43 protein-coding genes (1 of these 43 running past the window's edge) are annotated in these 57,671 nt (G+C 46.0%); 24 read left to right on the top strand and 19 right to left on the bottom strand.

Features of this window, described 5'->3' with window-relative positions; genetic code table 11:
• Positions 1-468 carry the 5' portion of an NnrU family protein gene (locus tag QUB12_RS04330; RefSeq protein WP_333138838.1) on the bottom strand. Its footprint begins 246 nt before the window's first position, so the window shows 468 of its 714 coding nt (coding positions 1-468); its start codon is at positions 466-468; its stop codon lies beyond the left edge, outside the window.
• 229 nt (positions 469-697) lie between these two features.
• Here QUB12_RS04330 and QUB12_RS04325 point away from each other — a divergent pair, with 229 nt between their 5' ends.
• From QUB12_RS04325 to QUB12_RS04295, 7 genes are all read left to right on the top strand, one after another.
• On the top strand, positions 698-1,702 hold the full coding sequence (locus tag QUB12_RS04325; protein ID WP_333054398.1) for a LysR family transcriptional regulator: 1,005 nt from the start codon (positions 698-700) through the stop codon (positions 1,700-1,702).
• Positions 1,703-1,834: 132 nt separating this feature from the next.
• A complete protein-coding gene (locus QUB12_RS04320; protein ID WP_333138836.1) occupies positions 1,835-3,295 on the top strand; it encodes a serine/threonine-protein kinase in 1,461 nt (486 codons plus the stop codon).
• A 29-nt stretch (positions 3,296-3,324) separates the two neighbouring features.
• Entirely contained in the window at positions 3,325-5,052 is a 1,728-nt protein-coding gene (locus tag QUB12_RS04315; RefSeq protein ID WP_333138834.1) for an asparagine synthase-related protein, read from the top strand.
• 520 nt (positions 5,053-5,572) lie between these two features.
• A complete protein-coding gene (locus tag QUB12_RS04310) occupies positions 5,573-5,758 on the top strand; it encodes a LysM domain-containing protein (protein WP_333138832.1) in 186 nt (61 codons plus the stop codon).
• A gap of 164 nt (positions 5,759-5,922) precedes the next feature.
• Positions 5,923-6,579, top strand: a complete 657-nt coding sequence (locus QUB12_RS04305; RefSeq protein WP_333138830.1) for a CAP domain-containing protein — start codon at positions 5,923-5,925, stop codon at positions 6,577-6,579.
• A gap of 184 nt (positions 6,580-6,763) precedes the next feature.
• Positions 6,764-9,379, top strand: a complete 2,616-nt coding sequence (locus QUB12_RS04300; RefSeq protein ID WP_333138828.1) for a glycoside hydrolase family 18 protein — start codon at positions 6,764-6,766, stop codon at positions 9,377-9,379.
• Positions 9,380-9,579: 200 nt separating this feature from the next.
• Positions 9,580-10,344: a hypothetical protein gene (locus tag QUB12_RS04295; RefSeq protein ID WP_333138826.1), complete on the top strand. Its 765-nt coding sequence runs from the start codon at positions 9,580-9,582 to the stop codon at positions 10,342-10,344.
• A 449-nt stretch (positions 10,345-10,793) separates the two neighbouring features.
• On the opposite strand, the gene QUB12_RS04290 is transcribed toward QUB12_RS04295, so the two are convergent.
• Positions 10,794-11,798, bottom strand: a complete 1,005-nt coding sequence (locus tag QUB12_RS04290) for a zinc-dependent alcohol dehydrogenase family protein (RefSeq protein ID WP_333138884.1) — start codon at positions 11,796-11,798, stop codon at positions 10,794-10,796.
• A 198-nt stretch (positions 11,799-11,996) separates the two neighbouring features.
• On the opposite strand from QUB12_RS04290, the gene QUB12_RS04285 reads away from it, so the two are divergent.
• Together QUB12_RS04285 and QUB12_RS04280 are read left to right on the top strand one after the other, a co-directional pair.
• A complete protein-coding gene (locus QUB12_RS04285; RefSeq protein WP_333138824.1) occupies positions 11,997-13,061 on the top strand; it encodes a transposase in 1,065 nt (354 codons plus the stop codon).
• A gap of 242 nt (positions 13,062-13,303) precedes the next feature.
• Positions 13,304-16,843 (top strand): sensor domain-containing protein, encoded by a 3,540-nt coding sequence (locus QUB12_RS04280; RefSeq protein WP_445300655.1) that lies wholly within the window; start codon positions 13,304-13,306, stop codon positions 16,841-16,843.
• A gap of 316 nt (positions 16,844-17,159) precedes the next feature.
• Here the strand turns inward: QUB12_RS04280 and ilvN are convergent, their stop codons facing one another.
• The 4 genes from ilvN to QUB12_RS04260 form a co-directional block, all read right to left on the bottom strand.
• On the bottom strand, positions 17,160-17,678 hold the full coding sequence (gene ilvN, locus QUB12_RS04275; RefSeq protein ID WP_333138820.1) for an acetolactate synthase small subunit: 519 nt from the start codon (positions 17,676-17,678) through the stop codon (positions 17,160-17,162).
• Positions 17,679-18,058: 380 nt separating this feature from the next.
• A complete protein-coding gene (locus QUB12_RS04270) occupies positions 18,059-18,871 on the bottom strand; it encodes a carbon-nitrogen hydrolase family protein (protein WP_333138818.1) in 813 nt (270 codons plus the stop codon).
• 301 nt (positions 18,872-19,172) lie between these two features.
• Positions 19,173-19,301 (bottom strand): photosystem I reaction center subunit IX, encoded by a 129-nt coding sequence (gene psaJ / locus QUB12_RS04265; RefSeq protein WP_106151078.1) that lies wholly within the window; start codon positions 19,299-19,301, stop codon positions 19,173-19,175.
• A gap of 118 nt (positions 19,302-19,419) precedes the next feature.
• A complete protein-coding gene (locus QUB12_RS04260) occupies positions 19,420-19,908 on the bottom strand; it encodes a Photosystem I reaction center subunit III (protein WP_333138816.1) in 489 nt (162 codons plus the stop codon).
• Between the two features lie 330 nt (positions 19,909-20,238).
• Here QUB12_RS04260 and tsaD point away from each other — a divergent pair, with 330 nt between their 5' ends.
• Together tsaD and QUB12_RS04250 are read left to right on the top strand one after the other, a co-directional pair.
• The gene (tsaD, locus tag QUB12_RS04255; protein WP_333305645.1) at positions 20,239-21,312 is read left to right on the top strand and encodes a tRNA (adenosine(37)-N6)-threonylcarbamoyltransferase complex transferase subunit TsaD; all 1,074 of its coding nucleotides are present in this window, start codon (positions 20,239-20,241) and stop codon (positions 21,310-21,312) included.
• A 146-nt stretch (positions 21,313-21,458) separates the two neighbouring features.
• Complete coding sequence (locus QUB12_RS04250; protein WP_333205673.1) at positions 21,459-21,950, top strand: N-acetyltransferase family protein; 492 nt, start codon at positions 21,459-21,461, stop codon at positions 21,948-21,950.
• A 280-nt stretch (positions 21,951-22,230) separates the two neighbouring features.
• Here the strand turns inward: QUB12_RS04250 and QUB12_RS04245 are convergent, their stop codons facing one another.
• The 8 genes from QUB12_RS04245 to QUB12_RS04210 form a co-directional block, all read right to left on the bottom strand.
• Positions 22,231-22,971 (bottom strand): HAD family hydrolase, encoded by a 741-nt coding sequence (locus tag QUB12_RS04245; RefSeq protein WP_333305643.1) that lies wholly within the window; start codon positions 22,969-22,971, stop codon positions 22,231-22,233.
• A 519-nt stretch (positions 22,972-23,490) separates the two neighbouring features.
• Positions 23,491-27,705 carry a chemotaxis protein CheB gene (locus QUB12_RS04240; protein WP_333305642.1) on the bottom strand — a complete coding sequence of 1,405 codons (4,215 nt, stop codon included), beginning with the start codon at positions 27,703-27,705 and terminating at the stop codon, positions 23,491-23,493.
• 493 nt (positions 27,706-28,198) lie between these two features.
• Positions 28,199-29,608, bottom strand: a complete 1,410-nt coding sequence (locus QUB12_RS04235; protein WP_333305640.1) for an adenylate/guanylate cyclase domain-containing protein — start codon at positions 29,606-29,608, stop codon at positions 28,199-28,201.
• A 549-nt stretch (positions 29,609-30,157) separates the two neighbouring features.
• Positions 30,158-31,264 (bottom strand): 30S ribosomal protein S1, encoded by a 1,107-nt coding sequence (locus tag QUB12_RS04230; protein ID WP_333138803.1) that lies wholly within the window; start codon positions 31,262-31,264, stop codon positions 30,158-30,160.
• Between the two features lie 1,011 nt (positions 31,265-32,275).
• Positions 32,276-32,833, bottom strand: coding sequence for a transcriptional regulator NrdR (gene nrdR / locus QUB12_RS04225; RefSeq protein WP_333138882.1), 558 nt, complete (start codon positions 32,831-32,833; stop codon positions 32,276-32,278).
• Between the two features lie 194 nt (positions 32,834-33,027).
• The gene (locus QUB12_RS04220; protein ID WP_006635641.1) at positions 33,028-33,123 is read right to left on the bottom strand and encodes a photosystem II reaction center protein T; all 96 of its coding nucleotides are present in this window, start codon (positions 33,121-33,123) and stop codon (positions 33,028-33,030) included.
• Positions 33,124-33,542: 419 nt separating this feature from the next.
• The gene (gene psbB / locus QUB12_RS04215; RefSeq protein WP_333138801.1) at positions 33,543-35,072 is read right to left on the bottom strand and encodes a photosystem II chlorophyll-binding protein CP47; all 1,530 of its coding nucleotides are present in this window, start codon (positions 35,070-35,072) and stop codon (positions 33,543-33,545) included.
• 198 nt (positions 35,073-35,270) lie between these two features.
• On the bottom strand, positions 35,271-35,600 hold the full coding sequence (locus QUB12_RS04210; protein ID WP_333105475.1) for a hypothetical protein: 330 nt from the start codon (positions 35,598-35,600) through the stop codon (positions 35,271-35,273).
• Between the two features lie 154 nt (positions 35,601-35,754).
• Here QUB12_RS04210 and QUB12_RS04205 point away from each other — a divergent pair, with 154 nt between their 5' ends.
• Together QUB12_RS04205 and QUB12_RS04200 are read left to right on the top strand one after the other, a co-directional pair.
• Positions 35,755-36,135, top strand: coding sequence for a type II toxin-antitoxin system RelE/ParE family toxin (locus tag QUB12_RS04205; protein ID WP_333305637.1), 381 nt, complete (start codon positions 35,755-35,757; stop codon positions 36,133-36,135).
• 13 nt (positions 36,136-36,148) lie between these two features.
• Positions 36,149-36,478 (top strand): transcriptional regulator, encoded by a 330-nt coding sequence (locus QUB12_RS04200; protein ID WP_333305635.1) that lies wholly within the window; start codon positions 36,149-36,151, stop codon positions 36,476-36,478.
• Positions 36,479-36,613: 135 nt separating this feature from the next.
• On the opposite strand, the gene QUB12_RS04195 is transcribed toward QUB12_RS04200, so the two are convergent.
• Entirely contained in the window at positions 36,614-36,847 is a 234-nt protein-coding gene (locus QUB12_RS04195) for a type II toxin-antitoxin system Phd/YefM family antitoxin (protein ID WP_333138797.1), read from the bottom strand.
• Between the two features lie 39 nt (positions 36,848-36,886).
• On the opposite strand from QUB12_RS04195, the gene QUB12_RS04190 reads away from it, so the two are divergent.
• Positions 36,887-37,066 (top strand): hypothetical protein, encoded by a 180-nt coding sequence (locus tag QUB12_RS04190; protein ID WP_333305633.1) that lies wholly within the window; start codon positions 36,887-36,889, stop codon positions 37,064-37,066.
• Here the strand turns inward: QUB12_RS04190 and QUB12_RS04185 are convergent.
• A complete protein-coding gene (locus tag QUB12_RS04185; protein WP_333305631.1) occupies positions 37,063-38,547 on the bottom strand; it encodes a DNA methyltransferase in 1,485 nt (494 codons plus the stop codon). The genes QUB12_RS04190 and QUB12_RS04185 overlap by 4 nt on opposite strands.
• Before the next feature lie 185 nt (positions 38,548-38,732).
• Here QUB12_RS04185 and mnmG point away from each other — a divergent pair, with 185 nt between their 5' ends.
• Positions 38,733-40,649, top strand: coding sequence for a tRNA uridine-5-carboxymethylaminomethyl(34) synthesis enzyme MnmG (gene mnmG / locus QUB12_RS04180; protein ID WP_333138793.1), 1,917 nt, complete (start codon positions 38,733-38,735; stop codon positions 40,647-40,649).
• A gap of 865 nt (positions 40,650-41,514) precedes the next feature.
• Here mnmG and glgP read toward each other — a convergent pair.
• Both glgP and QUB12_RS04170 read right to left on the bottom strand, forming a co-directional pair.
• Entirely contained in the window at positions 41,515-44,073 is a 2,559-nt protein-coding gene (gene glgP, locus QUB12_RS04175) for an alpha-glucan family phosphorylase (protein ID WP_333138880.1), read from the bottom strand.
• A gap of 112 nt (positions 44,074-44,185) precedes the next feature.
• Complete coding sequence (locus tag QUB12_RS04170; protein ID WP_333138790.1) at positions 44,186-44,446, bottom strand: hypothetical protein; 261 nt, start codon at positions 44,444-44,446, stop codon at positions 44,186-44,188.
• A 258-nt stretch (positions 44,447-44,704) separates the two neighbouring features.
• On the opposite strand from QUB12_RS04170, the gene QUB12_RS04165 reads away from it, so the two are divergent.
• Both QUB12_RS04165 and QUB12_RS04160 read left to right on the top strand, forming a co-directional pair.
• On the top strand, positions 44,705-45,025 hold the full coding sequence (locus QUB12_RS04165) for a helix-turn-helix transcriptional regulator (protein WP_333138788.1): 321 nt from the start codon (positions 44,705-44,707) through the stop codon (positions 45,023-45,025).
• A complete protein-coding gene (locus QUB12_RS04160) occupies positions 45,018-45,335 on the top strand; it encodes a helix-turn-helix transcriptional regulator (protein ID WP_333138786.1) in 318 nt (105 codons plus the stop codon). The genes QUB12_RS04165 and QUB12_RS04160 overlap by 8 nt, the downstream gene beginning before the upstream one ends.
• A gap of 193 nt (positions 45,336-45,528) precedes the next feature.
• On the opposite strand, the gene QUB12_RS04155 is transcribed toward QUB12_RS04160, so the two are convergent.
• Positions 45,529-48,876, bottom strand: coding sequence for an EAL domain-containing protein (locus QUB12_RS04155; protein WP_333138784.1), 3,348 nt, complete (start codon positions 48,874-48,876; stop codon positions 45,529-45,531).
• 347 nt (positions 48,877-49,223) lie between these two features.
• Here QUB12_RS04155 and QUB12_RS04150 point away from each other — a divergent pair, with 347 nt between their 5' ends.
• From QUB12_RS04150 to QUB12_RS04120, 7 genes are all read left to right on the top strand, one after another.
• Complete coding sequence (locus QUB12_RS04150) at positions 49,224-49,802, top strand: hypothetical protein (protein WP_333138782.1); 579 nt, start codon at positions 49,224-49,226, stop codon at positions 49,800-49,802.
• A 352-nt stretch (positions 49,803-50,154) separates the two neighbouring features.
• Entirely contained in the window at positions 50,155-51,192 is a 1,038-nt protein-coding gene (locus tag QUB12_RS04145) for a M20/M25/M40 family metallo-hydrolase (RefSeq protein WP_333305628.1), read from the top strand.
• A 176-nt stretch (positions 51,193-51,368) separates the two neighbouring features.
• Positions 51,369-53,231 carry an ABC-ATPase domain-containing protein gene (locus QUB12_RS04140; protein WP_333305626.1) on the top strand — a complete coding sequence of 621 codons (1,863 nt, stop codon included), beginning with the start codon at positions 51,369-51,371 and terminating at the stop codon, positions 53,229-53,231.
• 189 nt (positions 53,232-53,420) lie between these two features.
• Positions 53,421-55,781, top strand: coding sequence for an FHA domain-containing protein (locus tag QUB12_RS04135; protein WP_333305624.1), 2,361 nt, complete (start codon positions 53,421-53,423; stop codon positions 55,779-55,781).
• 59 nt (positions 55,782-55,840) lie between these two features.
• Positions 55,841-56,332 (top strand): SRPBCC family protein, encoded by a 492-nt coding sequence (locus QUB12_RS04130; protein ID WP_333138774.1) that lies wholly within the window; start codon positions 55,841-55,843, stop codon positions 56,330-56,332.
• Positions 56,329-56,793, top strand: a complete 465-nt coding sequence (locus tag QUB12_RS04125; protein WP_333138772.1) for an EVE domain-containing protein — start codon at positions 56,329-56,331, stop codon at positions 56,791-56,793. The genes QUB12_RS04130 and QUB12_RS04125 overlap by 4 nt, the downstream gene beginning before the upstream one ends.
• A 132-nt stretch (positions 56,794-56,925) precedes the next feature.
• Entirely contained in the window at positions 56,926-57,513 is a 588-nt protein-coding gene (locus QUB12_RS04120; protein WP_333138770.1) for an REP-associated tyrosine transposase, read from the top strand.
• The last annotated feature ends 158 nt before the right edge of the window (positions 57,514-57,671 follow it).

The following is a 57,671-nucleotide window of genomic DNA, read 5'->3' as shown; positions in this document are numbered from 1 at the left end:
CAAACCGATGGAAGTGACGAGGGTAAAGCTAGTGCCAATCCACAGGGTGTGGGCCACGCACCAAATCACTTGTCCCACCATTTGCGGGTGACGGGTGATGCGAATGATGCCAGTTTCGTAGAGGTGAACTTGGGGCTTTTGGACGGCGGCAATTTCTAGGAGGTTGAAAGTTGCTGGGTACAGAAACAGAAAGGAAATTGCCGAAAGTATCCAAACTGCGGGTTTAACTCCGGGGACGCCCTGTACTTGCCAAAGCTGTACGCCGTCGTAGCGGTGGTTGAAAAAGTAGACAATCAGAATGACGGCTAGCGGCAAACTGACAAGGGCAAACAAAACGCGGTAAAGTCTCGGCCCGATCAGCTTTTCACCTTTGGGCCGGAGGGCTGCTAAACCGCTGTGGGCGATCGCAAAAACCAGTAACAAGCCCAGAATAACTAAGTGGGAGTCGAGCGCCAAGTCGATCGTCATTGCAAATATTAAGAAAAGTTATTGATTCTCGGCCAAATTGTGTCACAAAGTATCTATGGGAGCATTCAGCGGTTATCAGTCAGTTAACTGTTCACTGTTCGCTGTTGACTGTTCGCTGTTCGCTGTTGACTGTTCGCTGTTGACTGTTCGCTGTTTGCTGTTCGCTGCCTACAGTCAACCGTCAACCGTCAACTGACAACTGACAACTGACAACTGACAATTTAGATATATGTCTGACCTTCCTTTCACTTTAGACCAGTTACGCATTCTCAAGGCGATCGCCTCTGAAGGAAGCTTCAAACGCGCCGCGGACAGCCTCTATGTATCCCAGCCAGCAGTTAGCTTGCAGGTGCAAAACTTAGAGAGACAATTGGACGTGCCACTGTTTGACCGGGGGGGGCGGCGGGCGCAACTAACCGAAGCCGGACACCTGCTGCTGAGTTACGGCGAGAAAATTTTATCGCTTTGCCAGGAAACTTGTCGAGCTCTGGAAGACTTGCAAAATCTCCAAGGTGGTACTTTGATCGTCGGCGCTTCTCAAACAACGGGAACCTATTTGCTGCCCCGGATGATTGGGATGTTTCGCCAAAAGTACCCGGATGTAGCAGTACAGCTTCACGTTCACTCGACCCGCCGCACGGCGTGGAGTGTGGCCAACGGGCAAATCGATTTGGCAATTGTTGGCGGAGAAATTCCTACCGAACTTGTAGAAGCTTTAGAAATTGTTCCTTACGCTGAGGACGAACTGGCTCTGATTCTTCCTCCATCTCACCCGATGGTACAACAAGAAACTATCCAAAAAGAAGACCTTTACAAATTGCAGTTTATATCCCTCGATTCGCAGTCTACGATCCGCAAAGTAATCGATCAGGTACTGACTCGCTGCGGCATTGACACGCGCCGCTTGAAAATAGAGATGGAACTAAATTCGATCGAAGCCATTAAAAATGCCGTTCAGTCGGGGCTGGGAGCTGCATTTGTCTCGGTTTCGGCGATCGAAAAAGAGTTGCTCATGGGCGTCTTGCACAAATCTCAAATGGACGAAGTTTTGGTAACTCGGATTTTGTCGCTGATTTACAACCCGAACCGCTACCGTTCTAAAGCAGCAGAGGCTTTCAGCAATGAAATTTTGCCTCAGTTTGCTACTTATTCGACCATCCTGGAGAAGAAAGAACCCCCGGCGCTCGATTTGGGATTCATAGAAATAGGAACTCCCAACTCGGCGGGAAGTTAATCTCTTAGGTCGCTGGCAGTTAGCAGTTCGCGGTTAGTTGAGAAATCGAAATCTGGTTTAACCATCACTTTTTCTTCGTTCTTCCCTTTTCCTTCTTTCCTCTTCCTTCTTCCCTCTTCTTAGCAAACAAAAATGGAAGTTTACTGCACCCGCCCGGGCTGCCCGCGCCCTCAAAACTCTTTTCCCGACCTCGATGACAGTTCGCGGCTGAAAACGGTGCAGCAAAAGTTTTGCACCGCTTGCGGGATGCCCATGATTTTGAGGGGCCGCTATTTGCCCGTGAGGTTGTTGGGTCAAGGCGGTTTTGGGGCGGCGTTTTTGGCCAGAGACCGGGATACTCCGGCGATGCGGCAGTGCGTTGCTAAACTTTTGCAGCCGTCGGTAAGTCTGACTCCGCCCCAGCTAAAAATCGCTCAAACTCTGTTTGAACGGGAAGCGGCGGTGCTGGAAGAACTGGGAAACGAACATTCGCAAATTCCGAGTTTGCTGGCGTTTTTTGAGCTGACTGTTACGAGTTTGCAGCCGGGAAAAAACGATCAGTTTTTCTATCTGGTTCAAGAATTTATTGACGGTAAAAATTTGGAGGATGAACTAGCTGTTAAAGGCCGATTTTCGGAGGCGGAAACGGTGGAGGTGCTGCGGGAAATTTTGAAGGTTCTCGATTTTGTACACTCTCGCGGTTCGATTCACCGGGATATTAAACCTGCTAATATTATGCGGGGTAAAAACGGTCGGCTTTATTTATTAGATTTTGGGGCGGTTAAACAAGTAACACAAAGTGTTGGAAGTGTAAAAGCTTCGACTGGTATTTATTCTTTGGGTTATGCTCCGCCAGAACAGATGAGCGGGCAAGAAGTTTATCCGGCAACGGATTTGTATGCTTTGGCTGTGACTTGTATTACTTTGCTGAGTGGTTTGCAACCGACGGAGCTTTTTGATAGTTACAGAAATGAGTGGAATTGGCAGTCGCGGGTGCAGGTAAGTTCGGGTTTGGCTCATGTTCTCGATCGAATGTTATTATCAGCTCCCAGCCAGCGGTTTCAATCTGCCAGTGAGGTGGAAGCGGCTCTGATGTCTCGGCCTCAACAGCCTAACATCGTCGTGCAGCCGCCGACCCTACGGACTCCGACTCCCCTACCGACTCAGCAGCTACCACCGACTCAGCAGCCTCCTGTACGGGTTCCTGCAACACCTCCCGGAGGGCTGCAACCTTCGCAGAGAGCGACTTTTTCGATTTGGGAGGTTTTGTCGGGGGCGGCGTTTACGGGTTTTGAGGCGGGGGTGCTGGCGATCGCCCTGACGAGTTTGCTGCCCTCTCCGGGCTTGAGTATCGGATTGTTGGGGATGATTGTGGCGGGTTTGATTTACGGCCAGTATCGCAGGGCGATCGAACAAACTGAGATGTTGATTATTGGCGCTGGTACTGTGGCTTTGCTGTGGTTTTTCCCGGTTTTACAGACGGCTGCAGGTGCGATTTATCCGAATTCTCCGATCACTGGCGTGTTGTTTGTGGGATGGTTGGGTGCTTTGGGTGCGATCGCTGGCACAGCTATTTTTAGATTGATTTATAAGTTACTTTCTAATATTTTTTAAGCTAATAGTCACCTGTAGAAAAGCCTGTTTTGAACAGGAAAGATGCCTGTTCCACAATAATTATGGGAGATGTTTTATTTAAAATGCAGACTCAGAAGTCTATCTACCCGAATTGGGTCATTGCTTGGGGCCCAGAAGTCCGATCGCACCCTGCAACTTGGGCAACTTCCGGTTTTGCCATAATCGGAGCTCAACCCACCTTCAGCCCCAATCAGCGATTTGTGCTGGTAGGTGACTGCTGCTTCGATCGCACCCCAATGCTCAAACAACAGATTGATACCGAGGGATTGACCGATTTGGCGATCGTCGCGCGGCTATGGGAACAGTACGGTACTAAAACACTGAGCTTGCTCTCAGGACAATTTGCCCTTGCTGTGTGGGATCGAGACGAGCAAACCTTGTGTCTGGGGCGCGATCGCGTGGGAGCAAAAACCCTCTATTACACCCGTACAGGAACGACTCGCTGGATTGCGCCTCGACTGCGATCGCTCAATCCGTATCACGATCGAGAACTTGATTTAGTTGCTTTGCGCGACTACTTGTGCTGTGCATTTGTACCCGGAGCACAAACGCTGTGGGAAGCCGTGCGAGAGTTGCGGCCCGGTAGCTACCTGTACTTACCGGATATTGAGGCCCAGAGATACTGGCAGCCACAGGAGCAAATTACTAACGCCGATCGCCCTTTGGAATGGCATAGTCAACAAGTGCGATCGCTTTTGGAACAACTGGTGCAGGAAGCGCTACCAGCGGGCGAACCAGTCGCAGCATATCTTTCGGGTGGTATTGATTCAAGTTGCGTCGCGGCGATCGCCACAAGACTGCACGATCGCCCGGTGCACACTTTTTCGATGCACTTTGGCGCTCAATATCCCAGCGAGATTGAATTTGCCAACCTCGTTGCGGCACATTGCGGTACTGAGCACCATATTTTAGAGGTTTCGCCAAAGCAAATTTGGGAGTTGCTACCGGAAACGCTGGCGGCGATGGATGATCCGGTGGGGGAAGGCTTGACGGTTCCCAATTTGCTGTTGGGGCGATCGGCAAAGCAATTCGCAGATGTGGTACTGAATGGCGAAGGCGGCGATCCGTGCTTTGGCGGGCCGAAAAATAAGCCGATGCTGCTGAATAGTTTGTATGGTTCGATTCAGGGTAAACCAGATCCGATCGCAGCTTACTTGACTTCGTTTCAGAAATGCTATGTGGATTTGCCACGTTTGCTGAAGCCGGAGGTTTGGGAAAAGGTGAAGAATGCGCCTTCCGTCTTTGCTGAGGAATTGCAACAGACAGAAACGACGTTTTTGAATCGGTTGATGCGGCTCAATATTGAGTTTAAGGGAGCCGATTACATTTTGACCAAAGTGAATAATCTCACGGCTGCGGCGGGATTGGAAGCTCGATCGCCCCTATTCGATGCGCGGATGGTGGCACTGAGTTTGCAAATTCCGCCAGAGTACAAGCTTTCGGGCGCGCAGGAAAAAGCGGTTCTCAAGGCTGCTGTGGCGGATTTGCTACCCGATGTGATTGTCAACCGTCCGAAAAGTGGGATGGTGATGTCGATGCAGCAGTGGTTTTTGAGGGATTGGCAGCGGCAAGCGCGATCGTTGTTGCTGAATCGTCATGCGGCGATCGCGCCTTACCTCGATCAAACACTAATCCGCGAGTGGCTAAACTATCGGGGCGAAGTTTTTCCCCGCTACGGGCTGAAGTTGTGGCTGCTGGTGACGCTGGAAATTTGGTTACAAGTTAATCGCCGTTAGTTACCCCCAATTACGACACGGCGCCGTGCCTTTCGTCGTGTCAACTTGAGCAGTTGACGCCCTAATTTGTCGATCGACAATGGCATTTTCTCTATGCGGTTTTCGCTCTTGTTTATAGAACCGAATTAAACCGCAGAGGGCGCAGAGGATACAGAGAAACGGAAGAGACAGATGAATCGTTCCGATGCCAACGGATTTGATATACAGCGTATTCTAGGTGTATTTCATAAACCTGGAATACGCTGTATATAAGCTGCTACGCATTTAAATTGAATCCAGAGACGGGATCTAACTCCCGACCAATTTTGGCCGGGTTTTTTTTGTCAATCGCCCGCCCTCGCCACAAATTCTCCTAAATTCTGCCAAAGTGTCCTGAAAGAGGTGCTGTGAGGCGAAAGACTAAATTAGTAGATGCACCCGTCGCTAATTTAGGATGATTGCATTTATGTATTTGTGTAGTTAATTCTGTCTAACTACTTATCTAACACAACTACGTCAATAATCTTTCAAGGAAAAAAATATGTCCAGTAAACAAGGTCAACCCCCCTGTCAACATACTGTAGAGTCTGGAGATACATTTTCCAATCTTGCACTTGCCTACTATGGTGATGGTAGCGATGCGAACGCGAACAAAATTGCAGGTGCAAATCCTGGCGTTTCCCCTACAAGTTTGCAAATTGGTCAGAAACTTCAAATTCCTGCTTAACAGATTTGGAAAGCTTGTCAAACTAACCACTGCTAATAGCAGTTATTAAGAGTGCAGAAGGTTAGCCAATCAAACTGACCTTCTGCAACTAACACTTGCCAAGGGATTTATATTGACCCGAAGAAGCCAGAGATAACTATTTTTCAATTTTTGGAGCGTTAATTATGTCAGTCGAAATCTTTACAGATTCCAATTTCTCTGGAACTAAATCCGGTTCTCTTGAGCAGGACTCTTCCTGGATTGGAGATTTTTGGAACGACAAAATATCCTCGATTAAAGTTTACTCCGGCACTTGGGACTTTTTTGAACATTCAAAATTCCAGGGACGAAGCCTCCGACTTGGACCAGGCGAATATCCCAGCTTCAACAATGAACTTAATGATACTATCTCGTCATTTAAAAAAGTGGGAGTAGGTAATTCAACTGGTTCAGATAATGATGTTCTGAAAAGAATCCTAGACCTTACAAACAATGAGCGCGGTAAAGTGGGTTTATCTCCGCTCACACTTAATTCCCAACTGACTGCTGCTGCACAGAAACACAGCCGGAGCATGGCAATGCAGGACTTTTTTGATCACCGCCAAATGGGGGAGCGGGTCAGAGCGGAAGGTTATCATTACTCACGAGTGGCGGAAAACATTATTGCTGGCCACTCTACACCAGAAGATGCCATTAAAGGCTGGATGAATAGCTCAGGACATCGTGACAACATTCTGAATTCTACCTATCGAGAGCTTGGGGTCGGTTACTACTTTTTGGAAAACGATCAGGGTAGCGTCAACTACAAGCATTACTGGACTCAGGTGTTTGGCACACCCTAGTAACGCTCGATAGCCCAATCAATTACAAGTTGGGCAAACACCTCAAATTCCATAAACCTGAATCGCCGTAGGAATAGCTGATTTTAATTGCAGTTATTGAGGATACAGAAGGTTAGTAACTCAAACTAACCTTCTGTAATTAATACCAACCCCTGGATTTATATTTAGCGAAAGAACTTGAAAAATGGGAATTTCTACAGATTATTCAAACGTTCCTGACTGGGTAGCTAAAAGCGAAGGATACCAGACAGGAGCAATGGTCAAATACCAAGGCAATATCTTTTATGCCAACTTCGAGGCTTCAGAACCAGGGGTAGGGGATGCAGATCATAATGGTTGGCGGTTTTACGATGAGTTGTACGATCTAACACCTCACACGCCGACCGCACAAGCTAAAATCATTGCCTATATTCCTACTTGGAGAAAGAAAGAGGGATTTAACTATGCCAATGATGAGATGTATCGATACATCACCCACGGCATCGTCTCGTTTCTCATGTTTAGTGAGGTAAATCTCGGTGAGTTTGAACCAAAGTCCTTGGAGGAGGTTAAGGCAGTCCTCTCAGATGTGGTCAACACTGGACATCGAAACGGCACCAGAATCTTAATTGCACTGGGAGGTGCAGTTGATTATGGATTTCTCAATTTGATGACTTCTATAGGAAATAATCCCGATAATCCACTTCTGGATCTCGCCGTACAAAATGTAGTCAATTTTGTCAAGTCAAACAATCTCGATGGCGTAGACCTGGATTTAGAGTGCTGGTGGGGTAAGCCCGGTCAAGGAGATATGGGAGGAAGAGCAAAAGCGGATGGCCCCCACCCAGCAGGATTTGCATTAACTTCATTTGCTCAAAAATTAAAGCAAGCGATGCCTGATAAACTGGTTTCCGCAGCTATTTTTGGCACCTCATGGTATGGCAATAACTACGATCCGAAATTAGCAGACTATACTGATTGGCTTGCGATTATGACCTATGATCTGACGGGTTCGTGGAATGCGTCTCCAGTCGGACCTCAGTCAGCGCTTCTTAAAATACGCAATCAAGAGTCTTATCTGCGAGAGCAACAGGGGAAGTGGCCCGATCCCCAAAATCAAGATCAAGGCCCCGTCAATAATCCGATTCTTTCTGTGGAAGATACTCTCTGGTACTGGACGAACCCATTATTTGTGAACTGGCAAGGTAAGGGACAAAATATACCCAGAGATAAGATAGCGGGAGGAGTTCCAATCTATGGCTATGACTTTGCCTACGGGAAAGATCCTGATGACCTGAGTGGTGAAGTACCTCCAGGGTATAAATCTATTCGGTACAAAGATATCCTGGCTCAATTTCCAGATGCTCATAGGGCTGCCAATGGCAATATTAAAGTGTCGGGAAGTACACCTAGACCTCCTTTTATCTCTGCTTCAGGAAATTACCCGTATACTCACAATATCTACTTTGAAACTCCAGACACTGCTGTTAGCAAACTGAATTTCTTAAAGGATGTGGGAGCGCAGGGAGTGATTATTTGGGAACTTTCCAATGATGTTTGGGAAGAGGGTAAGAGCATCATTAAAGCCCTTTACAGAAACTCAGGTAACCCAGAAAGCAGACCGGCATTGCCTCCAAGTGGGAAGACACCTGTGCCAAGCGATATACTCACCCCGCTCATTGAACGTATCGGAAGCTACACAAACGAGTTCGCGGCTGAGATAGCACAAGGACGAGAAAAGGAAACATCTAGATTAGGCTTGCTTGTCGATCCAAGTTTGGTAGAAGCAATCACAAAATTTTTCGAGGAAGCTGGAAAAACAGAGGGCGAAGAAATCCCAAAGGACGATAAAGATAAAATAATTGGATTGTGGATTGAGATAGAGGAAACCGCAAAAAGATATGTAGATAGTCCAAACCCTCTAAGCGTCTTAACAGATCTCAAGGATAAAGTCGCCGGATTGGTCGGGCTGGTTGGGTTGATGATCGGGGGAGTGGCTGGTTGGGTATTTGTACCGCTCTTCTCAATGATTACTTTGTTCCAGACACATATTTTGCTGGAGTGGTTTGTACGGCAAAATCCTTCAGAAGGTCAAGATCTAGATCCTGACAATGATGATGGTGATGAGGAGGAACAAAAAGAATGTGAGCGTGAAGCCGATGAGGTTTCACAACAAATACAGCGAGCCATAGATGTGCTGAAAGGTGCTCTTGATAAATGGCCTACAAAGGATTTAGGGCCTGTAGAATCGGTCTTAGGTATCCCAACCCCTACTAAGCCTGACGAGCCTGATGCGCCTACACAACCACCAAAAACGCCCATTCGTTTACCCTCAAAATCAATTGTTAATTTTGCAAATGGTTTATTGGATGGAGCACTAAAGGATTCACCCGAAGGCCATAGGATTATTAGCAAAAGACAGGAAATTATCAGAGATAGTGTATCTGCACAAGTATTTACAGTATATGAAATACAAAGCCAAGAAGGCTGCAACATGGCGATGGAGGCACTGCAAGGGTTAAAGGAAGCGGAACAGTTTTTGGCATCCTTTTTCCTTGGTTCTGGCGGTTGGATACTCCGTCTTAGTAGGGGGTTGCTAGCGATCGCTGATTCAAACGAAGACTTCAATGATTTACTCGGAGACTGGACTTATCAAGTTGGCGATCGCTTATTTGTCTATGGAGTGGCTGGAGGTGGCTGGGGTCATAATGAAATGCTGTTTGTGTCCAAGCGAAATGGGCAAATCTACTACCAAGGAGATCTGTCAAAAGATTTGTTCCCGAAGTTGCAAGAATACTTCGGTATCAATCCCCTTTCATAGGTAACCTATCTGATTGAATGTACCCGTTCAGTGGGTAACTGGGGAATAAAGGTTTCGGGGGTTTCGATTCGGTGATTTAGTCCTGTTTGCTAAAGTTGCTAGACTGAATAGTGCATCAAACTCCATTCTCCCCAAAAAAAACAAGAAAACTGAGTATGTTCGCACAAATAAATTTAGATCGCTAGGCAGGAGAATTTATCATGTTAAGTAAAATTCAAAAGAATATCCAAAAGGCACAAGAAAACCGTTGCAGTAACAGGCGGAAACGACCACCGTTATACACATTTCCTCCCTACTTTGGCGCGACTTTCTCAACAAGACAATATGATTTTACCGATAGTAGTGGTAACAACAGTAGCGGTCTTATGAGTGATAAAGTGTCAGTGATACTTTTGCCCGGAGCTTTTAATCAACGAGGTAGTGTCCCAGGACAGGATCAACTTGAACCAATTACAATATTCTTACGGATGAAATATCCAGAGTACAATTTTATCAAAGGACATATGTGGAATCAGGAGATTGGTGGTCAAGGAGTAACAGACAATCTTGTCCCCCTAACCAGCGCAGCAAATAGGTCTCACAACTATAACGTAGAAGAACCACTTAAAAATGCTTTACGTGATTTTGTCAATTTTTATAATACCAACAAATCAGACCATCCAGATTATGACAAGGTTTATGGATTTAAGTATGTAGTAGAGATTGAAAATGCGCCTTGGCCGAGCGTTAGAGAACTTATTGTTCCTAACTCTATTCATGTACAATTATTTCCCATAAAATGTAATATTTTTTATGAGATTATAGAGGATTCTATAGAGGATTCTATCATATATAATGCTATTTCTTCAAATACCAAAAATCATATTGAGCGATTGAGCGGCGGTATATGGATTGATCAGGCTGGTAATATGATTGATCGGAATGGTAATGTGATTGATCGGGATGGTAATGTGATTGCTGCTTAATGACAAAGAGCTTGATTGCTCAACTTTTAGCCCGATCTTGTATACAGGTAAGAAATTTCACATTTCGGGTGCATCCGTGCTATTAGATTCCATTCCAGATGTCGCTGACTTACCGAATTAGTCCCACGATGGAGGTATATCGCAGGTTCTCACGAGTGAGTGAATCGCCTCGCTCCGTCTACAGCCACGCCTCATCCGCTCAAACTAACTGCACGAAGACTATCTAGCTTGGGTTCAGTCTTGGAGCCATTCTGCCGCCGATAGTCCATGTTCGAGCCCGGGCAACTTCGCGAATCACAGCTTGAGGTAGAGTCGATCGCTTGAGTGGATCGCTTTCCCCAACTGCCCCCAAGCCCAAAAGTGTTCCGATTGACAATGGAACGGATGGCCCCGTCGCTTGAGGCGATCGCCCGCGATTCTTCAACCCGCAAATTTAACAATCCGTATTTTTAGCCCCCAATTTCAAGCACTATTTTACCAGTTACTGAGCCTGTTTCTAACAGTTCGTGAGCGGCTTGCGCTTCTTCGAGAGGGAAAGTTTTGCTGACGTGAATTTTTAGCAAGTTGCGATCGCACAAACGAGCACACTTCTGCAAAATATGAGCCTGCTGTTCCTGTTCCTCCACCAAACCTTCTAGCATCGGTGTCAACATTAATTCCAGACTAATTCGCAGATTCCGCATTCTCGCTGTTTTCAAATTGCCCAAAGCTGGATCGGGTTCCAAAATTGTTACTAAATCTCCATAAATTTTCACCGCCGGAATAGTTTGGTAAAAAGTTTCTCCCCCGACTGTATCGAAAGCCAAATCAACTCCTTGTCCTTGAGTCCAAGTCAAAACCTCATCGACAACATTGGTGTTTTTGTATAAAATAACTGAATCTGCACCTAGGTGCTTGACAAAATTGGCTTTTTCCTCATAACTAACAGTCGTACAAACCTCTGCCCCCTGCAACTTTGCCAACTGTACCGCGACGTGGCCGACACCGCCGGCACCAGCTTGAATCAGCACCTTTTGACCGGCTTGCAAGCGCCCTCGATCGTACAGCGATTCCCAAGCTGTAATTAAAACTAACGGTGCCGCCGCCGCCTCGGCAAAACTTAAAGCAGCAGGCTTGAGGGCGAGAAAGCGTTCGTCTACAACGGCAAACTCGGCATAAGTCCCGATCGATCCGCCCAAACCGCCATTGCAGAAAAAAACCTCGTCTCCCACTTGGAAACTTTGCACACCAGCACCGATAGCCTCTACGACTCCAGCACCGTCGCACCCCAAAACGTGAGGAGCTTTATCGGGGTAAAAAGTGCCGCGCGATCGCAACTTAGTATCTATCGGATTGATACCCGCCGCTCGCAACCGCACCAAAACTTCAGTTTCTCTTTGTATAGTAGGGGCGGGGATATCTTGCACTTTCAATACGGACGGGCTTCCGGGGGTTTGAAAAACGATCGCTTTCATCATGAGTGTTACACTAGATCAGATAATCCCTAGACTTTATTGTACATTGCTTAGCAAAGCAACAAAAAACTTTTCGTTTATCCCAAAATTTATGAGGGTTGTTGAAAGGCATTACATAGATCGGCAGCATCAGTTTTATAAACAGTTTGATGGCTTATCATTTCTGTTCAAAAATCTCTACGATCGTGGTAAATATTTATGAGGACACACTTTTTCACTTCGGGTTCTAAAGTTGGTGGCACTAAAATTATCAGACAGTTATTTGCCATCTTCAAACCTAGAGACTTCTCTCAATCATTCCCTGCTAATATTAGTAGCAAGCAAGTTTTCAAACAAGTTGTTCACGATTGGGAGTATTGCCAAAAGTCAAGAATAGCGTATGACCGAGATATACCTAAATTTTCATTTCTCCCCAGCATCCCCCAATACAAACATAGAATCTGTACAGGTAACTTGTTCAGTTCTGATAACCAATCCATAAAAAAAAGGGGGAGCGACTCCAATAAGGGACTACTTCATTTCTCTCCAAGTGACATAATAATTTCTACAAAGTCCCAAGATGTCATAAAGGTAAGAATAGTTCCTGCAACAGCGCTCTACTTTGTTGAGGCTGCCCATCAAAAGCTTGTAACGTTGGTGAATTTAAATTGCCACCTTAGAGCAAGTATAGATTTAGGGATAGATCGCCTCGTAGCTGTGGCATCCAATAAGCCAACATTTATTCCAACTATTTATGATTCTCAAAAAAATCTCACATCAATCAATCAATGTTTCAATCAGCGCCAAGCATTTTTACTGTCAAAGATTGAGCAGGGAAAATCTACCAGGCGCCAAATTCAGCAAATCACCTTTAAACGAAATAAACGATTAGAAAACTACCAAGATAAAACCAGCATTTTGATTATCAAGCGGTTGGTGGCTCGGAAAATAATTCAGTTCATTATTGACACAAATGTGAGAAATAAACACAATATAAAATTACAAAAAAAGCATCAAATTTTGGGTGTAATTCCTCATACCGAAATCGTAAAGTTTATTATTTACAAAACTGAGCTAGTCGGTATCAACATAATAGTTACACAAGCATATTATACAAATAAGTGCAGATTAGGGGATTTAGAGCCTGTCGGTAAGCAAGACTCTTATCAGGGTAAGATCGATAAACGCGGGTGGTTTCGGTCTTGGAATGAAAGTCGGATTAATGCTGATGTGAATGCAGCGTTAATTATGATTAGAAAAGTAAACGTAAACTCACCCCCTTAGAGGAGTGCCACAATCGTATATATGTGTTTACAATTTCACCTGTACGGTTTCAGCCTGTACGAAAAAAAATACAAAAAGTTCGGTAATGTCAAGTATTGCCAGGTTTTTTGTGAACTGTTAACTCTCTTGTCGCTTTCAGGGCGATCTGACCTTGTATTCGTTACCCATCCGTGACGATACTTAGTTATTTTTAAATAGATTGGCTTCAGATAACTACAATAATTGTCGAGCGGTGCTAATCGATGTTCGATCGAGATTTATTTTTTTACTTTGAGATTCTTGCATATCTTCTGGGATTATTGACGACTTTAGCCGTGGTGTCCGCGATTTATCTTAAGTGGCAGCCAATGCCCCCTCGTCTGCCGCCGGCCGAAGAGCAACGGCAGTTGCCACAATTAAACGATGATTTATCTGCCGGATTGAAAATTCGGAAAAACTTTGTGATTTTTCCCAACTCAAATCGGTTGCCGGCAACTGACAGCTTCTTGGGTAAAGTTTTAGGTATGGGTCGCGCTGTATTCTTGGCTAAGCAACAGCGCCTAAGTGTGAATTATTCGCCTATTCTGGGGCCTGGAAATAGCAAAACGCTAAGTCTGAGCATTGCGGGTTCGATGGGGCAAAATCCCGATCGCCCGAATGCCGAGAATCCTCCCAAAGTTACTGCTTCCGCGCAATTAGAGGAAGATTTACTGGGCGAAATCCTAGCAGGTACTGATTCGCCGGGGGGAGCAGAATTCTTTGATGCCTTAGTTTGCCACTTAGCCTCAGCACTCGGAGTTCGCACCGCCGTCGCTGCCAAATCGATTAAGTCGAAGGCACGCACCGATGCTGGTGCTGATAGATTGCAAGTTATCAGTTTTTGGAGCGACGGACAGCAGCCAAACTTTGAGTGCGACACCGCCAATACTCCCGAAGCGCGGGTGCTGGAGGGGGGAATGTATTCCTGTCCAGACAACCTCTGGGAAACCTTTCCAGAAGACCGCAGACCGGTAGTTACAGGTGCGCGCAGTTTTCTGGGAGTTTTGCTGAAAAACTCTTACGGCGAACCTTTAGGCATTATTTGTATTTTCCACGATCGACCTTTGGTGGAAGCACATCTTGCCAAATTCCGATTAATTCTCAGCATCTTTGCGGGACGGGCAGCCGCCGAATTAGAGCGGCAGCGCCTAGAAGCAGCACTGTCCACTGTAGAAGCGAAATACTGCGCCCTGGTAGAACAAATGCCGGCTGTCACCTACATTTCTCCCCTCAACCGCAAGGCGGCAAAACTTTACATCAGCCCGCAAATCGAGACTTTTCTAGGTTATTCTGTAGCTGAATGGAGAGCCGATCCCGACCTGTGGCTGAAACTCGTTCACCCAGAAGACCGTGACCGCGTGTTAGTGGAAAACGCCACACAGAAATTCAGCGATGGAGAAGATATCTTCTGCGAGGGGTCGCTGGTTTCAGAATACCGCGCGATCGCCCGCAACGGCCGAGTCGTCTGGTTCCGGGATCAAGCGACCGCAGTTCGCGATGAAGCAAGCAAGTCTGTTATCCTTCAAGGCGCAATGTTTGACATCACCGAGACTAAAGTAGCTGCCAGCGCGCTGCTAGAAAGCGAATACCGCTATTACACCTTGGCAAAAATACTGCCGGTCGGGATTTTCCGCGCCGACGCTGCTGGAGATTGCTTGTACGTCAATGAGCGATTTTTGGAGATGGCGGGACTGACTGCGCCCAAGGCACTAGGCGAAGGTTGGGCCCAAAGTTTGCATCCCGAAGACCGCGATCGTGTTTTGAGCCAGTGGTATCGCGCTGTAACAGACAAGTTGCCCTGTAAGTTAGAGTACCGCTTTTGCAACGGTGACTTCACAACCTGGGTATTTTGGCAAGCAGTGCCAGAAATGACCCAAGGCGGGGAAGTTCTAGGCTATCTCGGCACGTTGACCGATATCACCGATCGCAAGCAGGCAGAATTCGCGCTGCAACAGGCGGAAGAGAAATACCGCAGTATCTTTGAAAATGCGATCGAAGGCATTTTCCAGACAACGACCGACGGACGCTACCTCAGCGCTAACCCTGCTTTGGCGAGAATTTACGGCTACGAGTCGGCCGCGGAATTGATCGCGAATATCCAAGACATAGACCGCCAACTTTACCTCGATCCCATCCGCCGCGTCGAGTTTTTGCGCGCGATCGAAAAACAGGGTTTTGTGTCTGAGTTCGAGTCCCAAGTTTACCGCGCTGACGGCACTACTATCTGGGTTTCCGAGAACGGCCGCGCAGTTCGCGATCCTGACGGAAATTTACTTTACTACGAAGGCACTGTCGAAGATATTACCCTCCGCAAAATAGCAGAAGATAAGTTAGTACACGATGCTTTGCACGATATGCTAACCGGTTTGCCCAACCGATCTTTATTTATGGATCGCTTGGGACACGCGATCGATCTTTCAAAACGCCGCCCCGAGATTTTGTTTGCGGTGCTGTTTATCGATCTCGATCGCTTTAAGGTTGTTAACGACAGTTTGGGGCATTTAGTGGGCGATCGCTTGCTGATCGCGATCGCGCAGCGCCTGGGAATCTGTTTGCGCGCTGGAGATACCGTTGCCCGTCTCGGCGGCGACGAATTCGCTATTTTGCTGGAAAATATCAAAAGCACCGAGGATGCGATCCAGATTGCCGAACGAGTGCAAGCGGAACTGGCAGAGCCTTTTTACCTTAACGAATATCAAGTTTTTACCAGTGCTAGCATTGGGATTGTTTGTTCTGGTTTTCCTCCGTATCAAAGGGAAACCAGCAAACTGTCGAGCCCCGAAAATCTCGGAAATATCGATCGGGAAAGTTCTTTGTCTTGCTTATCTTCTGACTCTCCTGTTCCCAATGCCCCGTTGTCCATATTGTACGATCGGCCTGAAGAACTGCTCCGAGATGCAGATGCTGCCATGTATCATGCTAAGGGATTGGGCAAAGCTCGCCACGAAGTTTTTGACTTAAGTATGCACACTCGCGCCGTCGCCCTTTTGCAACTGGAAAACGACCTGCGACGCGCTTTAGACTCCCAGGAATTTCAGCTTTACTATCAGCCTATCGTCTCTCTAGTTACTGGTAGAATCAGCGGTTTTGAAGCGCTGATACGGTGGTATCACCCGCAGCGGGGTGTCGTATCTCCTGGCGAGTTTATTTTAGTAGCTGAAGAAACTAGATTGATTATACCTATGGGCTGGTGGATGATGCGATCGGCTTGTCATCAGATCCACGAGTGGCATCAAAAATTCCCAGCAAATCCGCCGTTGACTGTCAGCGTCAACCTTTCTAACCAACAATTTAAACAACCGGATTTAATCGATCGCATTCGTGAAATTTTACAAGAAACTCAGCTTGACCCCCGCACTTTAAAGGTAGAAATTACTGAAGGTGTCATCATGGAGAATTCCGAATCAGCAGTCGCTATCCTCGCGGAATTAAAAAATTTAGAAATTCAATTATATATTGACGATTTCGGCACGGGCTATTCTTCTTTGAGCCGCCTGCACACTTTTCCAACTGATGCTTTAAAAATCGATCGAGCTTTTGTCAGCCGCATGACTGAAGATGAAGGCAACGAAGCGATTGTACAGACTATTTTAATTTTAGCCAGTCATTTAGGTATGGATGTAATTGCTGAAGGAATCGAAACCATCGAACAGCTTAATTTACTCAGAGCGCTGCAATGCGAATACGGACAAGGATACTTTTTCTCAAAGCCGATAGACAGCATCGCAGCCACACTTTTGATAGAAAGTCAACCCAAATGGTAATGAGTCAGGAGTCATTAGTCATTAGTCATTAGTCATCAGTCATTGGTAATTGATAATTGGCAATAAGAAGTCGAAAGTTAAAAGTTAAAACATTCTTTCTGACTAATGACTAACAGGGCTGTTTCATTCGACCTAGGGGCCGTGCTACCCCTACTCCCCGTGCCGGCCCTCTTGGTCTGATCAGCCGATCGAATCGTCTAGGTCGGGGGTAGGCACGGGGGCACTACCCCTACAAAATTCATGTTTTTGGTGAGAATGAAACAGCCCTGATGACTAATGACTAATGACTAATGACTAATGACTCCTGACTCCTGACTTAAACTTTCGCTTCCAAAGACTTGAGAAACTCAGTATTTACCCCCGACTCCCGCGTCAGGGCAATTTTCCCAGTACGAGCAATTTCCTTAATCCCAAATCTATTCAGAACCTGGACGATCGCCACCATTTTACCGGGATCTCCGACAACTTCCAATGTCAGCGTATCATCACCAATATCCACCACTCGCGCTCTAAAAATTTGAGCTAACTCAATTATCTCCGATCGCGTTCCGCTAACAGCATTAACTTTCAGCAACATCAACTCCCGTTCCACACAGGGAATTTCCGTTATATCCTGAACTTTAAGCACGTTAATCAACTTGTACAGTTGCTTTGTCAACTGCTCGATAATCTGGTCATCTCCGGGTACAACCATCGTAATCCGAGACACTCCCCCTTGTTCCGCCGGGCCAACGGCCAGACTTTCAATATTAAAACCCCGACGGGCAAACAAACCAGCAATTCGAGTGAGGACACCCGCTTCATCTTCAACTAAAACCGAAAGAGTGTGTTTCATTTCTTCAAAAAAGACGCATTTCGTGCAATTCTACTTTCGCCAATTCGCCTTTTAGCAGAAGTGCACGGTCATTGAACCTTCATTAAACAATATGTTTGGCTCAAAATTCTTCAGGTGTTGTCCCTGACGGGGACTGAATTTTTGAGACCAATTGGTCTCAAAATTCCTTCAGAGAAAAAGCCGGTGTTGCAGTGAGGGCATCTGGTGGCGGACTTGTTCTAGTCGATCGGGATTAATTTCCGAATTTTTGAGACCAATTAATCTCAAAATTCCTTCAGAGAAAAAGCAGGTGTTGCAGTGAGGGCATCTGGCGACGGACTTGTTCTAGTCGATCGGGATTAATTTCCGAATTTTTGAGACCAATTGGTCTCAAAATTCCTTCAAAGAAAAACCCGGTGTTGCAGCGACGGCATTTGGCGGCGGACTTGTTCTAGTCGATCGGGATTAATTTCTGCAATCGCCACACCCGGTTCCTCTCCAGCATCCGCCAAAATGGCACCCCAAGGGTCTATAATCATCGCGTGACCGTGTGTTTGACGGCGGCCGTAGTGGTGTCCAGTCTGTGCCGGGGCGATCGTATAACAAGTATTCTCGATCGCCCTAGCTTGCAACAAAACCTTCCAGTGATCCTTGCCAGTGTAAGCGGTAAACGCCGCCGGCACGAACAAAATATCAGCCCCTTTGTATGACAAATGCCTGTACACTTCCGGGAACCGCACGTCATAGCACACCGAAAGTCCCAGCGTCCCCAAATCCGGCGACACATAAACAGGTGGCAAATCTTCACCAGCTTTCACAGTGTTCGATTCCCTGTAAGTAATGCCGTCTGGCACATTCACATCGAACAAATGTACTTTTCTGTACCTTGCCACTTCCGTGCCGTTTGGGTCTACAAGCAAACAAGTATTGTATACCTTCCCCCCCTCCGTCGGCACTGGAAATCCGCCGCCCAGAATCGTTACCTGGAACCGCTGGGCCATAGTTTTGATGAATTTTTCGCTCAGGAGCCCGATCGCCTCTGCTGAAGCAATCTTTTCCTCCTCTTCGCCCATAAACGAGAAATTTTCTGGTAAGGAAACTAACTCCGCACCTTGACGCACTGCCAGGTCGATTAATTCCTCTGCCTGAACCAAATTTTTTTGCAGGTCAGGCAAGCTAGTCATTTGAATTGCTGCGGCGAGATAAGACTTCATCGATTCAAAATATTAGTCAGTAGTCAGTAGTCAGTAGTCAGTAGTCAGTAGTCAGTAGTCATTAGTCATTAGTCATTAGTCATTAGTCATTAGTCATTAGTCAATAGTCATTAGTAACTAATTTGATAACTAAATAGTTGATATCCGTGGATTTTTCCCATTTAGGGGCTGGCTTTGCACCAACTAATCTGGTTTGAGAGTTTTGATATTTGAGCTTTAAATTAACCTGTAACTCATCACTCAAAACTCAAAACTCTCAACTTTTTTCTCCTAGGTTTTGCAACCTAATTTCCCTCAAATCTTAAGGCATCGGATGGAAAAGCAGGTCGGGGAAAAAGCGGTTAAATTCAATTAAAGCCGCGCCTTGAATAGATAGCCAAAGGATAGCCAATACTGGTGCGGTCGAAAGAAACTTGACAAAGTATTGCATGAATTCTGCTCCTGAAAATTCGAGACAGTGGGTAATTGCCGATCGATAAGCGCGCTAATTGCTAATTTCTAGTTAATTACTTAACTGTTAGCTATTAGCTCTTCTCCATTTCCCAATTTTAGCGGGGGGAAACAGTAATTTCGTCGTCCTTGGCAAACATTTCACCGCTGGTGATTGATGTGAGAGCTGCCAGAGGCCATAAAACGCCGCTCAGCATACATTTGATTGCCAAAGGAACGTCGATAATAATCTCTTTTTCCTCTGGGGTTGCTGATTTTTTGGTAACTTGCAGATAAGAACGGCCTACCCAACCAATCCAACCAGCCATATACAAGAACAGTATGCTAGGAATCAAAAAGTCCCCTGCTTTGCTCAAGTTGCCGTCTACGATTAAGTGCGGGTATCCTTCCGGGCCGCACATAGCTTGAGAATAGCGATCGAATCTTGCTTTCGCAGATGCGGGGTCGCCATTGGTAGAACGTGCATTTTTAGCCAGTTCCTTGAATTCGGGAGAGTCTTTGCACGGCACTAAATTGTAAGCCGAAGCAACTGGAGCAAAACTGATCCAGACACTCAACACTAAAATTGCAGCAAACAATCGTCGCATGGAATTGTTTCCTTTTGTTACAAAACAATAAGTTTTTGTACAAGCATTTCAACTTGCCGATCTGGAATCCAGATTACCGTGTTTGTTGACAGTGTAAAGTATCCACCATTAATGCGGCAAAGCCCAATAGAATGAGGGATTCCCGTTTTCATAGGTCAATGCTGAGCTAGCAATACCGCGAGGATATTCCTTCATTGCATCCGATGATGGCCTTACCTGTCGATCGGGCAAAAATCCCTTAACAATAACCTGAATACAGGTAGAGCGGGGGACTTGCGCCGAATTAGTTAAGCTAGCAATAACTAACCTATCAAATAAAATTAGCAGTTAATGGCAACCATTTTCGCAATCGAAACAAGTTGTGACGAAACAGCAGCAGCAATTGTTAAGAATCGTCAAGTTTGCAGCAATGTTGTAGCATCGCAAATTAAAATCCACGAGCAGTATGGCGGGGTAGTGCCCGAAGTGGCTTCGCGGAGTCACCTAGAAATGCTCAATCAGGTAATTGCCCAGTGTCTCGGTGAAGCAAACCTGAGTTGGTCAGAAATTGACGGCATTGCAGCGACTTGTGCCCCCGGTTTAGTAGGTGCATTGTTAGTCGGGCTGACAGCGGCGAAAAGCTTGGCAATAGTCCATCAAAAACCTTTTTTAGGCGTCCACCACCTCGAAGGGCACATCTACGCTTCTTACCTTACCGAACCCGACTTGCAGCCACCGTTTTTGTGTTTGTTAGTTTCCGGGGGACACACTAGCTTTATTTACGTCAAAGATTGTGGCGTTTATGAAACAGTAGGACAAACACGCGACGACGCCGCCGGCGAAGCTTTTGATAAAGTCGCGAGACTGTTGCAGCTAGGATATCCCGGCGGGCCACTGATGGACAAATTGGCCGCCCTTGGCAATCCCCAAGCATACCCCCTACCAGAAGGCAGAATTTCCTTGCCTGGTGGTGGCTATCATCCTTACGACAGTAGTTTTAGCGGGTTGAAAACCGCAGTTTTGCAATTAGTGCAGAAACTCAAGAAACAAAATAACAATGTGGGTGAGGAAGGCATCTTGCCTGCCTCTACAATTAATGATATTGCGGCCAGCTTTCAGGAAACTGTAGCTAAGGGTTTAACAAAAAGAGCGATCGACTGTGCCGTAAATTTCGGGCTTACCACTATTGTAGTCGGCGGGGGAGTTGCAGCAAACAGCGGACTCCGAAAACACTTACAAGCAGCAGCAGCAAAACACAACTTGCGGGTATTGTTTCCGCCATTAAAATATTGTACAGACAACGCAGCAATGATTGGCTGTGCAGCCGCAGAACACTTGCAGCGAGGACACACATCACCGCTAACTTTGGGAGCAAATTCAAGAATGGCTGTCAGCGATATTATGGAACTGTACAAGAGTCATTAGGCATTGGGCATTGGGCATTGGGCATTGGGCATTGGGCATTGGGCATTGGGCATTGGTACTAACTCACAAATAACCAATAACTAATAACAACAGTCAACAGTCAACAGTTAACAGTTAACAGTCAACAGTCAACAGTCAACCCAACGATGAAAATCCGCGACGCAGAAGAAAGCGATTTGCCAGCAATTGTCCAAATATATAACGCAGCAATACCGGGCAGAATGGCCACAGCAGATTTAAAACCAGTCTCAGTCGAAAGCCGCCTCCCGTGGTACAGAGAACACTCCTCCAATTCCTGGCCGATTTGGGTAATGGAATCAGAACAAAATATTGTTGGCTGGCTGAGTTTGCAGATTTTCTACGGACGCGCCGCCTATCAGCATACAGCAGAAGTTAGCATTTACGTCGCACCCGATCGCCAACGCTGCGGAATCGGACAAAAATTATTGCAATCGGCAATTGTGCGGAGTCCAGAATTGAAGCTTAAAACTCTCATAGGAATAATTTTTGCTCACAATCAGCCGAGTGTAAGATTGTTTGAGAAATTTGGCTTTCAGCGGTGGGGATATCTGCCACAAGTTGCCGAACTTGACGGCCTTGAAAGAGATGTCGTAATTCTGGGTTTGCGCTGTCTGTAGGGAAACGGCAATGGCCATTGGTGTCAACTTAAACTGTCAGTCCGCCCAATCCTTCCGTCCGCCCGTCAGTCCGCCAGGGAATGAATTCCCTGTCTAATAGCGAAAGTCCTCTTAAGAGGACTAATGAATCTTAAATTTTTCTTCTGAGTCCTCTTAAGAGGACTTTCGCTTTGAGGCAGGGAATTCATTCCCTGCCGGACTATCGGTTGTACGTTAAGTTGTCACCAATGGGCAATGCCGTGTCCTAATTTGGAGGAAACGGCAATGCCGTTTCCCTACCTCAATCTGCTAAAATTGTAATTTCCTCCAAAGATGCGATCGCCACATCAGCATTTTCCAAATGACTAACCTGGGCCTTTCCCCAACAAATCCCGATACAGCCAGCCGCGCCCGCATTTTTACCCATCTGAATATCGCCCGCTGAATCTCCCACCATCAAAGTTGCTGCGGGATTTACTCCGAGTTTCTCACAAGCTTGCAAAAATAACTTCGGATCTGGTTTATGAACCGTTGAATCAACTCCCATTTCTAACTGAATGTAGTCAGCTAATGCGTGGTGTTTCACAAATTTCTGCACAACCTCCGTCGTAGCAGCCGAAAGAATTCCCAGCTTCAAACCAGCTTCCGAAAGATATTTCAGCACTTCCAAACTGCCGACAAATAAAGGAGAAACAGCACTATTTTTAAACATTTCGTCAGCTTCGTCAAAAGCGCGGCGCGCAATAGTTAAAGATTCCAGCCATCCCCTGCCGGTTTCGGCGATGTATCCCGCTGCAACAATCTCATTTTCCCTGCGACTACCGACTGCTAGCAAGCCTGTGGGGTCGATGCTGCCAGGTTCGATGCCGAAAGCCATTTGTAAAGGCTCTCCAACGCCCGGAATTTGAGCGTCTGCGAGGCGCGATCGCTTCATCCCCAACAATCTCAAAAACTCCTGAGAATCCTCTAGAGTGCCGTCTTTGTCAAAGATTACGGCTTGGATATTAGAGAAGGTAATGCCCCGACATTTAATAGTTACCAAGAATCTGAACTCCGTAATATTTATATCAGGACACAACAATGTTGTGTCCCTACAATATCATGTGCGATCGATTAACCATAATACAATACGCTTGGGTTAGTGTGAAAAAAACCGATCGTGCGTAGGTTGGGCCCGTGAAACGGAGGGTGCGCTACGCTTGGAGCCCACCTACAGAAGAGTATTGAACCATAATATGGCGGCCGGGGCGGGTTTTTGAGATTGTCAATTATTGGCAGGTATTGTTGGTGAACCCGCCCCTACGAAAATCGCGCTTGATGACCGGAGATCATATCAGTGGCCGAGGCGGGTTTTTGAGATTGTCAATTATTGGCAGGTATTGTTGGTGAACCCTTCGACTACACTCAGGGCATCGCCCGCCCCTCAAAGAATCACGATCAATTGACATGATTTCTGTAGGGGCGGGTTCACCCTGATCTTCAACACAAATCCCAAATTCAATAAACCCGCCCCGGCCGGATATTACGATCGATCGACCGGACATGATATCATACAAAATATTTAAAATCGTCCTACTAAATTAGCCACCATTAATCCTAGTACAACCGGCTCGATCGGCTTAACCATATGCCTTTGAAAACCAGCTTCGATCGCCCTTTCGCGTTCTTTATCGCCCGCATAGGCAGTCAGCGCCGCGGCTGGGATTTCTCCTCCGGCTTCGGCAGCAAGAGCTCGCACTTCTCGAATTAAGAAAAACCCATCTTCCTCTGGCATTCCGAGATCGGAGATTAGCACGTCATATCTGCCGGGATTTTCAGTCAAAGCAGCGATCGCACTTCTGGCAGATGCAACTGCCAAAACCTCCGCCCCATAGCCTTCAAGCACAAATTGTAAGAACTCGTGCGTATCGATATCATCGTCTACGGCTAAGATGTGCAAGCCTTTTAGAGAGGGGACGCGATCGCTAGAGGCGTTTAAAGGCCCTACCATAGCAGTTGACTTTAAATCGATCGCCGATGTCAACTCTTGAGGCAGCGATCGCAACGGCAATCTCAGAGTCATTGTAGTTCCTTGTTCCTCACCCGGACTTTCGGCTTGCACCGTTCCCCCGTGCAATTCAACCAGGTGACGCACGATCGCTAAACCCAATCCCAGCCCTTGATTCCCTTTAACGCTGCTGGAATCGGCTTGATGGAAACGATCGAAAATATACGGCAAAAATTGTGCCCCAATGCCTTTTCCCGTATCGCTGACTCGAAGTTGAGCATGATCCTCGATCGTCGATAGCATGATTTCCACTCGTCCCCCCGCCGGAGTAAACTTAATCGCATTCGACAGAAGATTCCACACAACTTGCTGCAAGCGATTGATATCCCCTAAAACAGTCGTAGAAATCAACTCCGAAACAATTTGAATGTTTTTTGCTTCGGCTGATAATTCAACCCCCTCCAGCGCAGCTTGCACCACTAACCGCAGATCGATCGGACAAATGCACAGTTGAAGCTTGCCAGTCGTAATCCGGGAAATATCCAGGATATCTTCTATTAACTGAGATTGCGCTCTCGCGCTGCGCTCGATCACATCTAAAGCCTTAGTAACGGCTGCTTCCTTCAGTTTCCCGGAACGCAGAATTTGTGCCCAGCCCAGGATCGGAGTCAAAGGATTGCGTAATTCGTGGGAGAGATTCGCCAGAAATTCATCTTTACTACGGTTGGCTGTTTCTGCCTCGTGGCGGGCCACCTGTTCCTGCAGTAATAACTGCGATTGTACAGTCTCAAACTGCTTGCGCTCCGTGATATCCTCGATCGACAACAGAATCATTAAAGCTCGATCTTCTGGTTCAAGTTTACAAGCATTCAGCAACATGGTTTTGGGCCCGATATTATCAAACAGGTGAGTCCACTCATAATTTTGAAGCTGAACATCACTAACCAGAATATCTTCCAGAATCCATCGCACTTGGGGGATATTCCACTGCCCGTTGCCTAGCTCAAACAGCGAAGATGTTGCTGCTTCTGACGGTGAAACCTGAAACATTTCATAGAACGAGCGATTTGCTTTATTCACTCGGAAATCAGCATCTAGGACGACTAAAGGCGTTTGCACAGTTTCCACAATGGTTTCAGCATAATTTCGGGCATCCTGCAAGGTTTTGGCACTGCGTTTAAGAGCATCAATATCGAGCAAAACCATCACCACACCGTCAATCTGGTTTTCCGTTGTCCGGTAAGGACGAATGCGGAGGTTGTACCAATATCCCGATAAAGTTTGAACTTCTTGTTCTTTCGTCTGGAGAGTATCAATCACCTCCAAAATCATCTGTTCCAAGTCAGGAAGGTTCAGAGTTGAGCGGATGTCGCTGAAATGTCGTCCAACATCTGTGGGAATCACACTAAAAATTTGCTGTGTCGCTGGCGTAAAGCGTCGAATCTGTAAATCGTTTGTCAGCATTAAGATAGGGATATTGATATTGGAAAGCAAATTTATCAGATCGTTATTGACCAGGCTTTGTTCAATATTCCGGCTGCGAAGTTCGTCGTTAGTGGTAGTGAGTGCCTCGTTAGTGGCTTGAATCTCTTCTTTGGCAGTTTCTAACTCCTCATTGGTGCTTTGCAACTCCTCGTTGCTCGATAGGATTTCTTCGTTCGCAACTTTGAGGTCTTGGTTGAGACCTTCCTGATCCTGGATCACCGCTTGCAGTTGGGCTTGAACTGCTGTTTTTTCTTGGTTAGCGGCTGCAAGTTGCTGCCTCAGCAGCTCAATTTCATAATATAGATCAGCTTGATCTAAGCTTTCAGAAGTGAGGGTGCTGAGGTTAAGCACACTGCGTGAAACTTCTTCAAATAGCACCAAAAAGTAGCGTCCTTCGACGGCCTGTGGCCGGAAGGGAATCACCTCAAAATTGACGATACTCGATCGTCCGGCTGATTCAAGCAATACCCTCTCTTTTCTAATGGTTACGTTCTGCGTTTCTGCCTCATAAATCGCGGTGCGAAGCTCAACCACCAAGCCTGCCCTTGCCATTGCCAGCAAGTTTAAGTTGGGCGTTCCGGCTACCACTCTCAAGTAAGGATCGGTGTCTCCCCGCACTTGCAGGATTTTCATCTGCTCGTTGACTACCACACTGGGTGGGGCATATCGATTTAAAATCAGTTGGTCAGTTTGTTGTTGTAAATCAAAGCTATTCCTAAACTTGTCCTTCTCTTGCTGCCGTTCACGTGCTTTAGCGATGGGATAGGAACTCGGCGTAAACGAAAGATTGGGACGAGTCGCAGTCAACTTTTTGGCATAAATTTTATACTTTTTATCCAATGAAGTAAACAAGTAGGAAAAATCTCCGGTACTCTCAGCAGTGCCTAACAAGAGAAAGCCCGTTGGGTTGAGACTGTAATGGAAAATCGGCATCACTTTTGTTTGCAATGACTCTCCAAAGTAGATCAGCACATTGCGACAGCTAACTAAATCGATATTGGAAAAAGGCGGGTCGCTGCCTAAGTCTTGTCGGGCAAATACACAAAGTTCACGGACTGCCTTGCTGATTTTATAGCTACCTCTTGCTTCGGGAATAAAGAAGCGAGTACGGCGCTCTGGTGAAACCTCTACCATCTGGTTTTCTGAGTAGACGCCAGACCTCGCTTTATCGATCGCCTGTTCGCCAATGTCCGTGGCAAAAATCTGAATCGGTGGCTGGATAGCTCGATCGCCCAAAAACTCTAACAAGCAAATCGCGATCGAATAAACTTCTTCACCTGTCGAACATCCTGCCACCCAAATCCTAATCGGAGTTTCGGCCGATTTATTTTGAATAATCGTGGGGAAAACCAGTTCTTTTAACTTTTCAAAGGCTTCGGGATCGCGGAAGAAACTGGTAACGTGGATCAGGATTTCTTCATACAGGGCTGTGACTTCAGCCGAATTGTGTCGAAGATGTTGGGCGTAATCATTCAAGCTTTCCAGCTTGTACAACACCATCCGTCGCTGGATGCGTCGAGAGATCGTGGTGGGTTTGTAGTGACTAAAATCAACGCCTGTGCTCGATTTCAGCAGCGCAAAAATAGTTGTCAGGGCATCTCCCTGTTCGGGCGATTCCTCAACTTTTGTCAGGGGAAGCGGGCCAGTGAGAAGCGGACTGCGACTATAGTTTCCCAGTTCCTCGGCAATTTTTTCCGGTGGCAGAATGAAATCGACATTGCCTGTCGCAACAGCGGTATTCGGCATACTATCGACTTTTGCTGTGTCTTGACATTGAGCAAAAGTCATGCCTCCGGCTGCTTTGATTGCCTTGAGCCCCAGCGAACCGTCTCCGTCTCCCCCGGATAAAACTACGGCGATTGCTTTGTGCCCGCGATCGATCGCCAATGAGGTAAAGAACGCATCTCCTGGCATATATTTGCCATAAATCTTCTCGCGAGGTGATAGTTGCAGCACGCCTTTACATAGCACCATCTTGGTGTTGGGCGGAATAACGTAGACTTGATTGGGTTCTACAGCTACGCCGTCTTTTACCTCATTAACAGGCATTTGCGTCGTTCTCGCGAGAATCTCGCTCAGCAGACTTTTGTGATTGGGATCTAAATGCTGAATCAGCACAAACGCCATACCCGTATCGGCTGGTAAATTGCTCAGTAACCCCATGAATGCTGCCAAACCTCCTGCTGAGGCGGCAATCCCAACAATGGGAAACGGGGCATCGGTTTCGGCTAATTGTTCGGAATCGAGGGCGACTGGTGCGATCGATTCGGGTGTATTTTCTGGAGGTAATTGAGGAGAAGTCATGATGTGAAGTCCTTGACTTCAGTTATTTAGGAGCCAACATATTGGTAAGCGTGTGGCTGGTTAATTTAGACTATTTTTATCAGAGCTTAGGTTATCACCAGAAGGCTGGTAGCTTAAGGATGAGATGTGGCTTTTAAGTAGGGAAACTCCAACAGCCTTTCGTCGTGTCAACTTAAGCTGTCAGTCCAGCAAATCCTCACGCCCACCCTCCAGTCCGCCAGGGAATGAATTCCCTGTCTAATAGCTAAAGTCCTCTTAAGAGGACTAATGAGTTCTTCAGTCCTCTTAAGAGGACTTTAGCTTTGAGGCAGGGGTTTCAACCCTTGCCGGACTGTCGGACTGTCGGACTATTGGTTCTACCTGGTTGTTGACACGACGAAAGGCTCTTGGAGTGTCCCTACCCGTTATCTGTTGGAGTGTCCCTACCCGTTATCTGTTGGGGCGATCGCAACAATAGGCTGGCAATAACCAAGTAGTATATCAGCGTTTGTACCTAGCTTTTTTCAGCGACAAGTGTAGGAGACAGCGGGATTACTGATTCTGTATTAATTCTAGCAGTATAAGCGACTTGTGCGCCTTGTATTCCTTTTAAATCTTCTACTCGTTTTTGAATTTCGGAAACTCCAGCAGCTTTTAATGCTGTTAAAAATGCTTCGTCGCTGTAAACATCTTCGGAAAAGGAAACTTCGTCACTTTTAGAAAGATTTTGAATGCGGGCGGCTTTGTTGACTGTAGAGCCAAAATAGTCGATCGAATTATTAAGATTTACCAGCAAAGCCGTACCTCGGTGAATGCCAATTCTGACTTGAATCCACTCTTGTTGTTGGCGAGTTGAGTTATACTCTCTCAAACAACCTACAGCATCAGCGACAGCCATAATTGCTTGTTCGTTGCTGATAAAAGAAGCCATGACCGCATCGCCGATGGTTTTAATGACTTTACCGCCAAATTTCTCGATCGACTCAAAGAAAATTTCAAAATGATCGCGCACAATATTGTAAGCTTTAGTATCTCCCAGTGTTTCGTACATTCTGGTAGAACCGGTAATATCAGTAAACATAATAGTAATCGCCCGAATCTTGACTCGCTCTCTTTCCGAGATTACTTGATCGCCGAACAAACGCTTATAATCCGGGTGATGAAGCAGTTGCATTCCTGATAGTCGCAGGGGCAGTTGTTCTACTGTCAATTCATCGGGCAATTCATCTGAATGCAAAATCAGCCCCGACAAATTGTGTTCGGTATTAGTTAATTCGAGCTTAAGTTTTCCGGGACGCACGGCAAGCTCTTTTTTATCAAAATCTGGGCCGGCTAACTGCTGGAGTTTAATTTCTTGTATCTCTTCTGTTTCTTCGCCTTCAACCTTTAAAATCCCTTTAGCTAAAGTCAGGGGACAGCAGTAGCGGTATCGACCTTCTTCTAAGCTAACTATCTCGGATTCGGTGCAGTAGAGAGGTGTCACCAGTTGCAGTTTGCTCTGGAGTACGGGAGGGGGAGCGCAGACGGGCCGCAGTTGCGGGTCTTCGATTTCTTTGTTCAGGGAAAAAGTAACTTCGACACGATCGAGCAAATCAATTTTAAACTCGCGCTCGCACATCGGGCAAAAAGACATTTCTGATGTGTCTGCCAACTCCTTAAATTCTTCTGTAATCATGTTGCAGTGGGGGCAGTGAATATCCCAGTGCAAGTCGAAGGCGCCGGCTTTCACTCCGTGCAGAAATTCGGAAGTAATTTTTTTAACATTCTTGACTGTATCGCCTGCTACATAGTAAGGATTAATTCTCAATCTCTGCAAAATGTGGGAACCGGTTAACCAGTTTTCAATTTGGTCGATCGTTCCTTTGCTACAATTGGGACGTTTTTTTAGCTGTTCTAATTTTTCTTTTAATAGTTCGATGTTCATAATCCACTTGCCTTTGACCGTCAGGGCAAGAAATTTATAAGAATTTTGTTGTAGAATTTGCTCTTCTTGTTGGTTCTGCCGTGAGAATTCTGATGAGCTTGCACCTGTGCCGATGTCTCTAACCTTTATAAATCTTAACAAATTAGCACGATGAAGGCCATGCCTATTTAGGCAGATTGATCGCGCTGCCAATTTTTTTAATTCAAAGTGCGATCGGTGCATCGGCCTACAGAAAGATATTAAATCTCGGTAATTAAAAATGGGGAATTGGCAATTGAGAATTCTAAACCAATACGCTTGGGTTAAAACTATTTATTCCGGGCGATATCCCCCTAAATCCCCCTGATTGTTGGGGGACGCAAGAGTAAGTTCTTGTCCCCCCCTTGTAGGGGCGGTGCCCCCGTGCCCGCCCGGTTGCGCCAGGGTGATCGAGCTTCACTGAACCGTATTGAACTGTCAACCACCCAGCAGCGACTAATGACTAATAATTAATGACTAACTAAAAAAAAAGAGGGAGTTTTCCCTCTTTTAATCACACTAACTGCGCTGTTATTCTTCCGTCGCAGGAGGGATTTCTTCCTCTACATCTAATACTGCTTCGGGTGCTGCTTCTGGTGCTGCTTCTGGTGCTGCTTCGGGTGCTACTTCCGGCAGATCCTCTTCCATTGCTGAGGGTACATCTTCGAGTATTTCGTCGGAGAGGTCATCATCAGCATCAGTTGAGTCTACAGGAATGTCTATGCCTGCTTTAGCTTGCTTTTGAGCGAGCATTTTCTCGCGGAACTTAGCTGCCATTTCCTCAGCTTTTTCGTATACCAATTCGCGATTTTTGACCATCGCGCCCGGTTCCGGTTCCAACTGCTTGGTGGAGAGAGAAATCCGGCCCCTCTCGGCATCCAAGTCAATGATCATCACTTTCACTTCGTCGTTGACATTGAAGACGCTATGAGGCGTATCGATGTGATCGTGCGAAATTTCCGAGATGTGCAGCAAGCCGCTGACGCCGCCGATGTCGATAAAGGCACCGTAAGGCTTGATACCGCGTACTGTACCGATGACGACTTCCCCGACTTCGAGGCGGTTCATCTTGCGCTCAACTAAGGCGCGACGATGACTCAACACTAGGCGGTTGCGGTCTTCGTCTACCTCTAAGAATTTTAATGGTAATTCTTCGGCGACTAATTCTTCCTTCGGTTTGCGGGTACTTATATGAGAACCGGGAATAAAGCCTCGCAAGCCTTCTATTCTCACGAGTGCGCCGCCGCGGTTGGTGGCAAATACTTGCGATCGTACTGTGGCATCTTCTGCTTGCAGTTGTCGCACTCTTTCCCACGCCCGCATATACTCGATGCGCCGGATGGACAGGGTTAATTGTCCGTCTTCATTTTCATCGGTTAGAATGAAAAATTCTCTGGTTTCGTTAGATTGCAATACCTCTTCAGGGCTTTCGACTCGATTGATCGACATTTCCTGAATGGGAATGTACGCTGCTGTTTTAGCACCGATATCAATCAGAGCGCCCCTCGGTTCTATACTAAAAACTGTACCCGCTACTACATCGCCCGGGCTAAAGTGATAGTCATATTTATCAAGTAGGGCTGCAAAATCTTCGTGAGTAAAGCCGATGTCTTTGACTGTGGTTTTGAGATTGACCATGCGAATAGTTTCCTAGGATTTCTCTCCTTCATGTTTTTCGTTTGTGCCGGCAGATATTAGAGATTTTGGTGAAAAAGCGATTAACTTTTTTCAAAATCTTTTACTAAAGTCAGTTTTTGCTAACTTTTGCCAGGTGCAACTGCACACCAGCGCTTGCCATTACTGTTACTCCATACTCTGTGTTAAAACGTTGAATCTTAACATTCCGAGTCAAGTAGACTATTTTGACACTCTCAGGTATAAATAAACTGAGATTCTTCGTTCAACGAGCCGACTTGCTGGCGACAGGATTACTCCCGTCTAAGTAGAGGTCGGTTTCTCCAGAAGCGTAAATTTCGGTATGCCCTACCGTATTTAATTAGGCACCGATCTTTAGTTAGGTTTTGTTCAAATGCGAGCTTTCCTAAACTGCAACACCGTTAGGTGTGACTACGCACTCAACTAATCCAGTTAAGTTTTTACGTTGTCTAGTTATACTCTATTTTAGACCGATGACGATCATATCACACCCAGCACTGTTACTGAGAAAAAAGAACACTCGCTCGAGTCAGTAACTCAGGGCTTAAGCCACTGAGCTTGTAAGAGAAATCGAACAAGCTGTACTGACCAGCCTAAGCCCTTCGCGGGCTACGTTATTAAGGTCACGACACCCTGGGATGCGAAGCTAGTCCCTCGCTCTGTCGCTGGTAGTTAAACAGTCTTAAAGTCCCTGAGACAGTGCTGCCAGCTTAACAAGCCTTTATAACCTTGGCGAAGCTAACATTACCCCGCAAGGGAAACTGAGGCAACCATACCTCGTCGGAGGGGCAACCATACCCCTCCAACCCCGAAAGGGGATTCAAGGCGATTGAAATCGCCGGGTCGTTTTCCACGAGCGGGCTGAAGCCACTGAGTTTCCCACTTACCGAGTGTTTTTTATGAGAGTCCCTTGAGTCGCTATTCCTCTGGGCCTTCCTCGCGACACGGTTTTCCATCTCAAGCGAATATTTCTCTAAATTAATTTAAGCGAGCTTAGCTGGGAGTAGCGCAGGATGCTGGGCTTTCTCGATCGACTGATTCCGAATCCGGCAAATCTGCGTCAAAATTCGGTCTAGTTTCTGTAACTTCAGCTTCGTTGAGGGGATTCTGAAGGTGATTTAGGGTATCTACAAAATCTCGGATGCCTCGAAATTGCCGATATACGGAGGCAAAACGGACATAAGCGACTTCGCTGAGCGGCCGCAGGTGCAACAGCACCAGTTCCCCTATTTCTGAACTGGCGATTTCTCGGAGCGATCGACCTTGGAGTTGGGCCTCGATTTCTTCGGCGAGAGTTTCGAGATGCCCGGAAGACAAACCGGTTTTTTCGCAGGCCCGAATCAATCCCCGAACTAATTTTGACCTGTCAAAAGATTCGCGCTTGCCGTCCCGCTTGATCACCGTAATCGGCACAAATTCTATGCGTTCGTAAGTTGTGAAGCGGTGCTGGCAGTTCAAACACTCACGCCGCCGACGGATGCTTTGACCTGATTCGGCTGAACGCGATTCTAGAACGCGGCTATTTGTGTGTTGGCAGGAGGAACAGCGCATGATTGCTGATTTTAACAGGCATTGCCAGCAAATTGCCATTCATCTAACCGCTTGGGGTCTGATGAATGGCTGGACTAGAAAAATCACTTAGCACACAGCGGTGAAAGAGTCCCGCACCAAATTAGATCACTATGATGCGGGCTAACCGCAGTCCGGTTCAGGATATTTTGGACTTACCGCAGGCGTATAGCTAATTATTTGCCAATCCGGGGAGGTTCCCGAAATGCGATCGCAAAAAATAGTACGCCTATGGCTAAAGCCAGAATCAAAATGTAAGCAACACTTTCCATGTTAAATTTTCCCTATCTTCCCTTGCCGTATTATTTTATCGTGAACAAACCTGACGGTCAACTGAGTACAGTTAGACCGCAGGCTTCTTTTTCCTTTTTTTCAAAGGCTTTTTATAGTGAGGTAGTTCCACCCCCACTTGCTAATATAGTATCAGAGTATTTCCCGATCATCTTGGGGTTTAAAAGAATAATTGTCGGTTTCGGTACCGAAACCCGACGAGCCTTTCATCCCAAGGAGTAATTCCCAACGGGGTAATTCGCGCAGCGCTCAGATTAATCCCCTCTAAATATACGCCCGGAACTTCCCGGCTGGTAGTTAATTGCTGGTTTTATTCTTAACTAAAAAAACCCGGTTTCTTAAAGAAACCGGGTTTTTGTGTAGCGGGGAAGTTTCCCCCCTACCCAGAGGCTGGCGAAATTTAGAGAGGTTCTTCTCTTCTGGTGGTCACGTCGCCCAGTTTTTGGAACAGGCCCCACTCGACTTGTTCTTCCAGGTCAGCCTCAACTCCAGCAAACACGTCGCGGAAAATAGTCCGAGAACCGTGCCAGATATGGCCGAAGAAGAACAGCAAAGCAAAGCAAACGTGTCCGAATGTGAACCAACCGCGAGTCGAAGTGCGGAACACCCCGTCAGAATTCAAGGTTTCGCGATCGAATTCAAATACTTCACCTTTTTGAGCAGCGCGAGCAAACTTCTTAACATCTAGAGGATTATTAAAGGTTTGACCGTTAAGTTCGCCGCCGTAGAAGCTGACGGTAACTCCGCTTTGTTCAAAGCTGTATTTTGATTCAGCACGGCGGAAGGGGATGTCAGCGCGAACGACCCCATCTTTGTCCGTCAAAATTACTGGGAAGGTTTCAAAGAAGTTGGGGAGGCGGCGAACCGACAATACCCGACCTTCGCTGTCAGTAAATACTGGATGGCCCAGCCAAGATTTAGCAATACCGTCGCCATTGACCATCGCGCCGGCCCGGAACAAACCGCCTTTAGCAGGAGAGTTGCCCACGTAGTCGTAGAAAGCCAATTTTTCGGGAATTTGTTCGTAAGCGGATTGGAAGCTAGCGCCACCGGCCAAGCTAGCTTGAGCTCTGCGATCGATTTCTTGTTGGAAATAGCCACTGTCCCACTGATAGCGAGTCGGGCCAAAAAGTTCGATCGGAGTTGCAGCAGAACCGTACCACATCGTACCGGCAACCACAAAGGCTGCAAAGAACACGGCAGCGATACTGCTAGAAAGTACAGTTTCGATATTCCCCATCCGCAGGGCTTTGTAAAGACGTTCCGGCGGCCGCACTGTCAAGTGGAACAAACCGGCAATTACGCCGACTACGCCCGCTGCAATGTGGTGAGCCACGATGCCGCCCGGATTGAACGGATCGAAGCCTTCAGGGCCCCAAGCAGGCGCCACTGGCTGGACGTGACCGGTCAGGCCGTAGGGGTCGGACACCCACATTCCTGGGCCAAAAAGTCCCGAAAGGTGAAATGCGCCGAAGCCGAAGCAAAGCAAGCCGGAGAGGAACAGGTGAATGCCAAACATTTTTGGCAAGTCGAGGGCCGGTTCACCGGTGCGAGGGTCTCTGAAAAGTTCTAAGTCCCAAAATACCCAGTGCCAAACTGCTGCTAAGAACAGCAGGCCAGAGAGGACGATGTGAGCGACGGCGACGCCTTCAAAGGACCAGAAGCCCGGATCGACGTTACCTTCGCCAGTGATGCTCCAACCGCCCCAAGAACCCGTAACTCCCAAGCGAGTCATGAAGGGCAACACGAACATCCCTTGACGCCACATTGGGTTCAGAACTGGGTCTGTGGGATCAAAAACTGCTAGTTCATAAAGGGCCATTGAGCCGGCCCAACCTGCCACGAGGGCAGTGTGCATTAAGTGTACAGAAATCAATCGGCCTGGGTCATTTAAGACGACTGTGTGTACGCGATACCAGGGTAGTCCCATTGACTGCGGTTCTCCAAGGTGTAAGTGATGATGTCTATTTTTACGGAAAAATCAGATTCTAAATCCCCAGCAGTTACCTGCAGGGTTTAAACTCTGCCTTTTGCCGACTGCCATCTACCTTCAAAGGTGGAGGCATAAAAATGAAAGTTATTTAAAGAAGTGTATCGAGTGTTAGAACCGATTGCAATATGTTGAGCATTACATTAGTTGCGGGTTTCCCATTTCGCAGCGGGCGGCGATCGTCCCGAGGCGTTCGAGGACTTGCTCGGCATCGATCAGTCTGGTGAGCTTAACGTTGCCGATATTTTTGGCGGGATCGGCAGGATCGGGAGAGACGGCAGGTTGGACTTCTACCATGAGTACAGCGTCTTCTACGCGGTAGAGCCACATTTTTTCGTTGCGATCGGAAAGACAGAGGTTGAGCTGTTGGATGTCTGGCTGGCGTCTCCAGGCGGCGTGAGTCCACTCGCCGCCAACGCCCCAAACGCGCCCAACTTTCCAGCCGTCGGATAAGAAGAAGTATTTCACTTGTGTACGCTTGTTGAGATTTTTTTGTCTAACATAACGCAAAACTGCAATTGTACGGAATTATTGAACTGCGAAGACGCGAAGGGTGCATATAAATATTGTTATTCGATCGACTATTGCCTATAATATGCTATGTAAGGCATAATTGATCCAAATGACATGGAACATTGAGTTTCACTTTGATTTTTACTCTGAGTTTACCGAATTCCCCACTGATGTCAGATTAGAGCTTTTAGCAAAACTCACACTGTTACAAGAATTTGGTCCAAATCTCAAGCGCCCCCACGTCGATACTCTCAATGGTTCTACCTATGCCAATATGAAAGAACTTCGGTTTGAGGCGGCTGATGGAGTTTGGCGAGTCGCTTTTGCATTTGACCCGCGCCGCTCTGCGATTCTGTTGGTAGCTGGGGACAAATCTGGTGGAAGTGAAAAGCGATTTTACAAGCAACTAATTAAAATAGCAGATAGTAGATTTGCCGACCATTTGACTAATTTGACTAAGTTAATGGAGCAAGAAAGAGATGACAATTAGCCTGAAGACTGTTATGGATAATTTACCTCTCGACCAACGAGCAATAGTCGAAAAGCGAGCGACCGAATTAATTGCAGAAGAAATGACATTGCAAGACTTACGAAAAGCAAGGAAATTTACTCAGATTCGCATGGCAGAATTATTAAATATGCGTCAAGAAAATGTCTCGCGACTCGAACGCCGTGCGGATTTGTTGGTATCTACTTTGCAAAGTTATATTGCGGCAATGGGGGGGGAGTTGTCATTTGTCGTAGAATTCAAAGATCGACCCCCCGTAAAAATTACTGGATTAACATCAATGTTTGAAGAAAGCAGCTACACTAATGGAGAGGAAGAGTTTTAATTGACGAACACCTGTTGTTTGAGTGCGATCGAGTCTTCAAAGTTGTTTGTAGCGTGCAAAATTTTGGATTAGCTGAGAGTATTTAGGCAAGTAGCTGACGATACCAAAGCCAAATGTGCGTATCTAGCAAGAGCTTCAGGACAGGACATCCCAAGTTACGATGTTAGAGGTTGGCTCGATGATATCTCCGATAATTTTGCCGCTATCTTTGACAGATCCGAAGGCTGCTCGTTTACTTTTTTGGATGGGGGAGATAATGGCAACAGGCCGATCGTTTTGGGCGATGGTGAGGGGTTCGCCTGTTTGTATGGCTTGGGTGAGTAGGGCTTGGATGGTTTCGGGAAGGTCGGAAAGGGCGATCTGTGTCATGGTGTTAGTAGGGTTGGTGGCAGGTTAGGGGATAGGGACTTGCCGTACATCGATTTTAAGCGGTTCGTAACGGTTAGGGTTGCGGTAATTTTGCCTCTTTGGTCGTTTGCAGTCGATCGCATCATCTTAATCTCGGTTAATATACCTCAATTATGGCATTTTTCTTGGGAAGCTTGGGGGAGGCGATCGCACTTATTTACCTCGATCACTCTTTTCTAAATATCTAGTTCTAACTGCTTCCCTTTAACTTCCATTTGTTTTTCGGCTGATTTCACAACTTCCAAACTCAAGCGAACATCTAGCCGTTTTTTCTGTTCTAACATTTCCTTAATAGTAACAATTTGTATTTTATCTGAACTTTGATTCATATATCTGCTTTGATATATTCCTGCTGATTTGGCAGTTTTAATCATGTCCTTAGTTGGCTCTTTTAAACTGATAAAAATACCCAGGGCTGCTTGTTCCAGGGTAATTGTCCCTTGCAAATCGCGAATGTCTCCTGATTGAACCTTCCCTGACTTGACTTGCACGATAATCTTTTCTGGTTCATCTTTGTCACCTTGAAAGTAAGCAATGCCATCTATTCCCTTGTCGGCACCTTTCTTGGCGTTAATAATTGCCCTATTATTAGTATAGGTAAGCACTGCCCATTTTTCAAATTCTTTGCGAGTGCGATCGTCTTTTTTGTTGGCCAGGGCAACTGCTGCTTCCAGATCTTTAGGAATGCCATTTAACTTAAGTTGCTCAAGTACACCTTTCCCAAAAGAATCCTCAAGGCGTTTGAGAATTAAACTAATACTTTGATAAGTAATGTCAATTCCTATCCATTGACGGTTGAGGCGTTGAGATACAGCGACAGTAGTACCACAACCGCAGTAAGCATCTAAAACTACATCGCCTTCATTGCTACTGACTTTGATAATTCGTTCTAATAATTCTTCTGGTTTTTGTGTAGGATAGCCAAGACGTTCTGGATCGTTAGCATTTAAGATATTCATCAGCCACCAATCTTCAGGGATTTTGCCCAAAGGATGAGGCTTATATACTTTATTAGTTCCTTTATGCTTGCCCCACATTGCATCATCTTTTCTACCAATTCCTTCAGCTTGATATGGTATTCTAATTGCATTTTTATTGAACTCATATTCATTAGTTTTTGAATATCTTAATATGACATCATGCCTTCTCCCAAAGTCTTTTTTAGGAGAACCGCCGCCTCGATAACACCAAATTATCTCGTTCCTGAAATCACCACCCTGGGAACAAAAAATGGTATCTAAAATTAATTTTAAATAATGGCTTGCTGTAGGAACGCAATGCAGATAAAAGCTACCAGTAGGTTTTAAGACTCTATGAATTTCGACTACTCGTAAGGTAATATGGATTAAATATGCCAATAAACTGCCTTTGCTTAAGACCTTGGTTAAACCAGCGATTAAATCAATACTTTGTGATGTAAATTTTCCTTGGTAATTTTCCAAGATTTCAGCTAAACCCTGATTTGCATAATCGTCCCAAGTCCAAGTGTCAATAAAAGCTTGTGCTTGGGCTTGGTCTTCCTTGCCAATGTTATTATAGATTTGGTTGTAGTTGCGTTTTGAGTTAAAAGGCGGGTCAATATAGCACAAATCGATTGAGTCATCCTTGATGTGTCTGCGTAAGACATCAAGATTGTCACCGTAAAATAGTTGATTTTCCATTTTCATTTTCGTTATTTCCTTTAAACGGCAGGCGTAACTGCTGCTTATGTCTGTATTTGACGAGTGATTTTGAATTATACTATATAATGGTATCCAATAAACAAGCTCCCGGATTAATTACTTCCCCGACTCAAGAGGGAATTAATCCTTCAATCTAAAATCTAAAATCTAAAATCTAAAATCGAATGACTGCACAAACATCCGTACAATTCCAAGACAGTTTCGACATCATCGTAGTAGGTGGCGGACACTCCGGCTGCGAAGCCGCCCTCGCCACTTCTCGCCTCGGCTGTCGCACCCTTCTCCTCACCCTCAACCTCGACAAAATTGCGTGGCAACCTTGCAATCCGGCTGTCGGCGGCCCGGCTAAAACCCAACTTACTAACGAAGTTGATGCGTTAGGCGGGGAAATTGGCAAAATGGCCGATCGCACTTATCTACAAAAGCGCATCCTCAACTCTTCACGAGGCCCCGCAGTGTGGGCCCTGCGAGCACAGACAGACAAGCGGGAATACGCCGCTGTAATGAATAATATTGTCGAAAATCAAGAGAATTTGACCATCCGCGAAGCGATGGTAACAGACTTAGTTTTGGGCAAAAACGAAGAAGTAATCGGAGTTGAAACATACTTCGGCGTCGCTTTTGAATGCAAAGCAGTAATTCTGACTACAGGTACTTTTTTAGGTGGCACGATTTGGGTGGGCAATAAGTCGATGCCCGCCGGACGTGCGGGAGAGTTTGCCGCCGTTGGCTTGACGGAAACTCTCAATCGTTTGGGCTTTGAAACAGGCAGATTGAAGACAGGAACTCCGGCAAGAGTTGACAAACGTACTCTCGATTACACTAACCTGGAACCGCAGCCGGGAGATGCAGAGGTTCGCTGGTTTAGTTTCGATCCAGAAGTTTGGATCGAACGGGAACAGATGCCTTGTTATTTAACTCGAACTACGCCGGAAACTCACCAGTTAATTAGAGACAATTTGCACCTTTCTCCAGTCTACGGCGGCTGGGTTGATGCGAAGGGGCCGCGCTATTGTCCGAGTATTGAAGATAAGATTGTGCGGTTTGCGGATAAGGAAAGTCACCAGATTTTTATTGAACCGGAAGGTAGAGATATTCCTGAACTTTATATCCAAGGATTTTCTACTGGTTTACCGGAAAATTTGCAGTTGCAAATGCTGCGGACTCTTCCGGGTTTGGAAAAGTGCGAGATGATGCGCCCTGCTTATGCGGTGGAGTATGATTATTTGCCGGCAACTCAGTGCTTTCCAACGCTGATGACTAAGAAGATCGAAGGGCTGTTTTGCGCGGGTCAAGTGAACGGTACAACTGGATATGAGGAGGCTGCTGCACAGGGGCTCGTGGCGGGGATTAATGCGGCCAGGTTTGCGAAAAATCAGGAGATGATTGTGTTTCCTCGCGAGCAAAGTTATATCGGGACTCTGATAGATGATTTGTGTACGAAGGATTTGCGGGAACCTTACCGAATGTTGACTTCGCGATCGGAATATCGGCTATTATTGCGATCGGACAATGCTGACCAACGCTTGACGCCGCTGGGACGGGAAATTGGTTTGATTGACGATCGCCGCTGGGAGTTATTTGAGCGGAAAAAAGCTAATATTGTGGCAGAGAAGGAACGCTTGTACTCGACGCGGGTGAAAGAACACGAGGAGATTGGCAAGGCAATTTTGGCTGATACTCAACAAGCGATTAAAGGTTCGATTACTCTGGCTGATTTGTTGCGTCGTCCGGGTTTTCATTATGTCGATTTGGAACGGTACAATTTAGGCAATTCTAGTCTGAAGTTGGCTGAGAAAGATGGTGCGGAAATTGATATCAAATATTCGGGCTATCTGCAAAAACAGCAAAATCAAATTGATGAAATTGTCAGACATGAACGCCGACAATTGCCTGCAGATTTGGATTACATGGCAATTACAACTCTCTCGAAAGAATCGCGGGAAAAGTTGGCTAAGGTGAAACCGCTGACGATTGGCCAAGCGGCCAGAATTGGTGGGGTAAATCCCGCTGATGTTAATGCTTTGTTGATTTTTCTGGAAGTGCGAAACCGTCAGCAGCCAGCGGGTGTTGGTAAATAAGCTAAACTATAGCCTTTCTCAGAAAGATGAGGTACTCATGGGCATAGGGCATAAGGCATAGGGCATAGCGCATAGGGCATAGCGCATACCTCACTTTTTTGAGAAGCGCTATAGAGGTGTCTCAAGGTTCCCTTCAATTTTATGAAATCGCAGTATGAAAAAGTGTGACTATTGTGCAACCACTATTTTGTTCGGCGGCTTTCCTATGGATGGATATAGATTCTGGGCCTTGCTGATTCACGGTATTAATCAACTTTTCACTTGATGTTACAAAACTCACCATACTGGGCTTATAAAAATTCCGAAATCTTGAATTTATACCTGTATTCAGCAACACCAAAAATAAGGAAAACTGGCAGAATGTCAACTCTAATTGATGAAATTCTGCCAGTATATTGTAGATATTTATCAATCCTCGAACCCAGTCTGAATTTCGCAAATATTCCGCATAAGAATCAGCGTTCATCGGTGGTTCAAACCTCCCCGAAAGCCCCACCCGTGTTGCCACCCTCAAAGCCTTAAAAGAACAGCGAGATGCCTTGCTATACGCTTATATACGCGCTCATATTATGTCCGGTCGATTACCCCTAATACGGTAGGGGCGGGTTCACGAAAAATATTTGCCAATAATTGACAATCTCAAAAACCCGCCCTTTTAATCGCTTTTAATCGCGGTAACTCGATCGGACATGATATCACTGCTGGTACTGGGGAATAGGCGGAATGTGGTATTGGGCGATCGCACAATCGGCTAAATAGTCATTCCCCAAGTTCGATAAGGAGAGTGGGAGAGTCGGAGAGAGGGAGAATTAGGAAAATATTCCTTTATTCTCCTGACTACTGACTACTGACTACTGACTACTGACTAATGTGCCCAGAGAATCACGCCAGCTTCATAAGGACTGCTGAGATTATCGTGCTTCGGCAAAACGCGCAACGACAAGCCTTGCAAACCGCTAGAAGTATAAGTAATGTCAGCCGTATAAAGGCTAGCATTGTGAGAATCTTCTCCCAAATACTCCATCACTACGGGTACGCCGCCGATGATATTTCCGTTAGCATCAACCGAACCTTGATAAAGTTCGACTTGCACGTCCGCAGGGGTCAATCCCATCAGATTAATCCGAGATTTAACAGCGATCGACTGATTGACCTTAACTTCCTTATCCTGGGAAATATCAACAGCCTCAATCTTAATATCGTGCCACTTCGCGAGAACGTGCTTCTTCCAGTGAGACAACTCCTTGGCGGGAGCGCAATTATCCGAAGTCATGGTGTGGTAGCGATCGCTCACGGGGAAATATGCCCGCCGCGCGTAATCCTTCACCATCCGAGCAGTATTGAAGAAAGGACAGTTCAAGCGAATTGAATCCTTCATTTTCTCCGTCCAACCGCGGGGAATGCCATCAGCATCCCGGTTATAAAACAGCGGTACAACTTCCTTCTCCATCAAGTCGTACAAAGCATTAGCCTCTACCTCATCCTGATACTTAGTATCTTCGTAAAACTCGCCATGTCCGATCGGCCAACCGGTGCGAACATAATCAGCCTCATCCCACCATCCGTCAAGAATGCTCAGATTCGGTAAACCGTTCATCGAAGCTTTCATCCCCGAAGTCCCGGAAGCCTCACGGGGGCGGCGCGGCGTATTCAACCACACATCGCAGCCCGATACCATCATCCGAGCGACGTTAATGTCGTAGTTCGGTAAAAACACCATCGAACTCATCGTGTCGTGTTCGCGGATGAAGTGAACGATATCCCGAATCAATTCCTTACCTGGAATATCCATCGGGTGAGCCTTCCCAGCAATCACAAACTGCACCGGGCGGTTTTTGTCCCGCATGATCCGCATAATTCGATCGACATCGCGCAAAAACAGCGTCGCCCGCTTGTAAGTAGCAAAGCGGCGGGCAAACCCGATCGTCAGCACCTTCGGATCGAGAGCCTCCCGCGCGTGTTCGATTTCCGTTTGGGCCGCACCGCGCTCGCGCAAAGTCTTTTGCAGCCACTCCCGCGCGAACACCACCAACTCCGATCGACAGCGTTCGTGATTCCGCCACAGTTCCTCATCAGGAATCGACGACATCCGATCCCAGAGTCGATCGTCCTTGCGAGTCATTTCCCAATCCGGGCCGAGGTATCGATCGTACAACTCCTGAGTAGACTTCGCCACACAACTGCGAGCGTGCACCCCGTTGGTAATCGAAGTAATCGGTACTTCTTCCTGTGGCAAACCCGGCCACAAACCCTGAAACATCGGGCGCGACACCACGCCGTGCAAAGCCGCCACCCCGTTGACAAAACTCGACATTTTAATTGCCAAAATTGCCATATTCAGAGGTGCGGACAAATCGCCAGTATTCTCCCTGCCCAATCCTAAAAACTGATCTTGCGACAAGCCAAACATCTTGGGATACTGACCTAGATAGTGCATCACCATATCCGGCTCGAACAAGTCAAACCCAGCAGGCACCGGCGTGTGAGTCGTAAACATACTGCTCGAAACCACCACCTGTTCCGCTTCTACGAAACTCAGGTGATATTCCTCCATCAGCATCCGAATGCGTTCCAAAGCCATGAAAGCTGCGTGGCCTTCATTCATGTGATAAGCCGTAACTGTCAGCCCCAATGCTTTGAGCATTTTCACGCCGCCGATGCCCAGCATGATTTCTTGGTGCATCCGCAGAGTTTTATCACCGCCATACAGTTGGTCGGTAATATCTTGGTCATAGCGGCTGTTAGGTTCAATATTTGTATCCATCAGGTACAAAGGAACCGTTCCCACTTGTACTCGCCAAATCCGGGCATACACCTTGCGGCCGGGATAGTCCACCTCAATCCGCAATTCCGAACCGTCGGGATTGCGTTCTGGGTGCAGCGGCATATTGTAGAAATCGTTGAGCGGATAGCGTTCTTGCTGCCAGCCGTCGGCGTTGAGATACTGCGAAAAATAACCTTCTTGGTAGAGTAGGCCGACACCGACTAAGGGCAAGCCCAAATCACTAGCTGATTTGAGGTGGTCGCCTGCGAGCACGCCCAAACCGCCTGAATAGATGGGTAGGGCTTTAACTAAGCCGAATTCCATCGAAAAGTAAGCGTAGCATTCTTGTTGCTCGGTGCCGCGCTGTTTGCGATACCAGGCGCGGTTTTTGAGATAATCGTCTAACTGCTGGGCTGCTCGGTTCATTTGGGCAATGAAGCCTTCGTCTTCTGCCATTTCTTGCAGTCGCTCTTGAGATATGGTTCCGAGCATCAGCACCGGGTTTTGGTTGCTGGAGTCCCAGAGGTCTCGATCGAGGCGGCGGAAGAGGTCTTTGGTATCGACGTTCCAGTCCCAGTGCAAGTTGTAGGCAAGCTTGCGTAGGGGTTCGAGAATTGTCGGTAGCGAGGGGGAAACGTTAAATGTGCGAATTGGCTGCATAGACAAAGCATTTATGTTGGGGTAGCGATATTTTCCTCTGTCTTTAGGTACAAGTCCGTTATTCTGCACACTATTTTAAGTTTTAAGCTGCGGGGGGCGATCGGCTGTTACCTTAACTGCGGTGGGCCGAGCAAATGCCGATCGCCCGCAAAACAGCTTTTCGCACTTCTGGATGAGATTTCTCAATACCGTTAGACCGAAAAATCCAGTGTCCGCCGCCCGCGTGTTCCAGCAAAATTCTCTTTCCATCGGGCAAAACTATTTGCCACAAGTTTAAAACGGAGGTTTTAACTAGCTTGCACTGAATTTCGCGCAAGTTGGTTTCCATGAGCTTGAGCTGATGCAGTACCTGATTTTGTGCCGCTGATTTCATTGGATTTTCACTCCTGATTTAAGGCTTGTGAGAGAAAGGGGCTTGGTTCTGCAAGTCCAAACCCCAGCAGGTTAAGGGGTGTGCAGGTGTTTCATGTCAAAACACTTGCACTAATGGGAGACACTATTGTTAAGGCGGTTTTAGCAAGCTAAACACCCAATGTCAGGCCCGCCCTGCCGCCTTTTGTTGTGCCTATTTAGAAGCATACTTCTTAATGGCTCGGCTGTCAAGAAGTATGCTTCTAACTTGTGCGATCGTATGTCTAGAAAGAAGCAAACTCAAGATCCAGAAAAGATGCCAGCACTGCAAATACTGAGGGAGGCTGCTGGGCTAACTCAATCTGCGCTAGCAAGGCAAATCCCCGACAAAACCAGAAAAAAGACTTTAAGCCAAAAAGCTATCAGTAACTGGGAAACGGGCAAAGATGAGCCAGAGCTAACAGTTCCTCAGATAAAGGCACTGTGCAGAGCGCTAGGCATTTCAATCGATCAGTTGCCCGACGACTTGGGCCCGCCGAAGCGTTTTAGCAGTGATGATGTTGAGGATGGCCTCGCGCCGGAAAACCAGTCGGATGCCTAGAAAGAAACAAGCTCAAGACCCGAAAGACATACCAGCACTGCACATTTTGCGGGAAGCTGCTGGTTTACCCCAAGCTGCTTTAGCAAAGCAAATCCCCGATAAAACAGGAGCAAAAACTTTAACTCGACAGGCTATTAGCAATTGGGAGCGAGGGCTTGATGTGCCTGAGCTGACAATTCCTCAAGTTAAAGCGCTGTGTCACGCTTTGGGCAAGAATCTTAACGAATTGCCCGACAACTTAGGCCCGCCGAAGCGCTCTAGCAGTGATGATGTTGGGGGTGCAGCGCAGGAAAATAAGTCGGGAGACTAAGATTCGCGGTCAAGAACTATAACTTTCGGGGGCGCACGAAGCACCTGATCCCTGTTGGTGGGTGAGGCGCGCCGATTAACTATTGTCACCAATAGATAAATCTTGAACCGCGCCTCACCCACCCTACAATTGACTGATGACTAATAACTAATGACTAATGACTAATAACTAATGACTAATGACTAATGACTAATTAAGCAATTTTTACTTTTTGCAACTGAGAATTTACCAATAGCTTCCTAGCATCATTGGCTGATAGTGCAGGGCTGAAATAGTGACCCTGAATTTCTTGACAGTGGAGCGATCGCAAACACTCCAACTGCTCTTTAGTTTCTACTCCTTCGGCTACCACGCTCAAGTTCAAATCTCGCCCCAAGGTCGCTACAGCCTTGGCGATCGCCAGTTCGCACGGATCAGTCGTCAATCCGCTGACAAACGACCTGTCTATTTTTAAGATATTCAAGGGAAACTTTTTGAGATAATTTAGAGAACAATAACCCGTGCCGAAATCGTCCAGCGCAATTTGCACGCCCATATTCTGCAACTCCCTGAGAACTTTTGTGGTATAATCCACATCTTGCATGGCTGTAGTCTCGGTAATTTCTAACTCTAAATACTTGGGTGCTAAACCGCTTTTTTCCAAGCATTTCGCTACCATTTCTAATAAATTAAATTGCTGGAACTGCCGAGCCGAAACGTTGACTGCTACCCGCAAATCAGGCTGCAAAGTATCCTGCCAAGCTTTATTTTGAGTGCAGGCTGTTTGCAGCACCCATTCCCCAATAGGTACAATGAGTCCGTTCTCTTCGGCGATCGGAATAAATGTCGCGGGAGTAACTAAACCTAATTGTGGATGTTGCCAGCGTAGCAGGGCTTCCATACCCTGAATTTCCCAAGTAGTAATATTGACTTTTGGCTGGTAGAAAACCTCAAATTCTCCCTGTTCTAAAGCCTCGTGCAGTCTGTGCTCTATAGTTAGTAAATGGCTGCCGTGGGGATTAATTGTGGAAGTATATAACTGATAGTTATTTCTTCCCATTTCTTTAGCGTAGTACAAGGCAGCATCGGCATTTTTGACTAAAGTTTCGGCATCTTCACCATCATCGGGATAAAGGGCAATGCCGATGCTGCTGCTAACATGAAACGGTTGTCCTTCTAGTTTAAATGGTGGCTTTAAATTGTTGAGTATTCTTTGAGCTGTTTTAACTGCATCTTCTAAGCAATTGATGTCGGGAAGCAGTATGGTAAATTCGTCGCCTCCCCAGCGGGCAACCGTGTCAGTCGATCGCAAAGTGTCGCTGATGCGTCCGGCAAAACCTTCTAACAGGCGATCGCCCGCAGCGTGACCTAGTGTATCATTAATCTTTTTGAACCTGTCCAAGTCTAAAAACATCACAGCTAGCATCTTTTGGGTTTTTTTAGCTTGTTTTAAGGACGCCAGCAGCCTCTCGTTAAAAAGTATCCGGTTCGGTAAACCGGTGAGTTGGTCATAAACAGCTTGATACCGAATAATTTCTTCAGCTTGCTTGCGCTGAGTGATATCCATGATCGTGCCGATCGCCCTTACTGCTTTGCCAGTTTCATTGCGGATGATATAGCCGCGATCGAGCACAAAAACATATCCCCCGTCTGCGCGGTGAAAGCTGTATTCCTCCGACCAACATTGAGCGTCTGAGCTCATTGTTTCGTAGAAGCTTGACATCACTCTTTCCCGTTCTTCGGGATGAATATTTAGCCACCAAGATTCTAATTCTATCGTCTGAGTTTCGTTGAGTTTGTATCCAAAAACTTTTTCAAACTCTGCGCTCAACCAATACTCATTTTTTAACAAATCAAAATCCCATACGGCATCATTTGTCGCCCGCGTCAGCAGGTGAAAGCGTTCTTCGCTTTTGCGTAGTTTTTCTTCGGATTGCACCCGTTCCGTTACATCCCGAAAGCTGAATACTCGACCAGTAATTTTGCCTCCCGTGCGCTGGGGCAACGAGTAGCGCTCGAAGATTCTGCCATCTGTCAACTCGATGAGATCGTAACTTTCTGCTGCAGGGCGATCGGACAATTCTTTAGCACGGTTGAGAAATATTTCCGGGTATTTTAACTGGTTGATTCCAAACCCCAAAATTGGGTTGTTATCTCTCGAATCCACCTGCAAATCCCGCAACTGCCACATTTCGGCAAATTTACGGTTAAAGCTGACAACTTTTCCTCCACTGTCAACCGCCAGAATACCGTCAGCAGTAGATTCAATGGTTGCTTGAAGCAACGAAAGAGATGTTTCTAGTTCTAACTCTGCTAATTTGCGATCGCTGATGTCAAACGCTGTGATTAATATTGAGGCTTTTTTTTCAAATTTTATAATATCTACCGTTGCTTCAATCCAGCGCATTTTTCCAGTTTTCGTGAGTATTATTAATTCATATTTTGAGCCTGCCGTTGAGCGCGCATGGCTGGATTTACCCCATTTTTTAACTATTTCTCGAAAATCTGGATGAATTAAATCGTATAAATCCAACGCTAGCAATTCTTCACGAGTATATCCTGTCAGAGCTTCTGTCTGAGCATTGACATAGCGCAACTGTCTGCGGTTATAGATAAATGCAGCAGCATTAACCGTTTCTATCAGTTGGCGAAACTTTTTTTCACTGCGCCGCAAATTTCTTTCAGCCCGCTTGCTATCAGTAATATCTTGTGCTATATATAACTTGCCGCTGACCTTGCCTTTGCCGTCGCGAATAGTTGAAATAGAAAGCAGTACAATTATTTTTTTTCCATGTTTGGAAAGGTAGAGTTTTTCCACGTTGTGGACTGATCCTTCGGCTGTTAAACTTGCTAACTCTAACTCCTGTGCAGGTGATTCACTTTTCTTAAAAAGTCCGGCTATTGGTTTGCCTAACAACTCTTTTTTAGAGTATCCCAAAAGTTGACAGGTAGCTTGGTTTAACGACAGGATATGACCGCCAGGGGTAGTCGCAATTATCGAGACGTTCATTTCCTCGCAAATATCGAGGGCATATTCGGCAGTTTGCTGCAAATCTTGGGTCATTTGGGCAATAGTATGCCAGATATCCTGTTCTTTTTTTGGATACAACACTTTTTCTCCTTTTGGTAGCTTGTCATTCTCTGTTTCAGACTTCGGCTTGATTAACCCCATCGTCTTGGATAAGCTATTTACTGTCTTCCCCCTGATCGATAATGAGATTACTAAACAAATACAAACCAGAGAATAACCGATTATTGTTAACCTAATAGTAGGTTCTTTTCTAGGAGTTTCCTGAGATTGTATATAATTGTAAGTAGGTATTTTTACTGGTGCAATTTGGGATAATTTATCCAAAAATAATGTGGCGCTTGCAGAAGTAAGGGGGCGAGATGCCGATCGCAAATAGCTATGTTTCTGATAGCCAATCAAAATCCCTTCTACAGGGCGATTGCCGTTCCCATCTCCTAGGCTTGTCGGTAATATTTTTGGATTAATGCCACATTCCACACCAAAAATAGCAACCGCGAAATATCCCAACATTAATTGAAAAATTATTTTCATTTGCTCTATTTCCTACTCCCAAATATTTTTTGGAGGAACCATAAATCTAAAAAACTTTAGCAGAACTTTCTCGGCCATAGGAAAACCCAGCCACCATTAATTTATGTGGATTTGTAAATTAAATTTTACCAAGCTAATAATTGAGCTTTATAACTAATTATAATTTTAATCTTAATTTAATTTAAAATGTGTCATCAGCCATTGTGCCACAAATTATCCGCCATTCTGCCTAGACACCGGGTGGGAGCGCGCTAAAATTAGATAATTCCCGCAAGGAGGCGATCGGGATTTGTTAGAAAAATAAACAATTAGCTTAAAATCGGTGCAGAGGTCCACTAATTGAACCCATGAGTCAGACCATCCCAGAACTCCAAAAAGAAGTCCGCGCGCTGCAAGCAGAAGTTACCGCCCTGCAAGAGTCGCTGGAAAAACTTGGCGTACAGCGCTCTGAGTGCAGAGTGGCAGTCAGTTTTCCCAAAAATAATACTCCTGAAGCTATTGCCGAGTTCCACCAGCAAACTGCTGCTTTTGGGGAGCAGTGGTTGCAGCAAATCCAGGAAATTGACCGAGAGACTAAAATTACTGAAAAGCAACTGCAACAAAAACAGGCTTTACTGTCCTACAAACAAGCTGAAATAGATAAATTGGCGGCAGGACAGCACTGGCAAGAACTAGAAAACAAAGTTCAAACCGGGGAAAAGCGCTTGCAAACACAAGCTCGCAGAATCAATCAAGCAGCAGCGCAGCTAGAGGCCGAAATCCAAGCTTTAAAAGCACTGTACGACCAACTCAATCCCAGTTATTCCGAGTGGTTTCAACAACCAACTGAAATAGTAAAATTTTCAGCCACAACTATTCCTTACGCTGTTCCCAGCAGCAGCGGGTTGATATTGGAAAATAAGGAGATTGAGTGGGACAGAAAGTAGTTTTATTTTGTTAATTTTGAATGTAAATTAGTGATTAGAATGTCGCCGTCGAATGCTCCAATAAGCAAGACAGATTCGACGGCAACATCCCAAGGCTTTTACCTGCTTTTTCAGATAAAAAGTACAAAACTGCCTCTGGCGCAGCTAATTTTAAGATTTTTGAGTTTCATTTTTTGAAACAGGTTTATTTTTAACTCTGGTGTTAATCTAAAATCTAAAATATAACAGTTCTGGACGCATGAACCGGGTTTTACGAAAAGACTTTGTGGCAGCCATCGCTTCCGCTAAAAAACCCGGTAGATGGGAGTGAGGAGTGCGTAAGCCCTGTCTAAAATTTCCAATAGACTTACTAATGAAACAATTGATTTGGATAGCGCTATTTATTGTGGTTGCGGTGACGGCGGCGGGTTGGGGTTCTCACTCGTGGCAGCGGTTGTCGGCTGTACCAGAAGTTGGAATCGATCGCAATATCCACACTTCCCAAAACCCGTCTCCCTTTCCGCTTCCTGCTGAAAAAAATGCAGTTTATCTGCCCCAAATTGACCAGTCCCGGTTGTGGAAACACGTCGAGACTTTAGCAGGAGAACGCGATGCAGAACGAGCTCGCTCTTTTACTAGAGACTACATTTCTAAACAACTGCAAACATTAGGAATTTCCCAAGAGTTCCAGCCGTTCGATCGCGGAATTAATGTCTTCGCTGAGAGAAAAGGTACTGACTCAAACGCCGGTGCAATTTTAGTCGCAGCACACTACGATACTGTACCAAACTCCCCAGGCGCTGACGACAATGCGACGGGAGTTGCAGTAGTTTTAGAAGTAGCAAGATTGCTGGGTTCTCGCCCCACGCCTCGGACACTGCAAGTAGCATTTTTTGACAGGGAAGAAATCGGACTTTTAGGCAGTTTAGCATTCACCGGTAGCGAGGCGCGGTTAAAAAATTTGCAAGGAGCGATCGTCCTGGATATGGTAGGTTATGCCTGCCGCACGCCCGGATGCCAGCAATATCCCGAAGGATTGACAGCGCAACCTTTTCTAGAAGCATCGGGGGTAACATCTCCCGACAAAGGCGAGTTTATCGCTGTGATTGGGGATGCGGAACATCCGCTGCTATTGAAAAGTTTTGCGGAGTCTGGAAAAGCCGGTTTGCCGCCCGTGGTGGCGCTACCGGTTCCCCTGAAAGGGTTGCTGACTCCCGATGTTTTACGCAGCGACCACGCGCCTTTCTGGTATAAAGGAATTGGTGCTGTGTTGGTGACGGATACTGCAAATTTGCGATCGCCCCACTATCACCAATCTAGCGATACATTAGCAACTATCGATCGAGCTTTTTTCGCCGGTTCTGCTCAAATTGTTGTTAATGCCACGGCTAAATTATTGGAAATTCGGTAATCTACTCGTTACCAGGCTCTGCCTGGTAACGCATATCCGGAGGCTCTGCCTCCAATTTTCCCACGCCAAGCAAGCGAGGCAGAGCCTCTGGACATCGGTTCCTAGGCACAGCCTATGAACCAGCTAAATAACTAATAATTAATAACTAATAACTAATAACTAATAATTAATAACAAATGACTAACAAAGAAAGCCTGCAACGGCATTTATTGCAACTAGACAATCGAGGCTACAAAGCATACAAAGACATTCAAGGTAATTACGACTTTTCTGAATTCACATTAATTATTGATTACGTGCAGGGAGATCCCTTTGCATCTCCCAGTAAATTTAGAGTCAGAGTTCCGCCCAACATTGCTCAAATTCCCCGCGAACTTTTTAACTCTCGCAGTCGAGAAATAGCCTTGCGAGATTACCTAACTCGCCAGTTTGACAAAGCAGCACACAGCATCAGCAGCAAACGCGGCACTGGCAAAAGCGGTATGATTGCAGTGACTCGGTTCGGACAAGAAGTTTTAGAACGAACTTCCGCATTTATCCTTTCCTCAAATACATCCGATATCGGAGATTTAGGAGGAGTTGAACTGCGATTTGCCGTCGGACTTCCAGCGGGAGGGCGCAGTATCTTAGGGCGACAAGCTGCTGAAATGCTGTGCGAAGATATTCCGCAAATTGTCAGCAATTCTCTGAAGTATGCTAACTTAAATGCTGCTGAATGTCGCCGTCATGTTGAAACTGTAGAAGATGCTGACTGGCTGCGGCAGCAGTTAGCTCAAAACGGATTAGTTGCGTTTGTTGCTGACGGTTCTATTTTACCCCGCCGCAGCGGTGTTGACCATCGCCCTTTGTTAAATAATGCTGTGGCTTTTCAATCGCCGCCGTCGTTAAAAGTTGAGTTTAATTGTCCGAATCGCGGTTGGATTTCCGGTATGGGTATTCCCGCTGGTATTACTTTGATTGTTGGCGGCGGTTATCACGGCAAATCCACTTTACTCAAGGCGATTGAGTTGGGAGTTTACAACCGAATTCCGGGAGATGGTCGGGAATTTGTGGTGACAAGTGCGGCCGGGGTTAAAATTAGAGCAGAAGATGGCAGAAGTGTAGCGGGAGTAAATATTTCGCCTTTTATTAACCACTTGCCACAAGGTAGAGATACTGCACAATTTTATACAGAAAATGCGAGCGGTAGCACGTCGCAAGCTGCTAATATTATTGAGGCTTTGGAAGTGGGGAGAAGGAAGTTCGGCAACGGATTATGTAACGGATTTAACGGATGTCAGTCCGATGGAAGTCGGAAGAAGGAAGAAGGAAGAGGGAATGAGGAACAGGAGAGAAGGAAAAAGGAACAGGATTTAGTGCCTGTTTTATTGGTGGATGAGGATACGGCGGCGACGAATTTTATGATTCGCGATCGCCGAATGCAGGAACTCATCGCTAAGGATAAGGAACCGATTACGCCGTTTATTGATAAAGTTAAACAGTTGTATGCAGATTATGGCGTATCGACTATTTTAGTAATGGGCGGAAGTGGCGATTATTTTGATGTGGCGGATACTGTGATTGCAATGGAAAATTTTCAAGCAGATGATGTGACGGGAAAAGCTAAAGAAATTGCTATAAATTACCCGATTAGCCGTGCTGCTGAAGGGGGAGAAACTTTTGGTGAGATTACTCAAAGAGTGCCGATTCCTGCTAGTTTAGATCCGAGTCTGGGACGGCGAGATGTGCGGGTGAAGGTGCGGGATGTTGATGAATTGGCTTTCGGAACTGAGGAGATTGATTTGGGTGCTGTTGAGCAAATTGTGGACAGCGGACAGTTAAGGGCGATCGCTGCGGCAATGGTTTATGCTAAGCAGCAATACATGGACGGAAAACGCACGTTGTCGGAAATCATAGATTTGGTGATGGCAGATATTGACGCGCAGGGGATGGATATTTTATCGCCTTTTCCTGAAGGGGATTTTGCCATGTTTCGGCGCTTTGAATTGGCTGCGGCAATTAATCGGCTTCGCAGTTTGTCCGTTGTTGCCAAAAGGTGATAATTTTATACCCATATAAATTGCTTTTTAGGCAGAGTGGGAGAGGGAGAAAAGTTTTATTCGGCCTAATGACTAATGACTAATGACTAATGACTAATGACTAATGACTAATGACTAATGACTAATGACTAATGACTAATGACTTTTTGATATGCTGACAAAAGTGAGTCCAAAAACCGCAATTTAAGTATGAAAGGCAATATAGGACAACCGACAGCTTTAAGCGATCGACCTTATATAGTATTAAGTAATCAAGGCGAGGTTTTACAGTTAGAGTTAAAACAGCAGCAGCACGTATTGGGGCGCGATCGCACTCGTGCTGATTTAGTCATTCCCGAACCCTGGCGCGCAGTTTCGGGCGTTCACGCTGTTTTGCGCCAAATTGGGGATAATTACTGGATTTACGACGGTGACGGCCAGCGGCCGAGCACTAATGGCTTATTTGTCGATCGCACTCGCATCACTCCCAATGACGGTTATTGTCTGAAAAACGGCACAGAAATTAAAATCGGTCTCGATCCTCAAAATCAAGTTTTGCTGAGTTATTTTAATCCGCTGGCGAATCAGGTTACTGTCCCTAGCAAGCAGTCAATTCTTCTTAAGAATCGGTCGGTTTTGTTGGGCCGCGATCCAAACGCTTCGCTGCAATTAGATGCGCCGCTTGTTTCTAGACGCCACGCCACAATCGACCAAGACAGTCGCGGTAATTATATTTTGCGAGATCACAGCGTTAACGGGGTTTTTGTTAACGGTCAGCGAGTGACAAATTCTGTACAGTTGTCCGAGGGAGAGGCAATTCGGATCGGCCCGTTTACTCTAACTTACCGCAGCGGTGAGTTGCAGATGCAAGACTCCGGCCATCAAATTCGTTTGGATGCTGACAGTCTGGTGATTCCGAAGCGTTTGGATAACATCACTTTGGCGATCGAACCGGGTCAGTTTGTGGCTTTAGTCGGCGGTAGCGGTGCGGGTAAATCTACTTTAATGCGGACGCTTTTAGGGATCGAAAAAACTACTAACGGCGCTGTGTTTCTCAATGGCGACAACCTGCGCCAAAACTTCAATATTTACCGCAATCAAATCGGTTACGTGCCTCAAGATGATATTGTGCACGCAGATTTGAGAGTAGAAGAAGTCTTGAGTTATGCAGCTAAATTGCGCTTACCTCCCGATACAGAGGTCAAGCAGGTAGTCGCAAAAACTTTAGAAGATATTGAAATGACTCACCGTCGCAAGGCTTTGGTAAAACAGCTTAGCGGCGGACAGCGGAAGCGGGTCAGCATCGGAGTCGAACTGTTAGCAGACCCGAAACTTTTCTTTTTAGACGAACCGACTTCTGGACTCGATCCGGGTTTGGATAAGAAGATGATGCAACTGCTGCGAAAGTTGGCAAATCAAGGCCGGACGGTGATTCTGGTGACTCACGCGACGGCAAATATCACGATGTGCGATCGTATTGTGTTTATGGGTCGCGGCGGACGCCTTTGTTACTTCGGCCCCCCTAGGGAAGCCCTCGATTTTTTCGATGTCAAAACTGGCGATTTTGCAGACATTTACAACGAATTAGAAACAGGAGAAACCAACGTTCAAAGCTGGGCAGAAAAGTTTAATAAATCTCCCTACTATCAGCGCTATATTGTCAACCACTTCAGCACAGGCAAGGCTAATGCAAAAATACCTTCTGCACCTTCTGCAGCAAAATCTCAATCTTTTGTAAAACAACTCGTTTTGCTCGCGCAGCGCTATTTTCAACTCGTTTCCCGCGACTTAGTTAACTTGAGTTTAGCTCTTTTAACGGCTCCGATCGGCATTAGTTTGCTGCGGCTAGCCGTCAGAGATAAAGACCCGTTAATTGGAGCGCCGGAGGCAACTTTAGCACCTTTGGCGCTCAGAGTTTTATTTGTATTTACCTGTGCGGCGATTTGGGTAGGGCTGGCAACTTCTCTGCAAGAAATTGTCAAAGAATCTGCTATTTATCTGCGCGAACGTTTGGTCAATTTAGGATTGTTTGCTTATTTAGGTTCAAAAATTTTTATACTTTCTGGTTTGGCAGTATTGCAAACACTGTTAATGGTAGGAGTTATTCTGATTGCTTTTAAATCCCCCGAACCTAGTTTTATTTCCTGGCCTGTGGGAGCAAGTATTACCACCTTCCTAACTTTAATGAGCTGCATAAGCCTTGGATTAGTCGTTTCCGCGATTGTTAAAAATAGCTCTCAAGCTAATAGCGCTTTGCCTCTATTATTGCTGCCTCAGATTATTTTTTCGGGAGTTTTGTTTAAGATGGAAGGTGCGGCGAGCACATTTTCTTGGCTGATGTTAAGCCGCTGGTCTGTGGGTGCTTACGGCTCTTTAGTTAATGTGAATGGGATGGTTCCCGCGCCTACTACATTACCGGACGGAAGTACGCTTCCTCAGCCGTTTGAGCCTACTCCTGTTTACGATCAAACCTGGGAGAATTTGAGTTTAAATTGGGCTATTTTGTGCGTGCATATTTTCGTTTATTTGATGTTGACTCTGTGGTTGCAGAAGCGGAAGGATATTTTATAATTAAAATTACGCCTTTTTAACTCACAGTTCATTATCAAATTAGATCATGGGAGAGATAAATGTTAGTTAAAACCAACGCAGTAGTAGAAATTGCTGCATCGCCTCAAGTAGTTTTTGATTTTGTTACGTCCCTGTCAAATCTGCCCAAAGTCTTTCGCGGATATGGCCCAATTCCAGCAATTATTAAAGCTGAGATGGCAGATGGTGGAGAGATGCGTGAAGGCGGCGTGCGGCGGATAGAAAATTCCGACACTTCGGTGATTGAGGAAGAAATCATTACTTTCAAAAAGCCAGAAAGACAAAGCTACCGACTGGTTAGAGGGTTTAAGTTTCCGATTTCTCTACTCATTGAGTCTGGTGGCGGAGATTGGAATTTCACTGCTACAGCAAAGGGAACTCGGATTGATTGGGAGTTTTATTTTATGCTGACTTCTCCGGTATTCTATCCGCTTGGGTTGTTGCTAGTTCAGGTTTTTATGCAAAAAGCTATGCAGCAGTGTTTAGATAATATTCAAGAATATTTGGCTAACCCAAGCGAATTGATTGTATGAATTATTGGCTGATGAAGTCGGAACCAGATGTTTATAGTATTGCGAATTTGAAGCACGATCGCACTTCCATTTGGGATGGCGTTCGCAACTATCAAGCTCGCAATTTTATGCGAGAAATGAGTCGGGGAGATTTAGTATTTTTTTACCATTCTAATACTAAAATACCGGGAATCGTGGGGTTAGTGCGCGTCGTGGAAGCTGGGATTGCTGATCCGAGTCAGTTCGATATGAATAGCGAATATTACGATCCTAAATCGCCGTTTGATGCTCCTCGCTGGCAAACTGTGAGAGTTGAGTTTGTTGAGGAGTTTGCTAAGTTAATATCTTTGGATGAACTGAAACAAAAGTTTAGCGCTGATGAGATTTTGGTGGTGAGGAAAGGCAATCGGTTATCGGTGATGCCGGTATCTGAAAGTGCTGCTGAGAAGATTTTGAATATGAGAGGAGTTGTGACCATTTAACTTGCATATTTGGGGCGGGCTCTTCGGCCCACCCCACAATACTTAAAGACTTTACAAAAAACCTCGGTAAGGGTCTTGAAATTTGGCTTTTTTTAGGCTATTTTATACTAAGTTGCGGTTGTACTTAGTGATATGATTCGCGAAAATTTTAGTCAGGCAAGCAATCAGGATTTGGGCGGGAAGGATGCCCACTCCACAGGCCTATATCAGTTTTTTGTGGGACAGGCTTCTAGTCTGCCGCTTAAACTCAGAGATGCTCAATTAAAAGTTACTTACAGAAATTTACCTCATTGGGAGTTAGAAGGAGCGGTCTATTTCATCACTTTTAATACTTGGGAAAAGCTGGAATTAACTCCGGATGCGAGGAAAGTTGTCCTCAATGCTTGCCAGTTTTTTGATAGGCAAAGGTATAAAATCTTTTGCTTAGTTGTAATGCCTGATCATGTGCATATGCTAATGCAGCCTTTAGCAAAGTCGGATAATAAATTCTGGTCGCTCAGCAGCATTCTGCACAGTATGAAAAGCTACAGTTCTAAACAAATTCCCAAGGTGATGAAGCATATTGGTACTGTCTGGCAGGATGAGAGACATGACCACATTGTCAGAGATGAACGAGAATTTCAGGTTTTTTGGGAATATATTAGGCAAAATCCTGTCAAAGCTGGTCTTTCACTGACTCCAGAGGAATATCCTTTTTTCTGGCAAATGTATGAAGTTTAGCCTCTGCTGAATTTCTTGTGGGGTGGGCATCTTGCCCGCCCAAGCTTCAGTCACAGGCAAGATGCCTGTGCCACAAGGATTTCACAGGCAAGATGCCTGTGCCACAAGGATTTCACAGGCAAGATGCCTGTGCCACAAGGATTTCACAGGCAAGATGC

Source organism: Microcoleus sp. B7-D4 (assembly GCF_036705125.1).
GTDB lineage: Bacteria > Cyanobacteriota > Cyanobacteriia > Cyanobacteriales > Microcoleaceae > Microcoleus.
The sequence above is the reverse complement of the archived record's forward strand: the minus strand, read 5'-3'. Positions and strand labels throughout refer to the sequence as shown.

Excerpts from the sequence above, each read along its gene's own strand:
- QUB12_RS04220 (WP_006635641.1), bottom strand. The coding sequence starts at position 33,123 with ATGGAAAGTGTTGCTTACATTTTGATTCTGGCTTTAGCCATAGGCGTA.
- QUB12_RS04205 (WP_333305637.1), top strand. The coding sequence starts at position 35,755 with ATGACATGGAACATTGAGTTTCACTTTGATTTTTACTCTGAGTTTACC.
- QUB12_RS04320 (WP_333138836.1), top strand. The coding sequence starts at position 1,835 with ATGGAAGTTTACTGCACCCGCCCGGGCTGCCCGCGCCCTCAAAACTCT.
- nrdR (WP_333138882.1), bottom strand. The coding sequence starts at position 32,833 with ATGCGCTGTTCCTCCTGCCAACACACAAATAGCCGCGTTCTAGAATCG.
- QUB12_RS04230 (WP_333138803.1), bottom strand. The coding sequence starts at position 31,264 with ATGGTCAATCTCAAAACCACAGTCAAAGACATCGGCTTTACTCACGAA.
- tsaD (WP_333305645.1), top strand. The coding sequence starts at position 20,239 with ATGGCAACCATTTTCGCAATCGAAACAAGTTGTGACGAAACAGCAGCA.
- glgP (WP_333138880.1), bottom strand. The coding sequence starts at position 44,073 with ATGCAGCCAATTCGCACATTTAACGTTTCCCCCTCGCTACCGACAATT.
- ilvN (WP_333138820.1), bottom strand. The coding sequence starts at position 17,678 with ATGAAACACACTCTTTCGGTTTTAGTTGAAGATGAAGCGGGTGTCCTC.
- QUB12_RS04305 (WP_333138830.1), top strand. The coding sequence starts at position 5,923 with ATGTCAGTCGAAATCTTTACAGATTCCAATTTCTCTGGAACTAAATCC.
- QUB12_RS04185 (WP_333305631.1), bottom strand. The coding sequence starts at position 38,547 with ATGGAAAATCAACTATTTTACGGTGACAATCTTGATGTCTTACGCAGA.
- QUB12_RS04200 (WP_333305635.1), top strand. The coding sequence starts at position 36,149 with ATGGATAATTTACCTCTCGACCAACGAGCAATAGTCGAAAAGCGAGCG.
- QUB12_RS04325 (WP_333054398.1), top strand. The coding sequence starts at position 698 with ATGTCTGACCTTCCTTTCACTTTAGACCAGTTACGCATTCTCAAGGCG.
- QUB12_RS04150 (WP_333138782.1), top strand. The coding sequence starts at position 49,224 with ATGAGTCAGACCATCCCAGAACTCCAAAAAGAAGTCCGCGCGCTGCAA.
- QUB12_RS04300 (WP_333138828.1), top strand. The coding sequence starts at position 6,764 with ATGGGAATTTCTACAGATTATTCAAACGTTCCTGACTGGGTAGCTAAA.
- QUB12_RS04285 (WP_333138824.1), top strand. The coding sequence starts at position 11,997 with ATGAGGACACACTTTTTCACTTCGGGTTCTAAAGTTGGTGGCACTAAA.
- QUB12_RS04165 (WP_333138788.1), top strand. The coding sequence starts at position 44,705 with ATGTCTAGAAAGAAGCAAACTCAAGATCCAGAAAAGATGCCAGCACTG.
- QUB12_RS04160 (WP_333138786.1), top strand. The coding sequence starts at position 45,018 with ATGCCTAGAAAGAAACAAGCTCAAGACCCGAAAGACATACCAGCACTG.
- QUB12_RS04270 (WP_333138818.1), bottom strand. The coding sequence starts at position 18,871 with ATGAAGTCTTATCTCGCCGCAGCAATTCAAATGACTAGCTTGCCTGAC.
- QUB12_RS04125 (WP_333138772.1), top strand. The coding sequence starts at position 56,329 with ATGAATTATTGGCTGATGAAGTCGGAACCAGATGTTTATAGTATTGCG.
- QUB12_RS04240 (WP_333305642.1), bottom strand. The coding sequence starts at position 27,705 with ATGACTTCTCCTCAATTACCTCCAGAAAATACACCCGAATCGATCGCA.
- QUB12_RS04195 (WP_333138797.1), bottom strand. The coding sequence starts at position 36,847 with ATGACACAGATCGCCCTTTCCGACCTTCCCGAAACCATCCAAGCCCTA.
- QUB12_RS04280 (WP_445300655.1), top strand. The coding sequence starts at position 13,304 with ATGTTCGATCGAGATTTATTTTTTTACTTTGAGATTCTTGCATATCTT.
- QUB12_RS04260 (WP_333138816.1), bottom strand. The coding sequence starts at position 19,908 with ATGCGACGATTGTTTGCTGCAATTTTAGTGTTGAGTGTCTGGATCAGT.
- psbB (WP_333138801.1), bottom strand. The coding sequence starts at position 35,072 with ATGGGACTACCCTGGTATCGCGTACACACAGTCGTCTTAAATGACCCA.
- QUB12_RS04140 (WP_333305626.1), top strand. The coding sequence starts at position 51,369 with ATGACTAACAAAGAAAGCCTGCAACGGCATTTATTGCAACTAGACAAT.
- psaJ (WP_106151078.1), bottom strand. The coding sequence starts at position 19,301 with ATGCAATACTTTGTCAAGTTTCTTTCGACCGCACCAGTATTGGCTATC.
- QUB12_RS04145 (WP_333305628.1), top strand. The coding sequence starts at position 50,155 with ATGAAACAATTGATTTGGATAGCGCTATTTATTGTGGTTGCGGTGACG.
- QUB12_RS04295 (WP_333138826.1), top strand. The coding sequence starts at position 9,580 with ATGTTAAGTAAAATTCAAAAGAATATCCAAAAGGCACAAGAAAACCGT.
- QUB12_RS04235 (WP_333305640.1), bottom strand. The coding sequence starts at position 29,608 with ATGAACATCGAACTATTAAAAGAAAAATTAGAACAGCTAAAAAAACGT.
- QUB12_RS04130 (WP_333138774.1), top strand. The coding sequence starts at position 55,841 with ATGTTAGTTAAAACCAACGCAGTAGTAGAAATTGCTGCATCGCCTCAA.
- QUB12_RS04310 (WP_333138832.1), top strand. The coding sequence starts at position 5,573 with ATGTCCAGTAAACAAGGTCAACCCCCCTGTCAACATACTGTAGAGTCT.
- QUB12_RS04290 (WP_333138884.1), bottom strand. The coding sequence starts at position 11,798 with ATGAAAGCGATCGTTTTTCAAACCCCCGGAAGCCCGTCCGTATTGAAA.
- QUB12_RS04135 (WP_333305624.1), top strand. The coding sequence starts at position 53,421 with ATGAAAGGCAATATAGGACAACCGACAGCTTTAAGCGATCGACCTTAT.
- QUB12_RS04170 (WP_333138790.1), bottom strand. The coding sequence starts at position 44,446 with ATGAAATCAGCGGCACAAAATCAGGTACTGCATCAGCTCAAGCTCATG.
- QUB12_RS04250 (WP_333205673.1), top strand. The coding sequence starts at position 21,459 with ATGAAAATCCGCGACGCAGAAGAAAGCGATTTGCCAGCAATTGTCCAA.
- QUB12_RS04120 (WP_333138770.1), top strand. The coding sequence starts at position 56,926 with ATGATTCGCGAAAATTTTAGTCAGGCAAGCAATCAGGATTTGGGCGGG.
- QUB12_RS04155 (WP_333138784.1), bottom strand. The coding sequence starts at position 48,876 with ATGAAAATAATTTTTCAATTAATGTTGGGATATTTCGCGGTTGCTATT.
- mnmG (WP_333138793.1), top strand. The coding sequence starts at position 38,733 with ATGACTGCACAAACATCCGTACAATTCCAAGACAGTTTCGACATCATC.